At 70.8% G+C, this 57,671-nt stretch carries 38 protein-coding genes (1 of these 38 running past the window's edge); 16 read left to right on the top strand and 22 right to left on the bottom strand.

Going from position 1 to position 57,671, the window contains the following annotated elements; all coding sequences use genetic code 11:
* The 7 genes from ABZ725_RS50285 to ABZ725_RS50255 all read right to left on the bottom strand — a co-directional run.
* On the bottom strand, positions 1-611 hold the 5' portion of the coding sequence (locus ABZ725_RS50285) for a MerR family transcriptional regulator (RefSeq protein ID WP_358809090.1). The gene continues 304 nt to the left of window position 1, outside the view; 611 of the gene's 915 nt are visible here — the first part of the coding sequence; it begins with the start codon at positions 609-611; its stop codon lies off the left edge, out of view.
* Positions 612-677: 66 nt separating this feature from the next.
* Positions 678-1,859 carry a hypothetical protein gene (locus ABZ725_RS50280; protein WP_358809089.1) on the bottom strand — a complete coding sequence of 394 codons (1,182 nt, stop codon included), beginning with the start codon at positions 1,857-1,859 and terminating at the stop codon, positions 678-680.
* Positions 1,859-2,644, bottom strand: coding sequence for a polysaccharide deacetylase family protein (locus ABZ725_RS50275; protein ID WP_358809088.1), 786 nt, complete (start codon positions 2,642-2,644; stop codon positions 1,859-1,861). Before ABZ725_RS50275 ends, ABZ725_RS50280 begins: the two co-directional genes overlap by 1 nt.
* A gap of 172 nt (positions 2,645-2,816) precedes the next feature.
* Entirely contained in the window at positions 2,817-3,320 is a 504-nt protein-coding gene (locus ABZ725_RS50270) for an ATP-binding protein (RefSeq protein ID WP_351916431.1), read from the bottom strand.
* A gap of 299 nt (positions 3,321-3,619) precedes the next feature.
* Positions 3,620-4,387, bottom strand: coding sequence for an enoyl-CoA hydratase-related protein (locus ABZ725_RS50265; RefSeq protein ID WP_358809087.1), 768 nt, complete (start codon positions 4,385-4,387; stop codon positions 3,620-3,622).
* A 78-nt stretch (positions 4,388-4,465) separates the two neighbouring features.
* On the bottom strand, positions 4,466-5,716 hold the full coding sequence (locus ABZ725_RS50260) for an Ig-like domain-containing protein (protein ID WP_358809086.1): 1,251 nt from the start codon (positions 5,714-5,716) through the stop codon (positions 4,466-4,468).
* Between the two features lie 167 nt (positions 5,717-5,883).
* Positions 5,884-7,128 (bottom strand): Ig-like domain-containing protein, encoded by a 1,245-nt coding sequence (locus tag ABZ725_RS50255; RefSeq protein ID WP_358809085.1) that lies wholly within the window; start codon positions 7,126-7,128, stop codon positions 5,884-5,886.
* 152 nt (positions 7,129-7,280) lie between these two features.
* Here ABZ725_RS50255 and glgX point away from each other — a divergent pair, with 152 nt between their 5' ends.
* Positions 7,281-9,515 carry a glycogen debranching protein GlgX gene (gene glgX / locus ABZ725_RS50250; RefSeq protein WP_358809084.1) on the top strand — a complete coding sequence of 745 codons (2,235 nt, stop codon included), beginning with the start codon at positions 7,281-7,283 and terminating at the stop codon, positions 9,513-9,515.
* 25 nt (positions 9,516-9,540) lie between these two features.
* Here glgX and ABZ725_RS50245 read toward each other — a convergent pair whose 3' ends face one another.
* Genes ABZ725_RS50245 through ABZ725_RS50230 form a run of 4 tightly spaced genes read right to left on the bottom strand, consistent with a single transcriptional unit; the run spans position 9,541 to position 13,099 of the window.
* Positions 9,541-10,191: a response regulator transcription factor gene (locus ABZ725_RS50245; RefSeq protein ID WP_358809083.1), complete on the bottom strand. Its 651-nt coding sequence runs from the start codon at positions 10,189-10,191 to the stop codon at positions 9,541-9,543.
* Positions 10,181-11,434: a sensor histidine kinase gene (locus tag ABZ725_RS50240; protein ID WP_358809082.1), complete on the bottom strand. Its 1,254-nt coding sequence runs from the start codon at positions 11,432-11,434 to the stop codon at positions 10,181-10,183. The genes ABZ725_RS50245 and ABZ725_RS50240 overlap by 11 nt, the downstream gene beginning before the upstream one ends.
* Positions 11,435-11,462: 28 nt before the next feature.
* Positions 11,463-12,197, bottom strand: a complete 735-nt coding sequence (locus ABZ725_RS50235) for an ABC transporter permease (RefSeq protein WP_358809081.1) — start codon at positions 12,195-12,197, stop codon at positions 11,463-11,465.
* Positions 12,194-13,099, bottom strand: coding sequence for an ABC transporter ATP-binding protein (locus tag ABZ725_RS50230; protein WP_358809080.1), 906 nt, complete (start codon positions 13,097-13,099; stop codon positions 12,194-12,196). The genes ABZ725_RS50235 and ABZ725_RS50230 overlap by 4 nt, the downstream gene beginning before the upstream one ends.
* A gap of 207 nt (positions 13,100-13,306) precedes the next feature.
* On the opposite strand from ABZ725_RS50230, the gene ABZ725_RS50225 reads away from it, so the two are divergent.
* The 7 genes from ABZ725_RS50225 to ABZ725_RS50195 all read left to right on the top strand — a co-directional run bounded on the left by ABZ725_RS50225 (position 13,307) and on the right by ABZ725_RS50195 (position 25,413).
* Positions 13,307-15,154 (top strand): ABC transporter ATP-binding protein, encoded by a 1,848-nt coding sequence (locus ABZ725_RS50225; protein WP_358809079.1) that lies wholly within the window; start codon positions 13,307-13,309, stop codon positions 15,152-15,154.
* Positions 15,151-17,031, top strand: a complete 1,881-nt coding sequence (locus ABZ725_RS50220; RefSeq protein WP_358809078.1) for an ABC transporter ATP-binding protein — start codon at positions 15,151-15,153, stop codon at positions 17,029-17,031. The genes ABZ725_RS50225 and ABZ725_RS50220 overlap by 4 nt, the downstream gene beginning before the upstream one ends.
* Positions 17,028-18,779: an ABC transporter ATP-binding protein gene (locus ABZ725_RS50215; protein WP_358809077.1), complete on the top strand. Its 1,752-nt coding sequence runs from the start codon at positions 17,028-17,030 to the stop codon at positions 18,777-18,779. The genes ABZ725_RS50220 and ABZ725_RS50215 overlap by 4 nt, the downstream gene beginning before the upstream one ends.
* Positions 18,776-20,539: an ABC transporter ATP-binding protein gene (locus ABZ725_RS50210; protein ID WP_358809076.1), complete on the top strand. Its 1,764-nt coding sequence runs from the start codon at positions 18,776-18,778 to the stop codon at positions 20,537-20,539. The genes ABZ725_RS50215 and ABZ725_RS50210 overlap by 4 nt, the downstream gene beginning before the upstream one ends.
* A gap of 267 nt (positions 20,540-20,806) precedes the next feature.
* Positions 20,807-22,852 carry a M4 family metallopeptidase gene (locus ABZ725_RS50205; protein ID WP_358809075.1) on the top strand — a complete coding sequence of 682 codons (2,046 nt, stop codon included), beginning with the start codon at positions 20,807-20,809 and terminating at the stop codon, positions 22,850-22,852.
* 300 nt (positions 22,853-23,152) lie between these two features.
* Complete coding sequence (locus ABZ725_RS50200; RefSeq protein WP_358809074.1) at positions 23,153-24,820, top strand: M4 family metallopeptidase; 1,668 nt, start codon at positions 23,153-23,155, stop codon at positions 24,818-24,820.
* Between the two features lie 74 nt (positions 24,821-24,894).
* Complete coding sequence (locus ABZ725_RS50195) at positions 24,895-25,413, top strand: DUF1990 domain-containing protein (protein ID WP_358809073.1); 519 nt, start codon at positions 24,895-24,897, stop codon at positions 25,411-25,413.
* A gap of 95 nt (positions 25,414-25,508) precedes the next feature.
* Here the strand turns inward: ABZ725_RS50195 and ABZ725_RS50190 are convergent, their stop codons facing one another.
* Genes ABZ725_RS50190 through ABZ725_RS50180 form a run of 3 tightly spaced genes read right to left on the bottom strand, consistent with a single transcriptional unit; the run spans position 25,509 to position 26,734 of the window.
* Positions 25,509-25,961 carry a PIN domain-containing protein gene (locus ABZ725_RS50190; RefSeq protein ID WP_358809072.1) on the bottom strand — a complete coding sequence of 151 codons (453 nt, stop codon included), beginning with the start codon at positions 25,959-25,961 and terminating at the stop codon, positions 25,509-25,511.
* Positions 25,954-26,235 carry a type II toxin-antitoxin system prevent-host-death family antitoxin gene (locus tag ABZ725_RS50185; protein ID WP_358809071.1) on the bottom strand — a complete coding sequence of 94 codons (282 nt, stop codon included), beginning with the start codon at positions 26,233-26,235 and terminating at the stop codon, positions 25,954-25,956. The genes ABZ725_RS50190 and ABZ725_RS50185 overlap by 8 nt, the downstream gene beginning before the upstream one ends.
* A gap of 55 nt (positions 26,236-26,290) precedes the next feature.
* Positions 26,291-26,734 (bottom strand): ATP-binding protein, encoded by a 444-nt coding sequence (locus ABZ725_RS50180; protein ID WP_358809070.1) that lies wholly within the window; start codon positions 26,732-26,734, stop codon positions 26,291-26,293.
* A 245-nt stretch (positions 26,735-26,979) separates the two neighbouring features.
* Between ABZ725_RS50180 and ABZ725_RS50175 the strand changes: the two genes are divergently transcribed.
* The 4 genes from ABZ725_RS50175 to ABZ725_RS50160 all read left to right on the top strand — a co-directional run bounded on the left by ABZ725_RS50175 (position 26,980) and on the right by ABZ725_RS50160 (position 30,010).
* On the top strand, positions 26,980-27,834 hold the full coding sequence (locus tag ABZ725_RS50175) for a helix-turn-helix transcriptional regulator (RefSeq protein WP_358809069.1): 855 nt from the start codon (positions 26,980-26,982) through the stop codon (positions 27,832-27,834).
* An 11-nt stretch (positions 27,835-27,845) separates the two neighbouring features.
* Positions 27,846-28,040: a DUF397 domain-containing protein gene (locus tag ABZ725_RS50170; protein WP_358809068.1), complete on the top strand. Its 195-nt coding sequence runs from the start codon at positions 27,846-27,848 to the stop codon at positions 28,038-28,040.
* Positions 28,041-28,352: 312 nt separating this feature from the next.
* A complete protein-coding gene (locus tag ABZ725_RS50165; RefSeq protein WP_358809067.1) occupies positions 28,353-29,387 on the top strand; it encodes an alpha/beta fold hydrolase in 1,035 nt (344 codons plus the stop codon).
* Between the two features lie 164 nt (positions 29,388-29,551).
* Positions 29,552-30,010 (top strand): VCBS repeat-containing protein, encoded by a 459-nt coding sequence (locus ABZ725_RS50160; RefSeq protein WP_358809066.1) that lies wholly within the window; start codon positions 29,552-29,554, stop codon positions 30,008-30,010.
* Positions 30,011-30,047: 37 nt separating this feature from the next.
* On the opposite strand, the gene ABZ725_RS50155 is transcribed toward ABZ725_RS50160, so the two are convergent.
* From ABZ725_RS50155 to ABZ725_RS50130, 6 genes are all read right to left on the bottom strand, one after another.
* Positions 30,048-30,971 (bottom strand): hypothetical protein, encoded by a 924-nt coding sequence (locus tag ABZ725_RS50155; protein WP_358809065.1) that lies wholly within the window; start codon positions 30,969-30,971, stop codon positions 30,048-30,050.
* Positions 30,972-32,270: 1,299 nt separating this feature from the next.
* The gene (locus ABZ725_RS50150; RefSeq protein WP_358809064.1) at positions 32,271-32,876 is read right to left on the bottom strand and encodes an SMI1/KNR4 family protein; all 606 of its coding nucleotides are present in this window, start codon (positions 32,874-32,876) and stop codon (positions 32,271-32,273) included.
* A 24-nt stretch (positions 32,877-32,900) separates the two neighbouring features.
* A complete protein-coding gene (locus ABZ725_RS50145) occupies positions 32,901-43,505 on the bottom strand; it encodes a LamG-like jellyroll fold domain-containing protein (protein WP_358809063.1) in 10,605 nt (3,534 codons plus the stop codon).
* 138 nt (positions 43,506-43,643) lie between these two features.
* The gene (locus ABZ725_RS50140; RefSeq protein WP_358809062.1) at positions 43,644-44,906 is read right to left on the bottom strand and encodes a VWA-like domain-containing protein; all 1,263 of its coding nucleotides are present in this window, start codon (positions 44,904-44,906) and stop codon (positions 43,644-43,646) included.
* Positions 44,903-46,138 (bottom strand): MoxR family ATPase, encoded by a 1,236-nt coding sequence (locus ABZ725_RS50135; RefSeq protein WP_358809061.1) that lies wholly within the window; start codon positions 46,136-46,138, stop codon positions 44,903-44,905. Before ABZ725_RS50135 ends, ABZ725_RS50140 begins: the two co-directional genes overlap by 4 nt.
* Positions 46,139-46,181: 43 nt before the next feature.
* Positions 46,182-47,525 carry a hypothetical protein gene (locus ABZ725_RS50130; protein ID WP_358809060.1) on the bottom strand — a complete coding sequence of 448 codons (1,344 nt, stop codon included), beginning with the start codon at positions 47,523-47,525 and terminating at the stop codon, positions 46,182-46,184.
* Positions 47,526-47,762: 237 nt separating this feature from the next.
* Here ABZ725_RS50130 and ABZ725_RS50125 point away from each other — a divergent pair, with 237 nt between their 5' ends.
* Positions 47,763-48,476, top strand: coding sequence for a Crp/Fnr family transcriptional regulator (locus tag ABZ725_RS50125; RefSeq protein WP_358809059.1), 714 nt, complete (start codon positions 47,763-47,765; stop codon positions 48,474-48,476).
* A gap of 550 nt (positions 48,477-49,026) precedes the next feature.
* Positions 49,027-49,707 (top strand): hypothetical protein, encoded by a 681-nt coding sequence (locus tag ABZ725_RS50120; protein ID WP_358809058.1) that lies wholly within the window; start codon positions 49,027-49,029, stop codon positions 49,705-49,707.
* Here the strand turns inward: ABZ725_RS50120 and ABZ725_RS50115 are convergent.
* Entirely contained in the window at positions 49,641-50,849 is a 1,209-nt protein-coding gene (locus ABZ725_RS50115; protein ID WP_358809057.1) for a hypothetical protein, read from the bottom strand. The two genes, ABZ725_RS50120 and ABZ725_RS50115, sit on opposite strands and share 67 nt — an antisense overlap.
* Before the next feature lie 160 nt (positions 50,850-51,009).
* Positions 51,010-53,634, bottom strand: coding sequence for a glycosyltransferase family 1 protein (locus ABZ725_RS50110; protein WP_358809056.1), 2,625 nt, complete (start codon positions 53,632-53,634; stop codon positions 51,010-51,012).
* Between the two features lie 304 nt (positions 53,635-53,938).
* Here ABZ725_RS50110 and ABZ725_RS50105 point away from each other — a divergent pair, with 304 nt between their 5' ends.
* The gene (locus ABZ725_RS50105; RefSeq protein ID WP_358809055.1) at positions 53,939-55,168 is read left to right on the top strand and encodes a S8 family peptidase; all 1,230 of its coding nucleotides are present in this window, start codon (positions 53,939-53,941) and stop codon (positions 55,166-55,168) included.
* Between the two features lie 192 nt (positions 55,169-55,360).
* Complete coding sequence (locus tag ABZ725_RS50100) at positions 55,361-57,562, top strand: alpha-1,4-glucan--maltose-1-phosphate maltosyltransferase (RefSeq protein ID WP_358809054.1); 2,202 nt, start codon at positions 55,361-55,363, stop codon at positions 57,560-57,562.
* The last annotated feature ends 109 nt before the right edge of the window (positions 57,563-57,671 follow it).

The following is a 57,671-nucleotide window of genomic DNA, read 5'->3' as shown; positions in this document are numbered from 1 at the left end:
TCCGCCGCGTTGAACTCCACCGTCTGCCGCATCTGCGTCCGGAACGCCGGGTCCTGGATCAGCTCGGCCAGCTCCACCCAGGCGTCCACCTGCTCGGGGGTGGGGTCGTCCGGCAGGTCCGCCGCCGCGAACCGCAGCCGGGTGCGGATGTCGGGGTCGGCGGTGTCGAGGCCGTCGAAGATCTCCGCCATGAAGTCGTCGACGATCCGCGACCGCTCGGCCGCCGACAGTCGGGCCAGTCTGTTCATCAAGGTCGTCTCCTGTGCGTTCGCACCGCGTCGGGCCACCGACGACAGCACCGCACGGGTCACCTTCAGCGCTCTGATCTGCGCGTCCAGCGCGGTCACATGGGCCGCCGCGACCTCCGCGACCGTCCGTTCCCCGGCCAGCACCCGGCGCACGTCGGCCAGGCCGAGGCCCAGCTCGCGCAGGGTGCGGATCAGCTCCAGCCGGGCGGCGGACTCGGCGCCGTAGAGGCGGTAGCCGCCGGCCGACCGGGCCACGGGGGCCAGGACGCCCTCGTCGGACCAGTAGCGGATGGTGCGCACGGACAGTCCGGTGGCGCGGGCCAGTTCGCCGATGGTGAGGAGTCCGGTGCCGTCGTCGATCATGCCTGGGAGTCTGGACCTTCCAGCGGGTGGAGACTCAAGGAGCGCGGAGCCGCTCTTCATCGTCTCCTACCGGAAGATGCCCGTGTGGCCGAGGGAGTAGCGGCCGGGCTGGGGGTAGACGGCGAGGCCGTGCGGGCCGCTGCCGACCTTGATGCGGGCGAGCTGGCGGCCGGTGGCGGTGTCGATGGCGTACACCTCGGAGTTGTACCGCCCGGACAGCCACAGGACCTTGCCGTCCGCGGAGACGCCGCCCATGTCCGGGCTGCCGCCCTGCGGGAGTCGCCACTTCTTCGTGAGCCGGTTCTCCTGGAAGTCGAAGACGGAGACGCTGCCCTCGCCTCGGTTGGAGATGTACATCTCGCGGGAGTCGCGGCCGATGTACAGCCCGTGGCAGCCCTTGCCGGTGTGCAGGAACTCCGGCTCGCCGAACGTGTCGCCGTCGACGATCCACATCCCGTGGGCCATCATGTCCGCGACGTAGAACCGCTTCCCGTCGGGCGAGACCTTCACGTCCTGCGGCATGGCGCCCTTGAACGGCAGTCGCTGCTGTCCGACGACCTTCATCTGCTCGGTGTCGACCTTCAGCAGTTCGCCGCTGAACTCGCAGGACACGATGAAGTACCTCCCGTCGAGCGAGAAGTCGGCGTGGTTGACGCCGTAGCAGGTGACCGGTTCGGTCTTGATCCGCTTCATGGTGTGCGGGTCGCGGAAGACGAGCTCGCGGTCGAGGGAGGCCATGACGATCGCGTACTTGCCGTTGGGCGTGAAGTAGAGGTTGTACGGGTCGTGCACCTCGACCGATCTGCCCGCCTTGCCGGTCTTCGGGTCGATGGGGGTGAGGGTGTGCCCGCGGTTGTTGTTGACCCACAGGGTCTTCAGGTCCCAGGAGGGGACGACATGTTGGGGCTGGCGGCCGACGTGGACGGTCTCGATCACCGTGTACGTCTTCGGGTCGATGACGGAGACGGTGTCGGACTCGGTGTTGGGGACGTACACCCGGGACGGGAAGTCCTTGACGACCGGGGAGAGCCTGTTCGGGCGGTCGGCGGCGTAGACGTCCTTCGGGTCCAGCACGGGCGGCATGCCGGGCAGTCCGTCGACGAGCGGTTTCACCGGCTTCTTCACGGGCGCCGGCGCTGCCGCCCGGGTGGCCTTGGCCGCGCCGTCCTCGCCCTCGGCGCCGCAGGCGGCGAGGAGGGCGAGGGCGAGGACGGCCGGCAGGGCGCATTTCGCGAGGTTTCGGTGCATCAGCCGATCAGCTCCGTGGTGGTGACCGCGTGCAGTCCGCGGCGGGCGAGTTCGTCCAGGACGGCCGGAAGCGCGGCGACCGTGTCCGCGTACCCGAAGTGCAGGCTCACGACGGACCCGCCCCGGACCTGGCCGAGGACGTTGCGGGCGACGGCGGGAGCGCCGGGCGAGGTGAAGTCGAGGGAGTCGACGTCGTAGGAGAGGACGTGCGGGTAGCCGGCGCGGCGGGCCAGCGTCTCGACGAGCGGCGAGGCGCGGACGGCCCGGGAGGGGCGGAACCAGGTGCCGATGGACCCGGTGAGCCTGCGCAGCCGCTCGGCGCACCCGGCGATCTCGGCCGCCGCGTCCGTCTCCGACATGGCGTTGACGTCCAGGTGCCGCTGGGTGTGGTTGCCGAGGTCGTGACCGCCGTCCAGGATCCGGCGGGCCAGGTCGGGGTACTCGTCGAGCCAACTCCCGACCGCCAGGACGGTGACCCGGGCCCCGTGCCGCTCGGCTTCGCCGAGCAGGGCCCGGGCGACGGCGGGTTCCCCCTGCCCGTGGAAGGTGAGCGCGACCCGGGGACGGCCCCGGGGGCCATGGGCGATCTGGGCGGGCTGCCGGGGGAAGGCCCGGGGGCCGGGGGCCGCGCCGGCGGAGGGGGCTGTGCTCGCGGGCGCGCGGGGGGCGACGGCACCCGAGGGACTCCCGGAGGGCGAGCACGCGGCTGCACACGCACCCCCGGCGACGAGCCCGGCGCCCGCCCGCAGCAGATAACGACGGTCGGATGTGGTCACCCGCACCATTTAAGGGGCGAGATGTCGCAATCCCGACGATTGACCCACCCTTTCAGCCCGTCCGGCGTTCGAGGACGAGGCCGTCAGGCCGAAGCGGGGGCCTGGGGGCGGCAGCCCCCAGGGACGGCGACACCGGCACCGGGCGCCCGAGAAGGGACCCGGACCGACCTCGCGGCAGCGCCTAGCGGTCGGCGACCCTCATCTCGAACCAGGTCGTCTTGCCCCGGGGCAGCAGGTCCACGCCCCAGCGGTCGGACAGTTTGTCGACCAGGAACAGGCCGCGGCCGCTGACGTCCAGCTCCTGGACCGGCATCAGACAGGGGAGGCCGCGGGAGGGGTCGCGGACCTCGACGCGGATCCAGCCGCGGCGGCGGCGCATCCGGAGACCGAAGACGCGGGCGCCGGTGTGCCGTACGGCGTTGCCGACGAGTTCGGAGACGAGAAGGACCGCGTCCTCCGTCATCTTGGGGGTCAGTCCCCACTGCCTCAGGACGACGACCTGGGCCAGTCGGCGGGCCGTCGCGGCGGACTCGGGGCGGGACGGCAGCGGAACCTCGCCCTCCGTCGGGTTGCCGAACAACTCCAGCGCCTTGAGCGCCCGTTCGTCCTCGACCGCAGGCGACCAGCGCGCCGCGGTCGCACGGCCCGGTCCCCGCGGCTGTTCGATGCCCTCCAGCCCCGCCATGCCCCCATCATGGCCGCCCAGCACGCCCTCCGGGGCCGTTCCGACGGAATACGCCCCCCGGAATCCACCGTTCCGGATGATGCGTTCGGCATATGCCAGTGGCAGCGCAAAGCCTGACAAACCCGCGTCGACCTGCAGCAACGGCTCACTCACCGGCAATCCACAGGCTCCCTCGACAAGGCAGGCTTAAGGTCGCCTTAAGGTTTCGATAAACCGCCCCATCGAGGGACCAGGGTGGGACCCGGGTGAGACATCCCGTCAATTGCAAGTGATTCCGGGCAGTTTGAAGGAGACGTCACTCACAGGAACTTGGCCTTGCCCGGCCCTTCCTCCACGAAGCTGCGCATGCCGATCTCGCGGTCGGCGGTCGCGAACAGGCCCGCGAACCAGCTGCGTTCGACCGCCAGGCCGGTGTCGAGATCCGTCTCCAGGCCGGTGTCGATCGACTCCTTCGCGGCGCGCAGCGCGATCGCCGGGCCCTGCGCCAGCCTCGCCGCCCAGGCATGCGCCTCGGTGTACACGTCGGCGGCCGGGACGACCCGGTCCACCAGACCCAGACTCAGCGCCTCGTCGGCCTTCACCATCCGGCCCGTGAAGATGAGGTCCTTGGCCTTGGAGGGGCCGATCAGCCGGGCCAGCCGCTGGGTGCCGCCGGCGCCGGGGATCAGCCCGAGCAGGATCTCCGGCTGGCCCAGCTTGGCGTTGTCCCCGGCGACGCGGAAGTCCGCGCACAGCGCGAGCTCGCAGCCGCCGCCCAGCGCGTACCCGGTGACGGCCGCGACGACCGGCTTGGGGATCCGGGCCACGGCCGTGAAGGAGTCCTGCAGGGCGCGGGCGCGCAGGACCATCGCGGTGTGGTCCATCTCCTGCATCTCCTTGATGTCCGCGCCCGCCGCGAACGCCTTCTCGCCGCCGTACACGACGACCGCGCGGACGTCGTCCCGCCGGGTCGCCTCCTCGGCGAGCTCCTTGAGACGGTCCTGCGTGGCGATGTCCAGCGCGTTCATGGGCGGGCGGTCGAGGCGGAGCGTGCCGACGCCTTCGGCGACTTCGAGATTCACGGTCATGCCAGCAGGTTAACGGGGGCTAACGACGGTGGGCCCGGTGCTGTGTGTCACAGCGCCGGGCCCGTCGTCAGGGGACTGCTACTTCTTCCACTCCGCCCAGGGGATGTTCCAGCCGTTGAGGCCGTTGGCCGGGTCGACCGTCGGGTCGGTGGAGTTCTTCACGGTCACGACGTCGCCGACCATCGAGTGGTTGAAGAACCACGCGGCGGCGATGGAGCTGTCGTAGCCGCCGCGCACGTCCCGCAGGCCGATGCAGCCGTGGCTGGCGTTGTAGTTGCCGAAGGCGTCGCCGCCCCAGTAGTTGCCGTGCACGAAGGTGCCGGAGTTGGTCAGCCGCATGGCGTGCGGGACGTCCTTGATGTCGTACTCGCCGTCGTAGCCGACCGTGTCGCCGTTCATCCGGGTCACGGTGAACTTCTCGCTGATGACCATCTGGCCGTTCCAGGTCGCGTAGCCGGGCTTGCCGGTGGTGACCGGGATGGTCTTGACGACCTTGCCCTCCTGCATGACCTTCATCGTGTGCTTCTTGGCGTCCACCACGGACACCTGGTCGCGGCCGATGGTGAAGGACACGGTCTTGGACTGCTCGCCGTAGACGCCCTTGCGGCCCTCGACGCCGTCGAGGTTGAGCGAGACCGTCACCTTGGTGCCGGCCTTCCAGTACTTCTCGGGACGGAAGTCCAGGCGGTCGTTGCCGAACCAGTGGCCCTCGACCTCGACGGCCGGCACGGTCTTGATCGTGATGGCCTTCTCGACGTCGGCCGGCTTGGTGATGCCACGCGTGAAGTTCACCGAGAACGGCATGCCGACGCCGACGGTGGAGCCGTCCTCGGGCGTGAAGTTGCCGATGAAGGTGTTCTTCGGGCTCAGCGTGGTGAAGGAGGAGTCCTCGGCGGCCGTCCGGCCCGCGGAGTCCTTGGCGACCGCGTGCACCTGGTACGCGGTGGACGCGGCCAGATGCGTGGCGGGCGTCCAGCCGGCGCCGTCGGCCGAGATCGCGCCGTCGATCTTCTTGCCCTTGGCGTCCTTGACGGTGACCTCGGTCAGCTTGCCCTTGGCCGCGCTGACCTTCAGGGCGCCGCTGGTGTCCACGTCCTTCGCGCCGGTCTTCGGGGCGATGGTGACGACCGCCTCCGACTGCTTGCTCTCGGCGGCGGCGGAAGCGCCCTTGTCGCCGTCGTCCTTGGCGGTGGACCCGGAGTCCGAGTCCCCGCCTCCGCCGCACGCCGTGACGGCCAGCAGCAGCCCTCCGACGATCAGCGCCAACCGCTTGTCACGGCCGCGCGAGCGCCCCCCAACCGACGCCCCCGATATCGGTCGCACGTTCAAAGTCGTTCTCCCCACTCCCCCGGGCCCTCCCCGGGCCCGCAGCGACGCGTCACCCGCGTTCGCCGCATATTAACCACATGGTCAGCGGCCCCGGCGGGCCAAGATTGTCACCGTTCGGTCCCAAGTAGGACCGGGAATGCGGGGGGAAGGTTGCATGCGGGGCGGGGTCAGTTCACGGCGCCTCCGGCGAGCCACTCCTGCCAGCTCATGTTCCAGCCGCCGAGCCCGTTGTCGGGGGCGACCACCTTGTCCTTGCTGTGGACGACCTCGACGACGTCCCCGACGAGACTGCGGTCGAAGAACCAGCCCGCGGGCGTGTCCGCCCCGCCCCCCTTGACGTCCCGCAGACCGACGCAGCCGTGGCTGACGTTGGCGTTGCCGAAGACGTCCTCCGCCCAGTAGTTGCCGTGCAGGAAAGTGCCGGAGCTGGTCAGGCGCATGGCGTGCGGAACGTCCGGGATGTCGTACTCGCCCTTGCCGTCGGCCTTCTTGAAGCCGACCGTGGCGCCGTTCATCCGGGTCAGCTCCAGCATCTCGGTCACCACCATCTTGCCGTTGTACGTGGTGTTCTTCGGCGCCCCGGCCGTGATCGGCACGGTGGCCAGCAGTTCGCCGTCGCGGCGCACCTGCATGGTGTGCTTCGCCGCGTCCACCAGGGACGTCTGGCTGCGGCCGACGGTGAACGAGAACGACTTCTGCTGCAGCCCGTAGACGCCGGGCGCCCCTTCGACGTCCCGCAGCCCGAGCGCGACCGTGACCCGGGTGCCGGGCTTCCAGTACTCCTCGGGGCGGAAGTCGAGCCGGGTGTTCCCGAACCAGTGGGGCCGGATGTCCGCCGCCGGTTCGGCCGTCACCCTGACGGCCCGTTCGACGGCCGCGCGGTCGTCGATCTCCCGGTTGAACTCCAGCGAGACGATCATCCCGGTGCCGACGGTGGAACGGTTCTCGGGGGTGACGTAGCCGATGAAGCGCTCCTTGGGGACGTAGGTGGTGAACGTGGTGTGGCGGGCCGAGCGGTTGCCCTTGCCGTCCAGCGCCACGACGTCCACGGTGTAGCGGGCGGCGAGCCCGAGCCGGTCGTCGTCCGGCTGCCAGCTCAGACCGTCCGCGGCGATCCGGCCCGGGACGACGGCCTCCCGGGCGTCCTGCGACCGGACGACCTTCACCGACTCCAGCCGTCCGTCGGGCACCCGCACCCGCAACTCCTCTCCGGGCTGCACGCCCTTGGCGCCGTCCGCCGGGGCGACCCGGATGACGTCCTCGGGGGCCGGGGGTTTGCCGACCATCCGGTCGAGCCCGCTCCGGCTGTCGCCGCCGGTGCAGCCCGCGGCCCCAGCCAGTAGTCCTGCCCATGTCATTACGGCGGCCAGTGCGACCCCCGCGCGCCGTGCGCGCCCTTGTACGTGCCTCACGGCGTACCCAACGATCGGGCACGCTCCGGGGAAACGTGAGTGCGACGGCCGCTCTGGGCAGAAAAGGGGGGAGGACGACGCGACGAGGGGCCGCGGCGGGACACCGCGCGCTCTTTCCCCACGTCGTTCCATGAGCCGCGGGAGGCAAGCCGGTGTCCAGCGCAGCCGAGCAGGAGGCGGTGGCGGCAGAACGCGCCACGCCGGACATCGTCGTGAACGGTGCGCCGCGCAAGGTGCCGGGACCGCCCGTGCGGCCGGGTGCGTCCACGCCGTTGGGCGCCCGGTTCCGGGTCGGCCCGGACGGGGTCGCGGGCACCAACTTCGCGCTGTGGGCGGGCGGGGCGGAGTCCGTCGAGCTCTGTCTGTTCGACGAGGCGGGGCGGGAGACACGGGCCCGGCTGACCGAGCTCACGCACGAGATCTGGCACGGCTTCGTGCCCGGGGTCATGCCGGGCCAGCGCTACGGCTACCGCGTGCACGGCCGCTGGGACCCGTGGACCGGGGGCCGCTGGAACCCGGCGAAGCTGCTCCTGGACCCCTACGCCCGCGCGGTGGACGGCGAGTTCGGCCTGCCCCCGGAGGTGTACGGGCATGTCCGCGACTGGCCCCAGCAGCAGGTCGCCGACACCGTCCGCGACGAACGCGACTCGGCGCCGTTCGTCCCCAAGGGCATCGTCGTGCACGATGACGACGACTGGGCCGACGACCACCGGCCGAAGACCCCGTGGGCGGACTCGGTGATCTACGAGCTGCACGTCCGCGGCTTCACCCGGCTGCACCCGGGCATCCCGGAGGAGCTGAGGGGAACGTACGCCGGTCTGGCGCACCCGGCCGCGGTGGACCATCTGGTGAAGCTGGGCGTGACGGCGGTGGAGCTGCTGCCCGTCCACCAGTTCGCGCACGAGGACCATCTGCTGCGCCGCGGTCTGAAGAACTACTGGGGCTACAACTCGATCGGCTACTTCGCCCCGCACGCCGCGTACGCCGCCACCGGGACGACGGGCCGGCAGGTCGGCGAGTTCAAGCGGATGGTGCGCGCCCTGCACGCGGCCGGCATCGAGGTCATCCTGGACGTCGTCTACAACCACACGGCGGAGGCGGGCGAGCTCGGCCCGACCCTCTCCCTGAAGGGCATCGACAACCGCGGCTACTACCGCCTCCAGTCCGACGCCCGCCGGTACGCGGACTACACGGGCTGCGGGAACACCCTGCACGTGGTCCAGCCGCATGTGCTGCGTCTGATCACCGACTCGCTGCGCTACTGGGTGACGGAGATGGGCGTCGACGGCTTCCGCTTCGACCTGGCGGCGGCCCTGGCCCGCTCCATGCACGACGTCGACATGCTCTCCCCGTTCCTGGCGGTGATCGCGCAGGACCCGGTGCTGCGCCGGGTCAAGCTGATCGCGGAGCCGTGGGACGTGGGCTCGGGCGGCTACCAGGTGGGCGCCTTCCCACCCCTGTGGACGGAGTGGAACGACCGCTACCGCGACACGGTCCGCGACTTCTGGCGGCACGCGCTGCCGGACGTCCGGGAGATGGGCTACCGCCTGTCGGGCTCCAGCGACCTGTACGCGTGGGGCGGACGGCGACCGTACGCGTCCGTCAACTTCGTCACCGCGCACGACGGTTTCACCCTGCGCGACCTGGTGTCCTACGAGCGCAAGCACAACGAGGCCAACGGCGAGGGAAACCGGGACGGCACGAACGACAACCGTTCCTGGAACGGCGGGGTCGAGGGCCGGACCTCCGACGAACGCGTACTGGCGCTACGGCGCCGCCAGCTGAGGAACCTGCTGACGACCCTGCTGCTGTCGACGGGCGTGCCGATGCTGGTCGCGGGCGACGAACTCGGGCGCACGCAGGGCGGCAACAACAACGCCTACTGCCAGGACAACGAGATCAGCTGGGTGGACTGGGGGCTGCTGGAGGACCCGGGCTGGCGGGCCCTGTACGACCTCACCGCCCGGCTCATCGCGCTGCGCCATCGTCACCCGGTGCTGCGGCGCCGGGCGTTCTTCTCCGGGCGGGCCCACTCGGTGGACGGGCTGCGGGACCTGGCCTGGTTCACGCCGCGGGGCGCGGAGATGACGGAGGGCGACTGGTACGCGCCCGCCGCGACGCTGGGGATGTACCTGTCCGGGCGGGACATTCCCGGCCGGGACGAGCAGGGCGCGCCGATCACCGACGACAGCTTCCTCGCGGTGCTGCACGCGGGGGACGGACCGGTCGACTTCGTCCTGCCGGGGCCGCCGTGGGCGGAGCGGTACGAGGTGGTCGTGGACACGTCGAGGGAGGAGCAGGGGGAGGCGCCGGGGGTGACGCACCCCGCGGGGGCGGCGGTGCGGGTGCCGGGGCGGACGGTGCTGCTGCTGCGCGTGGTGGGGTGACGGGTCCCGCGGGCGGGACGGGTGCTCACGGCCGGTCCCGGCCCAGAATCCCCCGTTCGTACGCCCTCGCCACCGCCGCCGCACGGTCGTTGACGGACAGCTTGGCGTAGAGGTGGGTGAGGTGGGTCTTCACCGTCGCCTCGCTGATGAAGAGCTCGCGGGCGATCTCGCGGTTGGACGTGCCCTCGGCGACCAGCGCCAGCACCTCCCGCTCGCGGGCGGACAGGGGCTCGTTGCCGCCGGGGGCGCGGACCGCGGAGACCAGCCGGGAGGCGACCGCCGGGGAGAGGACCGTACGGCCTTCCGCGGCGGCCCGCACCGCCGCGAAGAGCTCCTCGCGCGGCGCGTCCTTGAGGAGGTAGCCGGTCGCGCCCGCCTCGATCGCCGGGATGGTGTCGGAGTCGGTGTCGTACGTGGTCAGGACGAGGACCTTGGCGCGCGAGCGGCGGCGGGTGAGTTCGGCGATGGCGGCCACTCCGCCGCCGCCCGGCATGCGCAGGTCCATGAGGACCACGTCGGGGTCGAGTTCGGCGGCCCGGGTCAGCGCCTCCTCGCCGCTCGCGGCCTCGCCGAGGACGGTGAAGCCGGGTGCGGAGTCGAACATGCCGTGCAGACCGTCCCGTACGACGGGATGGTCGTCGACGATCAGGAGGCTGATCACCAGGTCATCGCTCATCGCGGACCAACGGTACGCGAGCCGACAGCGCCGTGCCGTGGCCCGGCTCGGACTCGACGGTGAGCGAGCCGACGATGCGTTCGGCGCGGGCGCGCATGCCGTCGAGGCCGAACCCGCCGACGGGGGTGCGGGCGGGGAGAGCGAGGGGGTCGAAGCCGCGGCCGTCGTCGCGGATGTCGAGGATCACCTCGTCGCCCAGGAAGGAGAGCGTGACGCCGACGCGGGTCGCGTGGGCGTGCCGGGACGCGTTGGACAGGGCCTCCTGGACGATCCTCAGGAGGGTCGCCGCGACCTCCTCGTGGAGTTGTTCCGCGGTGCCGGTGACGGTGAACCCGGCGCGGACGCCGGTCCGTTCGCCCCATTCGGCGACCGTCTTCTGCAGGGCTTCGGGCAGTCCGTCGCTCTCCAGCGCCACCGGGGCCAGGTTGTGCACCGAGCGGCGGGCCTCGCCGAGGCTGTGCCGGGCCAGGTCCATGGCGCGGCCCACGTGCTCGCGCGCACCGGCGGGGTCGGGGGTGTTCGCGACGACCTGCAGCTGGGCGATGATGCCGGTCAGGCCCTGGGCGAGGGTGTCGTGGATCTCGGCGGCGAGGCGTCGGCGTTCGTCGGCGACGCCCGCTTCCCGCGCCTGGACGAGGAGTTGGGCGTGCAGGGCGGCGTTCTCCGCCAGCGCCTGCTGCAACGCCGCGTTGGTGCGTTCGAGTTCGGCGATGGTCCCGGCGCGGGCGCGGGAGCGTTCCTCCTCCTGGTGGGTGAGGTTCCCCACGACGATCCACAGCACGTTGTTGACGACGAGGAGCCCGGCGAAGACCGCCCACTGGGTGCCGCCGTGGATCGGCAGCCCGCCGGACTGCGCGCCCGCCACGGGGATCGACGTGGCGACCAGCGCGAGCCGCTGCCGGAGCCGGCCGGGGATCACCTCGTCGGCGTCGAAGTAGCCGGTGGCCGCGAAGAACGCGAAGAACGGGTTCAGCCAGGTGAGCGCGAAGGCGAGCGCCCACCGGACGACGTAGTACGTGACGCCGACGGCGGACGGCTCCCGCCGCCGCCCGTAGCGGCCCCAGAGCAGCTGGAGCGCGATCGCCACGAGGACCAGCCCGCCGACCGCCCACCGTTCGGCCGGGCCGGGCGTCAGAGCGGCGGTGACGCACGCGAACAGGACCGCGAAGCCGAGCATCACGTACGGCCCCCAGCGGTTGGCCTGCGCCCACCGCTGTTCGAGCTGGACGTCCGCCTCCGTCACTCCTCCAGTCTGCACCGTGCGGATCCCCCTACTCCCAGCGGAACCAGCGGGCCGCCGCGCCGGTCAGCAGCAGGATCCAGATCGCCAGTACGCCGAGGTGGCTCCAACCCGGCCAGTGACCCGCCGCCGCCTGGTCCAGGGCCTGCGCGGCCGCCCCGAAGGGGGTGCAGCCGACGATCCGGGCGAGGACGTCCGGCATGGCCTGCACCGGCAGCCACAGGCCCGCGCAGAACATCGACGGAAAGAACACGGCGGACCCGATCGCGCCGGCGATCTTCGTCGTGCGGGACAGGGCCGACACCACCGATCCGAGTGCGAGCGCGACCGCGGCGGCGAGCAGCAGGGCGAGGGCGTAGCCGACGGGCTGCTTCGGCAGGCGTACGTCGAAGCCGAGCCGCCCGACGGCGAGGACGAGCAGCGCGGACGCCAGCGAGGCCGCGCCGTGGACCAGCATCTGGGCGCGGAGCAGGGTGGACGGCCGGACCGGCGTGGCGGCCATACGGCGCAGGATGCCGCGCTCCCGGTAGCCGGTGAGGGTCTGCGGCATCGACTGCAGGCCGCCGACGATCAGACCGAGCAGGACGGCGACCGGGACGTACGCGTCGATGGTGCGCAGGCCGCCGAGATCGGCGCTGTGCTGCCGGAAGGACGGGACGGAGCCGAGGATCACCAGCAGCAGGGTGGGGAACGCGGTGATCCAGAAGAGGCTGCCGGGTTCGCGGCGGAACAGGCGGACCTCGGTGCGCAGTACGGCGGTGCTCATGCCGCTGCCTCCTTCGTCAGGTCGAGGAACGCGTCGTCGAGCGTGGCGTCCAGGACGCGGAGCTGGTGGGCGGTGATGCGGTGGCGGGCGAGGAGGGTGAGGACGGCGTCGACCGTCTCGTCGGTGCCGGACAGCGAGACCCGGCCGTCCTTGCAGTCCAGGGACGCGAGCCCGGGGAGCGCGTTGAGGTCGTGGTCGTCCAACCGGGCGGACGGGGTGAAGCTGATGACCGTCGCCCCCGCCGAGCGGCGGACGATGCCGCCCGGGGTGTCCAGGGCGATCACCCGGCCCTTGTCGATCACCGCGATCCGGTCGCACAGCCGCTGGGCCTCCTCCATGAAGTGGGTGACCAGGAGGACGGTCACGCCGTTCGCGCGGATGTCCTCGATGAGCTCCCAGGTGTCCCGGCGGGCCCTGGGGTCCAGACCGGTCGTCAGCTCGTCCAGGACGACGATGCGCGGGTCCCCGATCAGGGCGAGCGCGATGAACAGGCGCTGCCGCCGGCCGCCGGAGAGCTTCCCGAACCGGGTGGAGAGCGTGGGGGTCAGACCGAGGCGCTCGGCGAGGGGCGCCCAGTCGAGCGGCCTCGGGTGGAAGGAGGCGTACAGCTCGAGCGCCTCGCGGACGGTGAGCTTCGGCTGCAGCTCGCTCTGCTGGAGCTGCGCGCCGAGGACGCGGGCCACGCGCGCGTGGTCGGCGACGGGGTCGAGACCGGCGACCCGGACCCGGCCCGCGTCGGGCGCCCGCAGGCCCTCGACGCACTCGACGGTGGTCGTCTTGCCGGCGCCGTTCGGGCCGAGGATCCCGAAGATCTCGCCCTCCTCGACGGTGAAGGAGACGCCGTCGACGACCGCACGGCCGTCGTAGGACTTGCGCAGATCGCTGACTTCGATGACGGGCATGGCCCCAGCGTTCCGTCCGGCGCCGGGCCCGCACATCGGCCGGCTCGCTCGAACGGGCATCCGCCGATCGGTTGACACGGCGCTACGACCGGTCGTGGCCGGCCCCTGAACCACCGCGAAAAACGCAGGTCGTAGGTCCGACGTCGAATGCCGATCGGGCCAAAACTCGGTGGGCGATGTCAGTGCCGATCCGTAGGCTCGCCCGTGATGCCGACGACACGTGAGAACACCGAGGACCGGTCCGCGGTGCGGACACTGCTGCGCCTGTGGCCGTACGTACGCCCCGCGCGGGCGCGGCTGTCCGCGGCCGCCTTCGTCGCGGTCCTCGCCTCCTGTACGGGTCTGGTGATCCCGCTCGTCCTGAAGTGGATGGTGGACGGGCCGGTCGCCGACCGGGACCGCGCCGGGGTGTGGCTGGGCGCCCTCTGTCTGCTGCTGCTCGGGTTCGCCGAGGCCCTGCTGTTCGGGGCGAGACGCTGGCTGGTGGCGCGCCCGCTGTCGCACGTCGAGGCGGAGATGCGGGCCGCTCTGTACCGGCGGCTGCAGCGGCTGCCGGTGGCGTTCCACGACCGCTGGCCGTCGGGTCAGCTGCTGTCCCGGGCGACCGCGGATCTGGGTCTGGTGCGTATGTTCCTCGCCTTCCCGCTGACGTTCCTGCTGGTCAACAGCGTGACCATCGTCATCGGTGTGATCATCATGCTGCTCCAGGACTGGACGCTCGGCCTGGTGATCCTGGGGCCCGCGATCCCGGTCATGGTGATGTGCGTGGTCTTCGAGCACCGGTACGCGGTCGTGGCGCGGCGCGCGCAGGACCAGGTCGGCGATCTGACGACGGTCGTCGAGGAGAGCGTCCTCGGGATCCGCATCATCAAGGGCTTCGGCCGGCACCGCAGCCAGGCGCAGGCCTTCCGGGAGATCTCGAAGTCCCTGCGCGGCACGGAGCTGGCCAAGGCGCGTCTCCTCGCCACGATCTGGGCCGTGATCGTGACGCTGCCGGAGCTCGCGATCGGGGCGGCGCTGGTGCTGGGCGCGGTGCAGGTCGCGGACGGGGAGCTGTCCGCGGGCACACTGGTCGCCTTCCTGTCGACGGCGCTCGCGCTGCGCTGGCCGGTGGACTCGATCGGCTTCCTGCTCGCGATGAGCCAGGAGGCGGCCACGGCGACCGAGCGCTACTTCGAGGTGATGGACGAAGAGCCCGAGAGCGAGAAGGCCGAGAGCGAGGAAGCCGAGAACCGGGAGGCCGAGAACGGGGAACGGGACAGGGACAGGGACAGCGTTGTCGGGGCGGACGCGACGGCCGGCGCCGGACTCCGGTTCGACGGCGTCGTCTTCCGCTACCCGGACGCCGATCCCACCTCCCCGCCCACCCTCGACCGCGTCGACCTGCACATCCGGCCGGGTGAGTCGATGGCCCTGGTCGGGGCCACCGGCAGCGGGAAGACGACGCTCACCGCGCTCGTCCCCCGGCTGCACGAGGCGACCTCGGGCCGGATCACCCTCGACGGCACGGACGTCACCGCGATGTCCCGCTCCGAGCTGCGCTCGAAGGTCGCCGTCGCCTTCGAGGAGCCCACCCTGTTCTCGGCGAGCGTCGGGGAGAACGTGCTGATGGGCACCGACGCGGAAGACGCCGGCCGCGACGAGCTGGAGCGGGCCCTCGCCGTCGCCCAGGCCGACTTCGTGCACGCCCTGCCGCAGGGCGCCGACACCCAGGTCGGCGAGCAGGGGCTCAGCCTCTCCGGCGGCCAGCGGCAGCGCCTCGCGCTGGCCAGAGCCGTGGTCGGGCGGCCCCGGTTCCTCGTCCTCGACGACCCGCTCTCCGCGCTGGACGTGCACACCGAGGCCGCCGTGGAGGCCGCGCTGCGCCAGGTCCTCGCCGACACGACCGCGCTGATCGTCGCCCACCGCCCCTCCACCGTGCTGCTCGCCGACCGGGTGGCTCTGCTGTCCGGCGGCCGGATCACCGCCGTGGGCACCCACCAGGAACTGCTGCGCGGCAACCCCGAGTACGCCCACCTCATGTCCGGAACCGGCCGCCAGGAGGACGACCGATGACCACCACCCCCACGACCTCCTCCCCCTCCACCGACCCCGCCTCGGCCTCGGAAGACCGACCGGAGGAGCTGCGTCCGTCGGCCGTCGAGGACCCCTTCGACAAGGACGTCCTGCCCACGCCGCCCGGTGCCACGAGCACGCTGCTGCGCTCCCTGCTCGCCCCCATGAAGGCCCGGGTCGCGCTCACCACCGTCCTGCTGCTGCTCCAGCAGGCGGCGGTGCAGGCCGGCCCGCTGCTGGTGGCGTACACCATCGACCGCGCCGTACCGGCCTTCCGGGCCGACGACCACGGGCCGCTGATCGCGGCCGGCGCCGGCTATCTGCTGTGCGCGCTGGTCTCCGGCACCCTGCAGTACGCGTTCCTGGTCGCCGCCGCCCGCGTCAACCAGGACGTGCTGCTCGATCTGCGCGGCCGGATCTTCCGCCATGCGCAGGCGCTCAGCATCGACTTCCACGAGCGCTACACCTCGGGCCGGCTCATCTCCCGCTCCACCAACGACGTGGAGGCCCTGCGCGAGCTCCTCAACGAGGGTCTGCAGGAGCTCGTGACGGTCGTGCTGTCCTTCGCGTTCATCTCCGCGATGCTGCTCTGGCTGGACCTGGGCCTGGGCGCCGTCGCCGTGGTCTCCTTCGTGCCGCTGTACCTCCTCGTCCGGGTCTACCGGCGGCGCGCCGGGCGGGTGTTCACCGCGCGGTCGACCGCGATCGCGGCCGTGATCGTGAAGTTCGTGGAGACGATGAACGGCATCCGCCCGGTGCGCGCGTTCCGCCGCGAGGCCGTCAACGACGCCGACTTCCGGGTCCTCAACCGGCGGCACGAACGCAGGAACGGCGACGCGCTGCTGGAGATGGCCCGGTATGTCGTCGGATCGCGGCTGGTCGCCAACACGGCGGTCGCGGGGATCGTGCTGTGGGGCGCCTCCCGGGTGGCGGACGGCACGCTGGAGCTGGGCGTGCTGGCGGCGGCGGTGCTGTATCTGCGGCGGCTGTACGACCCGATCGACCGGCTCGCCATGTTCCTCAACTCCTACCAGTCGGCGGCCGCCTCCCTGGAGAAGATCGCGGGGCTGCTGGCCCAGACGCCCACCGTTCCGGAGCCGGCCAAGCCGCGCGAACTCCCGCCGCTGGAGGGCGAGTCGCCCGGCCGCGAGGTCGTCTTCGACGGGGTCTCCTTCGGCTACCGCACGGGCGGCGAGGTCCTCCCCGGCTTCGATCTCACGCTGCCCGCCGGACAGACGGTCGCCGTCGTCGGCTCCACCGGCGCCGGCAAGTCCACACTGGCCAAGCTGCTCGCCCGCTTCTACGACCCCTCCGCGGGCCGGGTGCTGCTGGCCGGCGTCGATCTGCGCGAGCTGCCGGTGCCCGAGCTGCGGCGCGGGGTGGTCATGGTGACGCAGGAGGCGTTCCTGTTCTCCGGCACGGTCGCCGAGAACATCGCCATCGGCCGGCCGGACGCGAGCCGGGAGGAGATCGAGCGCGCGGCGAAGGCCATCGGCGCGCACGAGTTCATCAGCGCCCTGCCCGACGGCTACGACACCGACGTGCGCAAGCGCGGCGGCCGTATCTCCGCGGGCCAGCGGCAACTGGTCGCGTTCGCCCGGGCGTTGCTCGCCGACCCGGCGGTGCTGATCCTCGACGAGGCGACCAGCTCGCTGGACGTCCCCGGCGAGCGGGCCGTGCAGGCGGCGATGACGACGGTGCTGAAGGGCCGTACGGCGGTGGTGATCGCGCACCGGCTGTCGACCGTGGAGATCGCGGACCGGGTGCTCGTGATGGAGCACGGCCGGATCGTCGAGGACGGCAGTCCGGCCGAGCTGATCGCGGGCACCGGCCGGTTCGCGGATCTGCACCGGGCGTGGCGGGACAGTCTCGCGTGAGGCGGGGGGACGCCGCGGTCGACGTGCAGGGGGATCCCGGCGTCCCGGACTGCCGCAACGGCTGGGCCTATCTGGCCTGGCTGGTGCGCTGCCAGCCGTGGCGGGGAGTGGCCGGGGCGGTGCTGGCCAGCCTCTGGATGGTGCTGATGGCGATGGCGCCGTATCTGCTGTCGAAGGCGGTGGACGAGGGGCTGGAGCCCGGTGACACGGCCGCGCTGGTCGGCTGGACGGCCGCGCTGACGGTCGTCGGGGCGGCCAACTCCTGGGTGAGCATCATGCGGCACCGCACGATGACACGGCTGCGGATGGACGCGTACTTCCGCACGATCAAGGTGACCGTAGGGCAGGCGGTGCGGCTGGGGGACGCGCTGCCGCGCCGGACGGGCGCCGGGGAGGTCGTCACCATCGGCGTGGGCGACGTGCACACCATCGCGCAGGCGCTGACGGTGATCGGGCCCGGCGTGGGCTCGGTCGTCGTGTACGTGTTCGTCGCCGGGCTGCTGCTGGCCGTCTCGCCGCTGCTGGCGGCCGTCGTCCTGCTCGGGATGCCGCTCGTCGCCGTGCTCGTCGGGCCGCTGATGGCGCGGCTGCGCGGGGCGGAGAGCGAGTACCGGGACCGGCAGGGGATGCTCACGGCGCGGATCGGGGATCTCGCGGGCGGGCTGCGGGTGCTCAACGGGCTGGGCGGGAAGAGCCTGTTCGCGGACGGGTTCCGGCGGGACTCGGGGCGGCTGCGGGAGCAGGGCTACCGGGTGGGCTCGTCGGCCAGCTGGCTCCAGTCGCTGGGGGTGGGGCTGCCGAGGCTGTTCCTCGCGGCGGTGACCTGGCTCGCGGTCCGGGAGGCCGTCCAGGGGAAGCTGACGGTCGGCGAGTTGGTGTCGGTGTACGGCTATGTGGCCGTGCTGGTGGGCCCGGTGGCGTTCCTCGTCGACATGGGCTACGAGCTCAGCCGGGGCGTCGTCGCCGCCGACCGGGTCGTACGGCTGCTGCGGCTCGAACCCGATCCGGACACCGGGACGGCCGAGGCACCGGCCGAGGCCGCGGTGCTGCACGACCCGGGCTCGGGTGTGCGGGTACGGCCGGGCCGGCTGACCGCGCTGGTCGGGGCGCGCGCCCCCGAGCTGACGGCCCTGGTGGACCGGCTCGGACGGCTGGGCCCGACGGACGTCTCCTGGGGCGGGGTCCGGCTCGACGCGATCCCGCTCGCCCAGGTGCGGGCCAGGATCCTGGTCGCGGACAACGAGGCCGACCTGTTCGCCGGGCCGCTGCGCGAGGTGGTGGGCGGACGCGGCGACCCCGGCCCGGAGCGACTGCGGGCGGCGGTGCGGGCGGCGGCCGCCGACGACATCGTGCAGGGGCTCGCGGACGGGCTCGAGGCGCCGGTGACCGCGCAGGGCCGCAGTCTGTCCGGCGGCCAGCGGCAGCGGGTCCGGCTGGTGCGGGCGCTGCTCGCCGACCCGGAGGTGCTGCTGGCCGTGGAGCCGACGTCGGCGCTGGACGCGCACACGGAGGCGGCGGTGGCCGAGCGGCTGCGGGCGGCCCGCTCGGGCCGGACCACGGTCGTCACGACGACGTCCCCGCTCGTCCTCGACCAGGCGGACACGGTGCTCTACCTGGTCGACGGGAAGCTCGCGGCCACCGGACGCCATCGCGAGCTGCTGGAACGGGAGCCGGGCTACCGGGCATTGGTGGCACGGGACGCCGAGGACGCCGAGGACGCCGAGGACGCCGAGGAGGTCGTACGGTGACGGCCGACGGAAGGCGGCTGCCCGTCGCCGGGCCTGCCGAGGTGCGGCGGGCCGCGGGCAGACTGGTGCGGGCCGACGGACGAGCGGTGGTCGGGGTGCTGCTGCTCAACGTGCTGGCCGCCGCCTCGGGGCTGGCCGGGCCCTGGCTGCTGGGCCGGATCATCGACGAGGTGCGCGCCGGGCGCGGGATCGGGACGGTGGACCGGCTGGCCGCGGCGATCGCCCTGTGCGCGCTCGCCCAGCTGCTGCTGATCCGCTGGGCGCGCTACGCGGGGCACCGGTTCGGGGAGCGGACGCTGGCCCGGGTGCGGGAGGAGTACGTCGACCGGGCGCTGGCGCTGCCCGCGTCGGTCGTGGAGCGGGCCGGCACCGGCGATCTGACCACGCGTGGCACCGCGGATGTGGCGGCCGTCGGCACGACCCTGCGCGACGCCGGGCCGGAGCTGCTGGTCTGCAGCGTGCAGGCGCTGTTCACGCTCGCCGCGGTGTTCGTGGTCGACCCGCTGCTCGGCGCGGTCGGGGTGCTGGGGCTGACCCCGATCTGGTGCGCGCTGCGCTGGTATCTGCGCCGGGCCCGCTCGGCCTATCTCGACCAGAGCGCGGCGGACTCGGAGGTAGCCGAGTCGCTCGCCTCGACCGCCGCCGGGGCCCGGACCGTCGACGCGTTCCGGTTGGCGGAGCGACGGACGACGGCGAGCCGGGACGCGCTGGCGACGGCCCGCCGCACCCGCTTCCACACGCTCTATCTGCGGACGGTGTTCTTCCCGGTCGTCGAGGTGTCGTACTCGTTGCCGGTGGCGGGCGTGCTGCTGCTCGGCGGTGTGTTGCACGGGCGGGGCATGGTGAGCCTCGGGGCGGTGGTGGCGTCGGCGCTGTATCTGCGGCAGCTCACCGAGCCGCTCGACGAGATCCTGATCCGCGTCGAGCAACTCCAGTCCAGCAGTGCCTCGTTCGCCCGGGTCGAGGGGCTGGCGCAGGCGCCGCGGGCGGTGTCCGAGGCGTCTCCCGTCCCGGCGGACGACCGGATCGACGTGACCGGCGTGCGGTACGCCTACGAGCGGGGCGGCGAGGTGCTGCGCGGGGTCGATCTGACGGTGCGGCCCGGGGAGCGGCTCGCGGTCGTCGGCCCGTCCGGCGCGGGCAAGACCACGCTGAGCAGGCTGCTGGCGGGGGTGGACGCGCCGAGCGCGGGCACGGTGACGGTGGGCGGGGTGCCGGTCGCGGACCTCGCGCCCGAGACGCTGCGCCGGCAGGTCGTGCTGGTCACCCAGGAGCATCATGTCTTCCTCGGCACGGTCCGCGACAACCTGCTGATCGCCGAACCGGCCGCGGACGACGAGGCGTTGTGGGCGGCGCTGGCCGCGGTGGGCGCCGCGGACTGGGTGCGGGAGCTGCCCGGCGGCCTCGACGCCGTGCTGGGCGGGGACGGTTGCCGCACGGACGGCTCGCAGGCCCAGCAACTCGCCCTGGCCCGGGTGGTGCTGGCGGACCCGCACACGCTGATCCTGGACGAGGCGACGGCCCTGCTGGACCCGACGACCGCCCGGCACACCGAACGCGCCCTGGCGGCCGTGCTGCGGGGCCGTACGGTCATCGCGATCGCCCACCGGCTGCACACCGCCCACGACGCGGACCGGGTCGCGGTGATGGAGGACGGCCTGCTCACCGAACTCGGCACGCACGAGGCGCTGGTGACGGGGGACGGCGCGTACGCGGCGCTGTGGCGGACCTGGCACGGAACGCCCGCCGACGACCGCTGACCCCTTTGGTCCGTATATCGAACATGAACTCCCGGACAACGGACCGTTTCCGGCCAAATCTCTGACGCGGTCCTGACAGACAGCGCAATCCACTGCCACTCTTCCCACTGCTGGTTCACAGCAACCCCACAGCCCCCGGCTGCGGCGGGGGGCCGCTCCACGTACCGCCTTTGTTCTGCGTACCGCCTTTGTCGTGCCCGTACGGCCCACCCGCCGTCGGGTCTCCCCCTGGCCGCGTGATCCGCGGCCGCGCAGAAGGAGTCAGTGTTGAGCAGCAGTTCCTCTCACAGACGCACCCCCCACACCCCCACCCGTCGCGCCGCGGCCGTCGCCCTCGTGGGCGTCTCCGCGCTCATCGCCGCCGCCGTGCAGTCCGGCGCCGCGACCGCCGCCCCGGTGCAGGCGCCGTCGACCGCGGGCCGGGTCCTCCCGGGCGCCGAGTCGGTCCAGCTCACCCCCGCCCAGCGCGCCGAGCTGATACGCGCGGCCGACGCCGACAAGACGGCGACCGCCAAGGAGCTCGGCCTGGGCGCCAAGGAGAAGCTGGTCGTCCGGGACGTCCTGAAGGACGGCGACGGCACCGTCCACACCCGCTACGAGCGCACCTACGACGGGCTGCCCGTACTCGGCGGCGACCTGGTCGTCGAGTCCACGAAGGCCGACGCGACCGAGGCCGTCGTCAAGGCCACCGGCGCGAAGATCGCGCCGGCCACCACCGTGGCCGCCGTGCCCACCGCCAAGGCCGAGGCGCAGGCGCTGTCCGCGGCGAAGGCGGAGGACGCCAAGAGCCCCGACGTCAACCGGGCGCCGCGCAAGGTGATCTGGGCTGCGAGCGGCACGCCGACCGTGGCGTACGAGACGGTCGTCGGCGGGTTCCAGCACGACGGCACCCCGCAGGAGCTGCACGTCGTCACCGACGCCACCACGGGCGCGAAGCTGTACGAGTGGGAGGCGATCGAGACCGGCACCGGCAACACGGTGTACAGCGGCCAGGTCGCGCTGACCACCACCCAGTCCGGGTCGACGTACAACCTCACCGACGGCGCGCGCGGCGGCCACAAGACGTACAACCTCAACCGCGGCACGTCCGGCACCGGCACGCTGTTCTCCGGCGCCGACGACATCTGGGGCAACGGCGCCGCGTCGAACCTGGAGTCGGCCGCCGCCGACGCCCACTACGGCGCCCAGCTGACCTGGGACTACTACAAGAACGTGCACGGCCGGTCGGGCATCCGCGGCGACGGCGTCGGCGCGTACTCCCGCGTCCACTACGGCAGCAGCTACGTCAACGCGTTCTGGTCCGACAGCTGCTTCTGCATGACGTACGGCGACGGCTCGGGCAACGCCAACCCGCTGACGTCGATCGACGTGGCCGCGCACGAGATGACCCACGGGCTCACCTCCAACACCGCGGGTCTCAACTACAGCGGCGAGTCCGGCGGTCTGAACGAGGCGACCTCCGACATCTTCGGCTCGACCGTCGAGTTCTACGCCAACAACTCCTCCGACGTCGGTGACTACCTCATCGGCGAGGAGATCAACATCAACGGCGACGGCACGCCGCTGCGCTACATGGACAAGCCCAGCAAGGACGGCTCGTCCAAGGACAGCTGGTACTCCGGCATCGGCTCGATCGACGTGCACTACTCCTCGGGCCCCGCGAACCACTTCTTCTACCTGCTGAGCGAGGGCAGCGGCACCAAGACCATCAACGGTGTCACCTACAACTCGGCCACCTCGGACGGTCTGCCGGTCACCGGCATCGGCCGCGACAAGGCGGAGAAGATCTGGTTCCGCGCGCTGACCACGAAGTTCACGTCGACGACCAACTACGCGGGCGCCCGCACCGGCACCCTCGCGGCGGCGGGTGAGCTGTACGGCACGACGAGCGCCGAGTACACGGCGGTGCAGAACGCGTGGGCGGCCATCGCGGTCGGCTCGCGGCCCGGCGGCGGGGGCGGCGGCACGGTGTTCGAGAACACCGCCGACGTATCGATTCCGGACAACGGGGCGGCGGTCACCTCGTCGATCACCGTCTCCGGACGGACGGGCAACGCGCCGTCGAGCCTCCCGGTGGCGGTCGACATCACCCACACCTACATCGGCGACCTTCAGGTGCAGCTGGTCGCGCCCGACGGCACGGCGTACACGCTGAAGGCGTACAGCACCGGTGGCAGCACGGACGACATCAACACCACGTACACGGTGAACGCCTCCTCCGAAGTCGCCAACGGCGTCTGGCAGTTGCGGGTCCAGGACAACGCGGCCCAGGACACCGGCCGCATCAACGGCTGGAGCCTCACCTTCCCGTAGGCAGCACGCGCTCGCACGGACAGCCGTACGGGGACGCCGTCCCGGAGGTTCTTCCCCTCCGGGACGGCGTCCCCTTTTTGCCGGCCCCTTACCTACGGCCTGTTGGCCCTTTACACAGGTCAACTCCGTTTACATTCCAGCAATGTTCATTCAGACGTCTATTTTCAGCCAACATCACTTTGGGGTCCTGACATGTACGCGACCTGATGCGAGGCTTCCTCACACCCGCCGCACAACTTCACAGCCGTCACGGACAGCAGCCCCACGCCGTTCGGACCCCCCACATTTCAAGGAGCTTGTGTGACCTCCCTCTACGCGCGTCACAAGCGCACCACTCTGGCCATCGCCACCGCCGTCGCGGCCGGAGCGCTCGTCACCACCGGCCTGACCACCGGTACCGCCGCCGCCCAGACTCCCGCGGAGTCCAGCGGCACGTCGGTCCCGCTCGGCGCGCCGATCCAGCTGTCGCCCGCCGCCCGCACCACGCTGATCGCGCAGGAGCAGGCGGACGCGCCCGAGACCGCCGAGCGAATAGGCCTCGGCGCGCAGGAGAAGCTCGTCGTCAAGGACGTCGTGAAGGACGCCGACGGCACCGTCCACACGCGCTACGAGCGCACCTACGCGGGCCTGCCGGTCCTCGGCGGCGACCTCGTCGTCCACGAGTCCGCGACCGGTGGCGCCAAGGGCGTCACCAAGGCCAACTCGGCGACCATCAAGGTCGCCACGCTCACCCCGAAGGTCACCTCCGCCAAGGCCGAGACCCAGGCGCTGACCGCGGCCAAGGCCGCCGGCTCCGAGGCCACCGCCGCAGACCAGACCCCCCGCAAGGTCGTCTGGGCCGGCAACGGCACGCCCGTCCTCGCCTACGAGACGGTCGTCGGCGGCCTCCAGGACGACGGCACCCCGAGCGAGCTGCACGTCATCACCGACGCGGCCACCGGCAAGAAGCTCTACGAGTACCAGGGCATCGAGACCGGCACCGGCAAGAGCCTCTACTCGGGCACGGTCACCCTGGGCACGACCCTGTCGGGCTCGACGTACCAGCTGACGGACGGCACCCGCGGCAGCCACAAGACGTACAACAAGGCGCACGGCACGTCCTCCTCCGCGGGCACCCTGTTCACCGACGCGGACGACACCTGGGGCACCGGCGCGGCCTCCAGCTCCACCACGGACCAGACCGCCGCCGTCGACGCCGCCTACGGCGCGCAGACCACGTGGGACTTCTACAAGTCCACGTTCGGCCGCAGCGGCATCAAGAACAACGGCGTGGCCGCCTACTCCCGCGTCCACTACGGCAACGCGTACGTCAACGCGTTCTGGGACGACAGCTGCTTCTGCATGACGTACGGCGACGGCGACGGCAACACCCACCCGCTGACCTCGCTGGACGTGGCCGGCCACGAGATGAGCCACGGCGTCACCTCCAACACCGCGGGCCTGAACTACTCGGGCGAGTCCGGCGGCCTCAACGAGGCGACCTCCGACATCTTCGGCACCGGCGTGGAGTTCTACGCCAACAACTCCAAGGACGTCGGCGACTACCTCATCGGCGAGAAGATCGACATCAACGGCGACGGCACCCCGCTGCGCTACATGGACCAGCCCAGCAAGGACGGCGGCTCCGCCAACTACTGGTCCTCGTCGGTCGGCAACCTCGACGTGCACTACTCGTCGGGCGTCGCGAACCACTTCTTCTACCTCCTCTCGGAGGGCAGCGGCTCCAAGACGATCAACGGCGTGACCTACAACTCGCCCACGTCCAACAGCTCCACGGTCACCGGCATCGGCCGCGACAAGGCGCTGCAGATCTGGTACAAGGCGCTGACGACGTACTTCACGTCGACGACGAACTACAAGGCGGCCCGCACCGGCACCCTGTCGGCGGCCTCCGCCCTGTACGGCGGCACCTCCAGCACCGAGTACAAGGCGGTCGCGGCGGCCTGGTCCGCCGTCAACGTCAGCTGACTCTGTTGTAGTTGAGAGGCAGGGCGGCACCCGGGACGAAGGCATCCCCGGGTGCCGCCCTACTCTTGGCTCCCATGTCTGCCAAGGCCTTCACGTACGACGACGTCGGCGCGACCCGCGACCGACCCGGCTTCTGCCCGCCCGGCTTCCACGCCCTCCATGTGCGCACCCGCCTCGGCGAGGGCCACGACGTCTTCCGCCGCGCCGCCGAAGCCGTCCTGACCTGGGAGATGCACCGCGCGCTGGGGGTGGGCATCGACGCGAGCGCGGACCGGGCGGCCCCGGACGTCGACGTCACGGTCACCCTGGCCGGCCTCATAAAAGCCCCCTGCCGAGTGGTCTGGACGGTGGACGAACACCGACGGGCCGGCTGGGCGTACGGCACCCTCCCCGGCCACCCCGAGCGCGGCGAGGAGGCCTTCGTCGTCGACCGCACCGGCGACGGCACGGTCTGGCTGACGGTGTCCGCGTTCAGCCGCGGCGCAAAGTGGTACGCAAGGGCCGGCGGCCCTGCGACCCGAGCCATGCAGCAGGCGTACGCCCGGCGGTGCGGGGTGGTGTTGCGGGGGTTGAGCGAGAGCGACAAGTCGTAGCGGGGAGCGGCTGACCGACGACGCCACGGCTCCCGCACCTGCGGTGGGAGCCTTCGCGCCACCTTGCCGAGAACCCGTCGTCGTCAGAGATGTCGTCAGAGATCTTCGGGCAGCAGGCGGAACGCGTCGTGCCGAGTCAGGGGACGGATGACACGGAAATGCTTGTCCGTGGTGAAAACCGCGTCGGTCCGGTAGGCAGCCGCGAGGGCCGCGTTCATGGCATCTGTCAGCCCCACGCCCTTGCCCCCGTCAAGGTCGCGGTAGCCCTCCGCCACACTGACGGCAGTCCGGAAGTGGGGACCCACGTCGGGGATCTCGAAGCGCCGAAGGTCTGCTTGCTTCGCGATGAAGTCAAGGGCGATGCCGGCCGCACGACTCCCGCTCCTTTCGCAGAGGAAGTAGTCCAGCTCCGCGAGGACCAGGGGCGAGACCACCAAGTGCCCGATACGGGCGAGTGCGGCCGTGTGCTCGGCGTGACGCGGATCCTTCTTCGCCAGGATGCGATAGAGGCCGTTGGTGTCGGCGATGGCGACGGGCACGCTACTCATCGAGGTCGCCCCCCATGCCGCGCAGAGCGGTGTTGATCTCCTCGTCCGTGACGACGGGAAGATCGAGATCGGGGATGTCCAGTTCCCCCATGGGGTCGGTACGGAACTGATGGACAGGCTCGTCCAGACGGTCTATCGGGACGATTCCCATGATCGGCCGACCGTTCCTGGTGACGATCAGCGTCGCCCCCGCCTCGACCTGCTCGGCGATCTTGCTCGGCTGGTTGAGCGCCCGGAGCGGTACGACCTCGGGCTGATTCTCGTCTGCGAACATACCGAGACCGTACCACGATGTACCACACCTCGGGCGGGTGCACGGCCCGCCAGCCTCAGGCCATCCCTCGCCGCGCACCCACCTCGAACCACAACAACTTCCCGCCCCCGCGACCCAGCGGCCAGCCACCCCACCAGTCCGCGTACTCCTGGACCAGATACAACCCCCGCCCACCCTCACCATCGACCGGGACGGACGCGAGACGATCCCCAGGAGGCTCGGCGAAGGGCGCGGGGATGTACGGATGACCGTCCCAGACACCGACCCTGAGCCGACCGTCCCCCGGGGCGGTGAGCCGGAGCGAGGCGGGCCCGTCGGTGTGCCGGTAGACGTTGGCCACCATCTCGGACGTCAACAACTCGACGACGTCGAGCACTTCACGCATCCCGTGCCCCACGAGTGCCGCCCGCACGGTCATACGTGCGACCCGTGCGGCTCTGGGGTCATGCGGCAGCCGGAGGGCGTACGTCCAGGTGTCGGGCGGGGCTACGGTGACCATGACGACCTCCGGGAGGAAGAGAGGGAGGGGCAGAGGAAGGGGACTTGGACGACTCGCTCACGACCGCGCCGAGCGGTGGCATTGCCTGGCGGTGCGCTTCCGGCTTAGGGGTGCGGGGTGTTGAGCGGGTACGTGACCACCGTAGAGCAGATGGTTAGATAGCTCTAACTAAATTACCTGTAAACCTCCAACCTTCACTCCTGTGAGGGACCGGAGTGCCGCGTTGCGGCCAAGAAGGAGACTCCGTGCCGCCCACCAACAGCCCCACGCTCCGCCAGCGGAGGCTGGGCTCGGAGCTGCGTAAACTCCGTGAGCGCGCCGGGCTCACTACCACCACCGCCGCCCAACTGCTCGGCGTCAACCAAGCACGCGTCAGCATGGTCGAGACGGGGCGCACGCCAGTGAGCGCCGACCGCATCCGCTCCATGGCCCACGCCTACGACTGCCCCGACGAGCGGCTCGTCGACGCCCTGGCCGCCATGACCGGCCGGCGCACTCGCGGCTGGTGGGAGGAGTACCGCGAACACGTACCCGTCGCACTCGTCGACCTGGCCGAGCTGGAGCACCACGCCACCGCGCTTCGCGTGGCACTCCTCTTTCACATCCCGGCACTGCTCCAGACCACCGACCACGCCCGAGCCCTGTTCCAGGCCGTGGTCCCACCCATGCAGCAGTACGAGATCGAACATCGCCTGACCCACCGCATGAAGCGACAGGGTGTCCTGCACAAGGAAAACCCGCCCCCGTACACGGCGATCATTCACGAGGCGGCACTGCGCATGGGCTTCGGCGGCCCGGTGGTCACCCGAGGCCAACTGAAACACCTGCTCGACATGACGGAACTGCCCCATATCGCCATCCGAGTCATCCCCTTCGACACGGACGACTTCCCGACCACGGGCCAGTCCTTCGACTTCGTGGAAGGACCGCTCCCCCAACTCGACACGGTCCAGCTGGACTCACACCACGGTGCCTGCGAATTCCTCGACGCCGAAGCCCAGTTGGACAAATACCGAGCCGTACTGGATCGCATGGAGTCCTGTGCCTTGGACGCCACCGCGTCACGCGACTTCATCCACCACCGCATACAGGACCTGTGAAAGGACCAGCCATGCAGCCCCTCCACTGGCAGAAGTCGTCCTACAGCGGCGACGGCTCGAACTGCGTCAACATCGCCGCCGACCCCACGGGCACGCTCCACCTCCGGGAGAGCGACGAGCCGGAGGTAGTCCTCACAACGACCCTGGTCGGCTTGCGAACGCTGATAGACGGCTTGAGGGGGCTTCCGGCTCATCCTGGCCGATAGTCGGACTCCGAGCCGGTTCCAAACCAGGTTGCGCAGGTCGCGCGCAAGGTCACACGCGAGACACCACGCCGCAGCCCTCTTGAACGGGGATGCCTTTACTTCGGTCGTAGGGGTCCGTGGGCAAGGTCCGCACGGATCCCAGGTGGGCGACTGCGCTCGTGCGGGCCCTGCTGGTGCTGACGAACCGGGAAGTCGCCCGCTGACGGACGACCTTGTCGGTGGACTCCCGCCCCAAACCTGCCCGAGCCTCCCGACGCCTACGCACACCAGGCCATCTGACGAGCCCACTGAGGCTGGTGGCGCGGGCGGAGAATGAGCGACAATCGCATGGTGCAGCAGCGGCTCGGTTGGGTGGTGTCCTCCGGTGGCGCCAAAGTAGCGTGCGCCTCGGTCGGTGCGGGTCGGCCATTGGTCTACGTGATGGGTTGGCTATCGCACCTGCAGCTGAGTTGGGAGCTGCCGGCCGAGCGGGCGCTTTACGAGGAGCTGGCTCGGGGTTGCCGGCTTGTGCGCTATGACCGTTCCGGATGCGGATTGTCGCCGACCGTGGATCGCCCGGCGTCGTTAGCATTCGAGCTGGAGCATCTGGCGGCGATCGCGTCATGGCTGGGTGAACCGTTCGATCTGATAGGCACGTCGATGGGGGCTCCGGTGGCCGTGGCGTGGGCGGCGGCTCATCCCGGCACCGTTCGGCGCCTGGTGCTGTACGGCGGCTGGGTGCGCGGCGCCGACCTGTCCGCGCCAGGTGTTCGTGATCATGTGCTCGGGCTGGTCGAGTCGCACTGGGGGCTGGGATCGGACGTGTTGACCGACATTTTCGCCCCTGACCTCGATCCCACGACGCGGGCGGAGTTCGGCCGCTACCAGCGCGCCTGCTCGAACGCCGCGACCGCCCGGGCGCTGCTCGCGTTGAGCTACGAGATCGACGTCACCGACCGCCTCGGCCAGGTGCAGGCGCCGACGCTGGTGGTGCATCGCACCGGCGACCGCGCGGCACCCGTCGCGCAGGCCGAAGCCCTCACCGCCGGCATCAACGGTGCCCAGCTGGTGCGGCTGCAGGGCCGATCGCACCTGCCGTACGCGGGTGACCGCGACGAGCTGGTGCGCGTCATCCGCCGCTTCCTCGGACTGTCCGTCCCCCGGCGCCGTACCGACGGGTTGACGGCGCGCCAGCACGAGGTGGCTGACCTGGTGAGCCAGGGGTGCACGAACCGCGAGATCGCGACGCGCCTGGGAATCGATGAGCGCTCGGCCGAGGGGCACATCGAACGGATCCTTCTGCGGCTGGGGTTCCGGTCCCGCGCCCAGATCGCCGCGTGGTACAGCGCACGACGCGATCAAGCCTGAGTCCACAGTGGGGTATTTCCACGCCTGACGGGCCGACCCGATCGGCGCAGAGTTCCTGGTGACCGACAGCGCGAGCACAAGTCGCTGCCGGGTGTGGCCGATGTGCACATTCATCACTCGGGCGTCGGCCGAGGACCAGTCAGATCCAAAGGAGCTTGGGAGACATGAAGATCAGAAGGAGATTAGGTGCGCTCAGCGTCGTGCTGGCCATGGCCGGCGTCAGCCTGATCGCTGCGTCAGCCGGCGTGAGCGCGCAGTCTGGGCCGCTGTCCAGCGCCGCGAGTGACGGTTCATTCACGGTCACCAACTCGAGTTCGCCCTCGTTCGCGGGCTGGGCCCAAGGGGTCGGGGCGAACGTCACCAGCGGCGATTTCAACAATGACGGCCGCACGGATCTCGCGCTGACCGGCGTAGCCGGATGGACCACCATTCCCGTGGCACTGTCCAATGGTGACGGTTCATTCACGGTCACCAACTCGAGTTCGCCCTCGTTCGCGGGCTGGGCCCAAGGGGTCGGGGCGAACGTCGTCAGCGGCGATTTCAACAATGACGGCCGCACGGATCTCGCGCTGACCGGCGTGGCCGGATGGACCACCATTCCCGTGGCACTGTCCAACGGATAGCGGCAGGGTCACCGCTGCCAGCACCCTGTCTTGTCACTCAAGTGACTACGGGTGTTGAGAGCGTGTGAATGGTGGAAGGCACTGCTGTGTCTGGGGGGAGCTCAAGCGCAGAGTGAAGTACAAGCTCAAATACACAGCAGCGTACGAACGTTCGGCAGGGTCGAGGGCGGCAGCCCTCGACCCTGCCCACAGCCGCTGTTACCGGTGGTTTGCGACGGCGGATTCGTGCGAGAGCAGGCCGGGGAGCAAAGGCGTCAGCTATGGCCTGGGGGGCCCGAGATGATGAAACGGCTACCGTGTCCACCCGCGTCCGGTGAAGCTTCCCCTCGGCCTCGTCCACAGGCACCGTCACCTCGCCGGACAGGATCTCCGGCATCGTGTCCCGAGTGATCTCCAGTCGGGACAGACCAGCCTCCCGCTCGGCAACACGACCAGCCAGCTCCTCCAGCCACGAGCAAAGTTCACTGATTTCGGCCCGAGCAGCCGCCTCCCGCCGCTCGATCTCCTCCAGCCACGACACCATCGCCGCCCTGACTGGTGGACCCGCACAGGCCGCGGGCATCACCGGGATCAACATCACGGACACGCGGGCCTGCCTCGACAACGACACCAACAACTCGTTGAAACTGCAGATGTGGACCTGCACCGGCGGACCCGAGACGATCACCCGATCACGGTCGGCCTCTCCCGGAGCCTTGGCCCTCCAGAACTCCAGGGCGTTGAGGGTCTCCTCCTCCATCCCCTGGAAGGTAGGCTCTGCCCCTTCCTCGGCCCTGGACTCCGGCGGAATGAGAACCAGGTAGTCACTGATGGCCCCCGCTCCATAGCGGGTGATGAACTCCTTGTAGTCGCCAGGGAAACGTGTTCCCCAGCTCCGTTCCACCGAGTCCCAGACGACGGTGTCCCCGGCACCCGGGTGGGGCGGCATCAACTGGGCGAGAAGGTCGATACGCTGCGTCATTTCGTGGCTCCGGGGCTTCAGGGAATCGAACCGGTGGGCACGGCCCTGCCGTTGGTACCGTCCGTGACGGTACCAACGTTCTTCCAGCCTTCCTCTGGGCTGTAGACGGAGTTGGGAACCAGCTAGCTGAAGGAGTGTCCTGCTTATCCGACCGGTCACACACCGCTTGCGGTCAGTTTGAACGAGACGGGTGCGGTCCGAGAATCAACGGGGGTCTCCGCAGGGAGCCGTGACGCGTTTACCGCTGCCCCCGCTTCCCCGGTGCCAAAAGGATCGCCCACAGCCGTCGCTTGCTCCGGGTCGCCCTCCCGTTCGTCTCCCACGAGGCCAGCCCGGACGCCCCCCTCGGGCAGCTCTCGAGACTCCTGCTGCCGCAGCCGCTCCTTGACCATACGAGCCTGCGCGAACCGCTCCTTCGCGGCGGACGCAAGCACCCCGTGTCCGCTGTCCTGAACGAACTTCCCCCATTCCTCGTCGGATATGAAGCTGCCGGGATCGGGCGGCTTCCCATCCCCTTCACCCTGTCCCGAACCGGATCTAGCCCTTCGGACGGTCTGGCGGGCACGCGCGTTCGGCCTTCCTGCGAGTCACCTGCGGGGCGGCACAGCCGATGTCGGTCATTGGCCATAGAAAGCTGGGGCCGCAGCTCGTCCAACGAGGACGTGGCCCGACTTCAAGCGAACGAACTCAGGTCCTCATCCCCCCGAACCCGGCACCCCTGTCTCGACCGGATCGCCGGGCTGCCATTGCGCCGAAGTCCACTCCGGAGTGGGGGACGGACGAGGCGGCGCGGGCGGAGGATTCGAGCCACGATTGGGGTTCTGCGGAACGGAACCTGACCCGCCTGCCCCGCTCCCAGCCGCACCGGAACCGCTCGCCTTGCCAGAGCCACTGCCCACGTGCGTCGACGAACCCTTCGTCGCCCGCGGAGTCGACATCTTCGATGGTGACGTCTTCGACGGTGAGGGCGTGGGCGATGCGGTCGCCGAGCGACTCGCAGCAGAGCCCGACGACGCAACACCGCCCGACGGACTCGCCGACACGGAAACAGAGTTCGTAGGCGATTGCTCCCCCGCTGTCGGCTCGTCGGCACCGATAGCGCCGACAGCTGAACATCCCAACAAGCACAGCCCAGCCAGGCTTACAGCAGCCCACGGCACCGCCGCCCGAAGAATACGGCGTCTCTGCATGTGGGATCTCTCTTCGCTCACTTGCGTCGTTCCACTCACTCGTTGCTCTGACTCGGGCGTCTGGTCAAGTTGGGGACCTATCTACAGCTGCCGTTCCATTCAGCCGTGCTCAATCACCGAACATGCCGGCATACGGATCGGGTTCACCGGTCCACGGAGAGATTCCGGACTTTCGGAGTCGCTGCTCCTCCTCCTTATGCAGGAAGCGGGCGGAACCGACCCCCCAGAGCGCGACATCACCCAGCGGACACTCGTCAAATTCCGCACGGAACAAGCGGCACAAGAATTCCATCATGCCGCACGCGTACTCGGTCCATAGCGCGTCGCCCCGGCTCCACACCACTACGGGCCACTTGTCAGGATTGGTGTCAGTGGCCAGCCAGCACAGAATGTCAGCGCTGGAATCCACTCCCCAGGCAATGAGACGCGGAATCTCCGCTACCCCTGGCTTGGCAGCCCGCCACACGTCCTCAGCGTTCTCTGATTCATGTTGCATGCCCAAATAGGAGGACTCGCCGCCAGGATCAACGTGGGTCTCAGGCACCATCAGCCCCAAGTAATCATCGATGGCACCTTCGCCATATTCGGCCACAAACTCTTTGTAATCACTGGGGAAGCGCGTGCCCCAACTGGCCTCGATGGCATCCCAATCCACGGTGTCACCGGCTCCCGGATGGGAGGGCATGATGCGCCTCACTTCTTCAAACCAGGACACGAATCCATCACCTCTCGAAGGTTGTTACGGCATGGAGCCGGTCGGCACGGCAACGCCGGTGCGACTATCCGTGACCGTGCCGAGGTTCTTCATGCCCCGCCGCGGACTGTAGATCGAGTTCGGGACGGGCTGACTGAAGGAAATACCAGGGGAACCGTCGGGCATAGTACCCCGGGCCGTGATTTCGAAGGACACCGGAACGGTCCTTGAACCCGCGTAGCGGGGCGTCACCGTGTAGTGCACCACTTGCCCGCTGTCGATGGCGTTCTTCACCTGGCCCTCGTAGGAGTACATGTGGTCCTCGATGCGCCCGTCACCCCTGACTGCGTAATTCGCCTGGCGTGAGCACGTTGCCAAATTCCGCAGATCCGTTCCCGATCCGCTGAGGGCGTCACCGAGCAGATGGCAGGCGTTGATCGACATTCTGGGGCTGAGGCCGAGGTACCCCGCGTACGCCTTGCCCCATTGATAGCCAGCTGGGGAGAGCTTGCTCGTATCGGTTTTGCTTCCCTTGTGCCCGGCAAGGTAGTCGCTGTCCAGGCACGCCTCCACACCTGTGGCCCGGTTGCCGTTCGTGCTGTCGAGATCGCCAAGCTCAACCCAGCCCTCACCGCCGAGACGGCAGTCCCCTCGTGTACGACTGTCTGCCCCTGTCCCATGCCCATCGGAGAGAAGCGCATTCGAAGCCAGGGCTTCGAGCGGAATGAATGCAGCAATCCCAGCGAGGTCCACCATCGCTTGTGCCGTGACCGTGCCGCTGACTCCCTGTCCGGCAGCCCAGATCGCGTCCGTCCAATCCGGCACCGGTGCGGGACGAGTGGGTGCGGTAGTGGGGTTGGGGCCGTTGTTGGGGTTCTGGTCGATCGGCGGCTTCGGGGGCGTCGTCGGGTGGGTCGTGCATGTGCCGTTGCAGCGCTCGTTGACAGAGGTGGAGCCGCCGCCGTGGTGTCCCCCGCCGCCCCTCGATATCGACCCGCCCCCACCACTGCTGTAGGCGGACCTCCCACTGCCACCGCACTGCGCCGTCCAAGGGTGACTGTCGCAGAACAATTCGCGGGTCGACTCGTGCGAGTAGGTGAGGTAGCACGGCATTCCCCAGCAGTCGTCGCCGATGCTGTCGCTGCCCCCGCTGAAAGCGGTGTAGAAGACCCCCAAGGCACTCGGCCGGATCACAGTCATGGCCGCGTTGAAGTAGTCGTTGAGGTTCCAGTTGTGTCCACTGGGGTCTGTACGCAGTAGCGGGCTGCCACCGCCGTACAAGTAGCGGTTACTTCGCCCGGACGGCATCGGATCCAGCTGCCACGTATCCCGTGACCCGAACGCCCCCGTCCCCGGCTGGTACCAGCGGGCCGCCATGTTGACGTCGCCGTTCGTCGGGTCCGTCCAGCCGGACTGGTAGCCGATTGCCGGGGTGGAGCCGGCCGTTGCGGTTTCCTTGCCGAAGGGGTCGTAGGTCGTCGAGCCGGTCACCGATGTGCCGTCTGGCGTCAGGCCTGCGACCAGGTCCGTGTGCTGGTCGGTCAGGGCCCACTGCTTGGTGGTGCCCGTGGAGAGGGAGAGCACAGAGCCCGCAGGTGTGCGGTTGTAGGCCGTTGTGCCGTCGCCTGCGAGGTTGTTGGAGCCTCCGTCGTAGGTGAACGTCGTCGAGCCGTGGGTCTGGACTCGGTCCAGGGAGTCGTACGAATAGGTTGTCGCGCCGTCGGTGATCTTTCGCTCGAAGGCGTCGAAGGTCAGGGAACGGGCGGCCGGTCCGCTGCCCGTGGTGACCGAGGACTGGGTGCCGCGTGCCGTGTACGTGTACGTCGTCGTGCCGTCCGTCAGTTGACGGTTGCGGGCGTCGAAGGTCGCCGTCGCGGAGCCGGCCTTGGTGCGGTTGCCTGCCGCGTCCCACTCGTAGGACGTCGTCGCCGTGCCGTCCTTCGTCCAGGACGTCATGCGGTTCGCGTAGTCGTAGGCGTAGGTGTTGGTGCCCGCGCCTGCCGTGCCCGTCGTCGTCTTCGACGTCAGGTTGTCGTCCAGGTCGTAGCCGTACGTCGTCGAGGCGGCGGTCGTCGTGCCGTTCGCCGAGGTGACGGCGTCCGTGGCCAGGCGGCCCAGGTCGTCGTAGCCGTAGGTGCGCTTGGCGGTGACGGTCTGGCCGGTGGCGTACTGCTCCACGCTCGGGCGGCCCGCCGCGTCGAAGTCGTACAGCAGGTTGTTGCCGGTGATCGAGTCCCGGACGGTGTCGATGCGGCCGGCGGCGTCGTAGGTGTAGTCGGTGGTGCCCGCCGTGGTGGTGCGTTGCGTCATGCTGCCGTCGGCGTTGTACGCGTACGCGGAGGTGCCGCCCGGGCCTTCGGCGGTCAGCAGCGCGCCCTGGTCGTTGTAGGTGTAGGTGTTGCGGGTGAGACCGTCCGCCGTTCCGATCGCCGTCAGGCGGCCGGTCAGGTCGTAACCCAGCGTGCGGGTCGCCGTCGAAGCCTCCGCGCCCGTGCCCGTCTCCTTCGTCAGGCGGCCCAGGCCGTCGTATGTGCGCTCACGCTTCACCCCGCCCGGCAGGAGTTCCGTGACCGCCTGGCCTGCCTTGTCGTACACGGTCGTCCAGGTGCGGTCGGCCGTGTTCGGGTGGGCGGTGGTGGACGGCTCGATCGTCGACTCGGGCAGGCCCAGGCTGTTGAACGTGTAGACGGTCTTGTTGCCGCGGCCGTCCGTCAGCCGGGTGAGGTTGCCCGCCGCGTCGTAGCCGAGTGACGTCGTGATCGACGTCGTCGCGGACACGGGCTCCACCTGGGTCGTCATCCGGCCCAGGGCGTCGTAGGCGTAGGTCGTACGAGCCTGCGTCCGCGCGGAGACCGCCGCCGTGCGGTGGCCTTCGACGTCGTACTCGGCAGCGGCTGTGCGCAGCGCGGTCGTGCCGGTGCCGTAGTCGCTCGTCGCGGTGACGTCGCCGAGGGCGTCGTAGGCCGTGGTCGTGCGGCGGTTGGTCGCGTCCGTGGTCTCGGTCCGGCGGCCCAGGCCGTCGTAGTCGAGCTTGGTCGTACCGGCCGGGTCCGTGATCGTCCTCGGCTCGCCGGCCGGGTTGTAGGTGCTTCTCGTGCTGATGCCCGCCGGGGTCGTCGACGCGGTCTGGTTGCTCGCGTCGTCCCAGGTGTAGCGGCTGACCAGGTTGGCGTTGCTCGGGTAGCGCTCGACGGTGGTCGCCGTCAGCTGCCTGCCCAGTTCGTCGTACGTGGCTTCGGTGCGTGCGCCCATCGGGTCGGTGACCGAGAGCTGGAGGCCGGTGGGGGTCCAGGTGGTGCGGGTGACTCCGCCGCCGTCCGCGCTCTCGGGGTTGAGCAGGTCCGAGTCGGTTTCCGCCGACACCGCCGCCGCGGCGTCGGCCGCCGGGTCCGTCTGGGCGGTCAACTGACCGAACTGGTCGTAGGCGTAGCGGGTGACGCGGCCCAGCGGATCCGTCGCCGTCTGCGGAAGACCGAGCGCCGTGTAAGTGGTGCGCGCTGTCGCCGTCAGAGCGGTCGAGGCACCCGGCGGGGTGTAGTCGGGCAGGGTGACGGCGGTGGTGCGGCCGAGGCGGTCGACCTCGGTGCGGGTCGTCCTGCCGCGGGCGTCCCGCGCGTGGGTGGCCTCGCCGAAGGTGTTGTATCCGGTGAGGGTGGTCGGCTTGGCCGTGGTGGCTGCCGCACCGTTCTCCTCGGTCTGCACGGCCGGGGCGGTCTGCTGCACTGGGCGGCCCAGCCCGTCGTAGCGGTAGGTGGTGGTGTACGCGGCCGGGTCGGCGCCCGTGACGTTGCCGCGCGGGCTGACCGAGGTCAGGGGCAGGCCGCGGTCGTCGTAGGTGCCGGTGGTGATGTGGGTGCTGGTGCCGTCGGTGACGGTCTGCTTGGTGACGTTGCCCGCCGCGTCGTACTCGGAGGTCGTGGCGAGCTTCTTGGTGCCGGAGATCGTCTGCGTCTGTTCCTTGACGCGGTCGTCGCCGTCGTAGGTGTAGGTGGCGGTGCGGTTCAGGCCGGACGGGTCCAGGGCGCTGGTGAGGGTGCGGCCCAGGGCGTCCACCGTGAACGTCCGGGTGGTGACGCCACCGCCGGTGACCTGCTTGGTGAGGTTGCCCGCCGGATCGAAGGTGTCGGACTCCAGCACGATGTCGTGCCGGGTGCCGTCGGACTGGGTGACCTGCTTGGCGGTGGTGGTGGCCGCGAGGCCGTCGTCGTAGTAGGTGTACGCGGTCGTGGCGCCCATGGCGTCCGTCGTGGACGCCAGGCGGCCGGCCGGGTCGTAGGCGTTCGAGACCACCGTCAGGTCGCGAGTGCTGCCGGACGGGTCGCCCGTCCAGTCGTCGAGGACGGTCGTGGCGTGCTGGCCGCGGGCTGTGTAGGTGTAGCTGAAGTGGGTGCCCGCGGCGTCGGTCATGCCGACGGCCCGGCCCAGTTCGTCGTGTTCGTACTGTGTGGTGTTCTGCTCGGCGTCGGTGGCGCTGTCGTTGAGGCCGTGGGCGTCGTAGTGGTAGGTGGCGGCACGTTCCGGGTCGCCGCCGGTGGTGTCCTTCGTCGACTCCGACAGCAGGTTGCCGTCCTCGTCGTAGGCGCGGCTGATCACGGCCGTGTGGGTGACCTGAGTGATCTCGTTCTGCACGCCGGCGCCGGTCTCGGTGACGACATGCGAGGCGGCGTCGTAGGCGTAGGTGGTGCTCACGCCGGTCGGGAAGGTGTCGGAGACCTGCTTCTCGGCGGTCTTCCTGCCGAGTCCGTCGTAGGTGTACGACGTCACCAGCCCTGAGGGCGAGGTGACTTCGGCGAGGTCGCCGCCCGCGTAGTAGCGGTATGACGTCTTCGCGCCGCCCGGTGTGGTCCGGGTCAGTACCAGGCCCGCCGGAGCCGTGCCACCGCCTACGGCGGCCTCGGTGCCCGCCGTGTACGTCGTCGTCGCGGCCGAGGCGTCCGGGCGGGTCACGGTCGTGGGCAGGCCCAGCGTGCTGTAGGCGTACTGGGTGCGGTACCGGGTGTCCTTGTAGTCGGTCGAGCGCTGGTCGCCGACGGTCAGCGGCTTGTCGTTGCGCGGGTCGAGCGGGTCGCTCGCGTTGAGGTAGTACGAGGAGAAGCTCGTCCAGCACGAGTCGGCGTCCCGGCAGGTCGTGCCCGACACGACGTTGCCGCGCGCGTCGTGGCCGGTGACCGTGGCGTGGCCGTTGGGGTCGGTGACGGTGTGGAGGTTGCCGGCCATGTCGTAGGCGTACGAGGTGACCGCGCCGGTGGCGTCCTTCGCCGCGAGGACGCGCTGGCCGTGCAGGGCGTCGTAGCTGGTGGTGCTGGTGCGCTGCTGCGGGTCGGTGACCTTCACGGTGGAGGTCAGGCCGGAGTCGGCGGCCTCGGCCTGGGCGCGGTAGTGGGCGGAGACCTGGTCGGCCGTCAGCGTGCCCCGGTAGAGGGCCGCTTCGTCGAGCTGGCCGTTGAAGTAGTAGGTGGCGGCGGGCAGGTCCATCCAGCCGCCATTGGCGTAGCCGCCGCCGAGGTAGGCGTAGGCGCGGGTCTGGTCGGCGACCGCGCCGTCGATCGAGCCGAGCTTCACGCCGTCCAGGTAGAGGCTCTGGGTGGTGCCGGCCGCGGTCAGTACGACGTGGTGCCATGCGCCGTCGGTGACCGCGCCGGGCGAGGTGATGGGTGTGGCGGACACCCCGCCGGTCAGGTAGAACCGTCCGCGCAGCTTGCCCGCGCCGTCGACGTTCAGGACCGGGAGCGCGGAGGTGGGTGTCTGGCCGACCGCCGCGCTCTGGAAGGCGAGCAGGACTCCCGAGGCGGTCGTGGTGCGGAACCACAGCTCCGCGGACATGTCCGCGGTGCCCGCCAGGGTCGACGCGGGGAGCTGCACGGCACCGCCGCCGCCGAGCTTCACGGCTCGGTCGTCGCCCGCTCCGAACACGCCGGTCTGGTCGAGCTGCGAGGCGGCGCCGGTGTCCGGGCGGAAGGTCGCGTTCATGCCGGGACCGCCGACCTCGCTGCCCAGCGCGGTTCCTTCGTCCTCGCCGAGACGCCAGTAGGCGGCCGGGGCGTCGGCGAGCGCCACGCCGTCGTACTGGTCGCCGCGCCCGGCGACCAGGCTGCGGCGGGCCTGGATGTGCTGGTTGGGGGCGTCCGTCTGGCCCGCGGCCACCGGAACGTACTTCCATACGCCCGAGGTCTGCGCGAACGTGACCAGCGGCTTGTCGTAGAAGGCGACTTCGTCGATCTGGCCGGTGAAGTTGCGGTAGTCCGAGGCCTGGCCGTCCCAGCCGCTCGCCGAGTAGCCGCCGCCGACGAACACGTGGGAGTAGCGGTCCGCCGGAACGCCGGTGGACGTGGTCGCCTGGAGGTCGCCGTCCACGAACAGCGCCTGCATGCCCACGTTGCCGGTGAGCAGGACGTGGTGCCAGGTGTCGTCGGTGAGGGTCTCCTTCGACAGCAGACTGCTTCCGGTGCCCGAGAGTCTGCCGCGCAGCTTGCCGGCGGCGTCGATCAGCAGCATGGGCCGCCAGCCGGTCGGGGTGTCGCCGAGGTCGGCGTCCTGGTTGCTGACCAGCACACCTGGGCCTGCGGTCTTGAACCAGAGTTCGAGAGACATCGCCGTGTTGGCGCCCAGCGACTCCACCGGCATCTCGACCGCGCCGTCGCCGGTGAAGCTCGCCGCGGTGTCGTCGCCGTCGGAGAAGACGCCCGCGCTGCCGAGCCGCGTCCCGTCCAGGTAACTGCCGGCCAGGTCCTCGCCCAGCGGGCTGACGGCTTCGGCGCCGCCGCGCTCGCCCAGGCGCCAGTAGCCGGTCGGGCCGCTGCGCTGGATGGTGTCCGCGTAGGACGAGGAGGTGGTCGAGTAGGCGGGCGCGGACACCTTCCAGGTGCCGCCGTTGTCGTCGGTGTGCTCGGTGAGCCGGCCGCTGACGGTGTCGTACGTCGCCGTGGCGTGCAGTCGGCCGGACGGCAGCGTGACCTTCGTCAACTGGCCGACGGCGGCCCGTGCGGCGTAGTGCTCGGCGACGGTCGCGGGGTCCAGGGTGTGGTCGTAGAAGGCCACTTCGTCCAGCTGCCCCGTGAACGGGTACCAGGCGGCGGCCATGTCCATCCAGCCGCCGTTGGCGTATCCGGCGCCGAGGAAGGCGTAGTCACGGGACTGCTCCGCGATGACACCGCTGATCGAGCCGAGCTTCACCCCGTCCAGGTAGAGGCTCTGGGTGTTGGCTGCGGCCGTCAGCACCGCGTGGTGCCATGCGCCGTCGGTGACCGCCTGCGGAGAGGTGATGGGGATGGCGGACGCGCCACCGGACAGGTAGAAGCGTCCGCGCAGCTTGCCCGCGCCGTCGACGTTCAGGACCGGCAGCGCCGAGGTGGGCTTCTCGCCCACGTCGGCGTTCTGGAAGCTGACGAGCACGCCGGCCGCCGTGGTGGTCTTGAACCACACCTCGATGGTCGGGAAGGCGGACGTCTTCAGTGTGTCCGCGGGCAGTTCGACGACCGAGTCGACGCCGTCGAAGCCCGCGGAGGTGTCCGCCGTGCCCGCGATCGCCGAGCCCGCGCCGAGCAGGGTGTCACGGTGCACCGCGTCGTTCAGGCCGGTGCGCGAGACGGCCTCACTGGCCGCCACGGAGCCCTCGGCCTCGCCGAGCCGCCAGTAGGACGTGGGGGACGAGTCCAGCACGCCGCTGCGGTAGACCGAGCCGGTGGCGTACTCGTACACCGTGCACTTGGTCGTCGACGTCGGCGGGCACACCCGCGTCAGCTGGTCGCCGGTGTAGGCGTACGACCAGGTCAGGCCCGGTGTGTTCGCGTCGATGGCACTGGTGGAGACGGTGGTGACGTGCTGTCCGGTCCAGCCGAACGAAAGGGAGCGGCCCGACAGGTCGTCCGTCACCTTCTTCACCGGACCGCCGGTCGCCGTCTCGTGCGTGATGCTCTGGCTGCGACCCGCGAGGTCGCTGATCTTGGTGAGGACACCGCTCGCGAGGAAGCGGTAGGTGGCCCCGGAGCGTTCCCGCAGGATCCAGTCCGTGGACTGGCGGGCCAGGGTGAGCGAACCGCCGGACGGGCCGGTGTAGGTGCCGTCGGCGTTCTTGCCGAACCTGGCCTGCGAGCCGTCGGACAGGGTGACGAGGACCGACGCGGTGGTCGTTTCCTCGCGCAGTTGCATGTCCCAGCGGGTGGACCAGCCGGTGCCGAACGCCCCGGCGGTGCGCGGGTCCAGGGAGTTGTAGGTGCGGGTGAGCGACAGCTCGGGGCCCACGGTGGTCAGCGCGGCGTCGGTCGCGGCCGTGACGTAGTTGCCGTCACGGGTGCCGATCTCCTTGCCCTCGTCCGCGCCGCCGAGATGGCTGGTCACGGCGGGCTGCGGTACCTGCGTGGTCAGCAGCGCGGCACCGGGTCGGGTGGACGTGGCGGAGCCGTCGTAGGCGTACCCGTACCAGGCGTACGTCTTGTCCCAGGAGAGCCAGCCGGACGGCACCGCCCACTGCTGTGCGTCGCCGCGCGTGCCGGTCTTGCAGTTCTTGCGCAGGTTGCTGCCCTCTACCTCGCAGACCTCGAAGGAGTACTGAAGGGCGGCCTTCGGATAGCGGTCGGCGTCGGTTCCCTTGGCCCACAGCGTCGGGGTGAGGGTGTTCACGGTGATGCCGCTGCCCGGTGACTCCGCCGTGAGCTGCGGCGGGATGTTCACCGCGGAGAGCTTGACCGCCGCTCCCGGCACGCCGGCCGCCGTGAAACGGCTGACACCGACTTCCTCCATCGTCCACTGCACGGTGTAGGTGGCGGGTGTCAGCGGGGCGACCTTCGCGTCCAGCGTGATGGACTCGCCGGGCGAGATGGCCTGCGGCATCGCCGTCCAACGGATCTTGGCGCTGTCGGTGATCTCCTTGCCCGCCGCGTCGAACAGGTTGTACCGCAGCTTGTAGGTGCCGCCCGCGGGCCAGGTCGCCTGCCCCTGGTTGGTGACGGTGACCTTCTCGACGCCCTCGGTGGTGGCGGTGACCGGCGCGGTGAAGTCGCCGAGCGAGTAGGTGGCACCGTACTTGGTCCAGGTGACGTCCAGGCTCGGCTTGCCGCCCGGGTAGTCGTCGGAGCCGAACTGCTTCCAGCTCTTGGAGTCGGTGGCCGACGCCTTCACGGCGAGGCCGTAGTTTTTCTTGCGGGCGTGCGTCCAGTCGTCGACCAGCTTGCGGCCGGCGGCGCCGAGCTTGATGGTCTCCCACGCGGCACCGCAGGACCAGGTCTCCGTGCCCGAGGGCCGCCAGCCGTGCGCGAAGCTCTTCGACGCGAGCGAGGCGCCCGTCGAGGGTCCCGGCCACTTCGACGTCGTGGACTCGGCCCAGTTCGAGGTGATCGGGTGCACGGTCACCGGCCGGGCGGTGCACGACTGCGACCAGGTGTTGTACAGCGCGAGGTTGGCGTTGATCACCCACGCGTTCTTCAGGGTGGTCTCGAGCCCCGCGAAGCGCAGGAACGCCGACGCCTTGTGACTGCCGCCGTCGTACGTGCCCACCTTCAGGACCGTGTCCGAGGCGAAGTTGGTGTTGTACGGGTACTCCACATACGTGCCGGAGGTGGCGCCCACGGTCTGCACCGACGGGTCGACGCGTACGGGGAAGACCCGCTCGGGCGCGGACAGCCAGCCCTTGTCGAGCTTGACGACCAGGACCTGACGGCCGGCCTCCACCGTCAGGCTGTAGGTGACGCCGGAGGAGATCACACCCTCGTTGGAATCGCGGGCGAGGTTCGAGTCCTGCATCCAGCCGGCCGGGGTCCAGGCGCGAACGGCGCCCGCGGCGTCGACGAACACCACGTTGCCGTGGCCGTCGAGCTGGGCGGTGAGACCTTCCAGTTCCAGCGGGAAGCGCCACTCGGTGGGCGCGTCGGCGTCCTTGAGGACCAGCGTCTCCTTGACCGAGTCGCTGCCCGCGATGAACTCCACGTCCGAGTCAGGGCGTGCGTTCTCGTAGGTGAGGGTGCTGTCCTCGGCCTGCCCGGCCACGGGGTGTGCGTCGTCCACGCCGTAGCCGACGGAGACACCCTCGTCGACCTGCATCCGCACCACCGGGTCGGCGTCGGCCGTTCCGGCGAACTCGATCTGCGCCTCGGTCGAACCGGTCTCCCAGCCCTCCTCGTCCGCGCTCATCGTGCTGGGCCCCGACGAGTCCTGCGGTATGAGAGTCGTGTCGATGGGCTTCCAGCTGCCGTCCACCGCACGGAAGTTGACCGGCTCCGTGTAGAAGCGGGTGGTGTAGGTGCCGTCCGGGTTGAGATAGGTGCGCTCGCGCTCCGAGCGCTCACCCGCCATCTCCTTGCTGCGCTTGGCGTCGAAGCCCTGCGGAGCGACGGTTGCGGGCGCCTCGACCTCGACGGCGGGTCCGGGCTCGGGTGTCCGGGCGGTGCTGGGCAGGCGTGTGACGCCGTCGGCCTGCTCGGCCGGGAGTTCGCCCCGCCCGGTGAGCGCCCCGTCGCGGCCGCCCTTCGCGGAGGCGTCCGTGGCCTGCGCGGACGCGGTGTGACCGCGCCCCGCGGCGGAACCCCAACGCTGGTCGGGGGCTTCCCCGGAGCCGACGCCCGCGGACTGCCCCACCGCGAAGGCGACTTGGTCGGTCCCGGCCAGCACGGCCAGGACGAAGACAACAGCAAGAACCAGCGAGCGTGCCGGACGCACGGAATCCCCCCACCCAAACGATCACAAGTGGGCAAGTTCTAAAAGATCTCCAAACAAAAGCACAAGATATTCACACGGTTCCCTCAGGTGAAGTGAATATGATCACACGCCAATTCAGCACAGAACACCCTCACTTCGTCACCCCAGCTCCACCACCCGAGCCCACCCCGGCGGCACATCCGGCACGTAGTCGGGGTCGTCCTCGTCGTAGGAATCCGAGCTGCGCGGGAACAGGCCCACCACCGTGCGGCACGGGGGGCGGGTGGTCGGCCAGGGGGTTTGGCCGTCGGTCAGGATGACGACGACGTCCGGTCGGGGCGACAGCCGCAGTGCCTTGGCGAAGCCGGTGCGCAGATCCGTGCCGCCACCGCCCACCAGCGGAATACCCTCCGCGCGGCACAGCGGATGCGCGATCCGGGCCGACGCGTCGCACGGCACCACGGTGACCAGGTCGCGTCGGCCGCCCACGGCCCGGGAGATCGCGGCGACCTCCAGCAGCGCGCTGCCCAGTTCGGCGTCGCTGACCGATCCGGAGGTGTCGACGACCACGCAGACCCGGGGCGGTCTGCGTCGCAGGCTCGGCAGGACCGCGCCCGGGACGCTCGCCGAGCGGCGGGCGGGCCGGCCGTAGCTGTAGTCCTCGCCCGCGCCCGGCCCGGAGGTCGCCGAGCGGACCGCCGCGCCCAGCAGTTCCCGCCACGGCTGCGGCGGATGGAACGCCTCCTCCGCCCACCGCCGCCACTGCTTCGAAGCCCTGCCCGGCCGCCCGTTGATGCCCTGCGCCACCCGGAACCGGACCGCGTCCCGCTCCTGCTCGCTGAGCCCGTGAGCGCCCTCGGGCCCCAGCTCCCAGTCCCGTTCCAGCCCGTCGGCGCCGCTGCCGCAGTCCAGCCAGGAGAACCGGTCGGTGAACCGCCCGAGCCGGAACCGGCTCAGGTACTCCTCCATGAGCTTGCCGTCGGGCAGCCCCATCGACTCGGGCACGACGACGCCCTCGGGCCGGGCCAGTCCGTCGCCGTAGGCGTCGTCGTTGATCTCCAGATCCGCGGCGATGTTCATCCGCAGCCGCTCCCCCGGCCCGGTCAGCCCGCGCTCCCTCGCGACCCGGTCACTGCGCCCGTGGTGGTCGCGCAGCAGATGCGACACCTCGTGCACCCACACCCCGGCCAGCTCCTCCACCGGCGTCCGGTCCACGAACGTCGGTGAGGCGTAGCAGCGCCAGTGCCGGTCCACCGCCATGGTCGGCACCCGGCGCGACTCCACGACGTGCAGGGCGAACAGCGCCGTCGCCAGGTAGGGCCGGGCCCGGGCCGCTTGGAGCCGGGCGGCGAGCAGCTTGTCGAGGTCGAGGTCCAGCGAGGTCTTCGCGCCGAGCGAGGTCTTCACCTCGTGAGAGCTCATCGGGCGGCCTTCTCCAGGTCTGCGACCCTCGCCGCGGCCCGGTCCGCCCGCCGGGACAGGCCGACCGCCCCGGCGAGGCTCTCGATCGAGTCCGGGACGTCCCAGTCCTCCCGGCGCAGACTGGCGAGGGTGGTCGCGGGAACGACGACCAGATCCGGGGCCCCGGTCTCGACGGCCTTCACCAGCAGCGCCCATGCCGCGTCCCAACGGGACCGCTCCGGACGGGCGCGGACGGCCGCCACCACCCCGTCGAGCACGGCCTGCCGCAGATCCCCCCGCTCGGGCAGCTCGGCGCCCGCCGGATCGGCGAGCAGCGTCTCGGGATCCGGGAGGTCCATCCGGTCCAGGCTCGCCAGCAGCTCCAGCCCGGGGCCGTCCCCGACCGTGCCCCGCACCAGCAGGGAGAGCACCTCCCGGGACGACCCGGCAGCGGTCGCGAACGCGACGAGACTCAACGTCATGTCCCAACTGCGCGGCGACGGCCAGGCCCCGCCCCGGCGCGTCTCGCCGCTGGGCAGCCGGTGCACGAGCGTGGGCCGGGCGGCCAGCAGCCCGCACACCGCACGGCGGGCGAAGTCCACGGCCTGCGGCAGTCGCTCCGGGTCGAGCCGGGGCAGGGTGGCCCGGGGCCAGGTCCCGCCGAGTCCGCGGACGACGACCTCGTGGTCGTGGGTCCACTGAAGATGGACGAAGCGGTTGGCGAGCGGCGGGCTCAGCTCCCAGCCGTCGGCGGCCGAGGACCGGGGGTTGGCGGCGGCCACGATCCGTACGCCGGGCGGCAGTCGCAGCGCACCGATCCGCCGTTCGAGGACCAGCCGCAGCAGCGCGGCCTGCACGGCGGGCGGCGCGGTGGACAGCTCGTCCAGGAACAGCAGCCCCCGGCCGGCCCGCACCAGCCGTACCGCCCAGTCCGGCGGCGCCATCGGCACACCCTGCTCGGCGGGATCGTCCCCGACGACGGGCAGCCCCGAGAAGTCGGACGGCTCGTGCACGCTGGCGATGACGGTGGTCAACGGCAGGTCGAGAGCGTCGGCGAGCTGGGTGAGAGCAGCGGTCTTGCCGATCCCCGGCTCCCCCCAGAGCAGCACGGGCAGATCGGCGGCCACGGCGAGGGTCAGGGCCTCCAGCTGGACGTCGGGACGCGGTTCGGTGGTGGAGTCGCGGAGCAGGGTCAACAGATCGGCGGCGACGTCGAGTTGGGAGAGAGGGGCGAGGGGGGTGCGTGTGGGCATGCGTGATCACCTTTGGGGTTGACGAAGAGACGAGTGAGTGAAGTCAGCGACCGAGGGTGTGGCGCGGGTGCGAACGGTGGCCACGGGGACGGTCGGCGGACGGCCGCAGTCCCACCCGGCGCGGTCCGGGCGTGGCCAGCCCGGCGCGGAACAGCCCGTAGGTGATCCGCCGTCGCGCGGCCGCCTCCAGTTCGTCCCGCAGAGCGCCGTCGCGCAGCACCGCGTCGGCCCCGAGCAGCCCCTCGACGACGGCCAGCGCACCGGCGATGTCCCCGTGGACGAGACGTTCCCGGACCCCGGTCAGACAGTCGGGCCGACGATGGGCGTCGTCGATGGCCTGCAGACAGGGCAAGGGCGTACCGGTCAGCGCGACCAGCAGCTCCTCGCGCCGGATCTCGCCGGGTTCGTGGTCGAGCGGGACGAGGACCCCGTCCACGAGCCCGATGCGATGCGTGTCCCCCCGGCACTCGACGAGGCGCGGCCGCCCGGCGCGGTCGTCCGCCCGGAGCGACCCGGCCGCCGCCGGCTCGTGCCCCGGCACCAGCGCCGAGGCGACGAGCGGATGCAGCCGGTCGACGTCGATGGCGCCGGCCCGGATCAGCTCCAGATCGGGCGGCGCCCAGGTGGCCGCGTCGGGCAGCACGGGCAGCGCGGAGCCGTCGCCGCGCGGGGGCGGCTCGGTGATCCGGAACGTGGACGCCCCGACACCGTCGAGGACGAGCCGCTGCCGTTTCCGGAGCCGCACGAGAACGGATGTGGACCGGGTCGTCGCATCGGCCCGCAGCAGGATCTCGGCCTCGTCGGCCCACCGGTCGACGGCACGGCCACACCCGTCCGGCGCGGTGCCGGCCCGCTCGCGCAGCTCGTCCGTCCTGCGGGCGTCCCACAGGTGACGGTGCAGATCGAGCCGAAACCGCCGGTTGGGTTTCGGGTGGGGATGCGGATGGCCGTCGTGGGAGCCGTCCCACACCGCGAGGCTGATCCGCTGCCCGGCGTCGGCCCAGGCGGGCGGGGTCCGTACGACCAGGTGCACCGGCCACTTGGTGTCGTCCCGCCCGGGGCGGTCGTACCGGGCCAGGGCGACGGTCAGCCCCGGTCTCAGCAACCCGTCGGGAGCGACCCGCGGCAGATGCCAGCGCAGCAGGTCGGGAGCGAGGTGCCGCAGGTCGGCTCTGATCCGGGAGGCGAGGTCACGTCCGTGCGCGGCCGCCACGGCACGCAGGTCGAGATCGACGTCGAGGTGTGCGGCGGCGCACGCCCCCGCCCAGTCCCCGGCATGCCGGCGGGCGGTCGCCGTCTCGATCATGGAGGCCGGCACGGCGAACTCGCGCACGCGCGGCCAGAAGGAAAAGCGGGTGTCGTCCCTGTTCGCGGTCGGAGTGAGCATCAGCACTCACCTTGCGCGGACGGGACCCCCGATCTGTGAAGAGAGTGAGTCGTCATCGGCGGGAGCATAACGCGGCCCGAGCCGCCCGGCCCAGCTGTTTTCCATGCATCGGCCCAGCTGTTTTCCAGGCGCCGGCCCAGCTGTTTTCCAGGCACAGGAGTTGGCCTGAAGAACACTCGTCCTTCTCAGTTCGTCCCGGCGCCTGCCATCATCAGGCTGCGTGGAGGGGGAGGACGCATGGGTGAGGCCGAGGCCGTGCCATGGAAAGCCGACCGCACCTGGCCGGCGGGCTCGTACCTGAGCCAGCTCTCCCGGGAGTCGCGCCAGGCGCTCGTCGACGCGGGCACCCAGGTGTCGTACGGCCCTGACGAACTGCTGTTCCGGGAAGGGGACCCGGCGTCCTACCTGCTGGTGATCCGGACGGGCCTGGCGAAGGTGACCGCCTCCTCGGAGTCGGGTCAGGAGACGCTGCTCGCCATCCGCTGCCCGGGGGATGTCATCGGAGAGCTCTCCGCGCTGGAGAAGACACCCCTGCGGTCGGCCACGGTCGCGCCGGCCGGTCACGTGACCGCCTGGCGGGTGTCCCACCGGGTCTTCTTCCGGCTCGCCGAGGACCACCCCGACCTAGGAGCCGCGCTGTTCCGGGTGGTCACGGCGAAGCTGCGCTCGGCGACCGTCGCACGGGTCGAGGTGCACACCTACAGCGTGCGGGTGCGGCTGGCCCGCGTCCTGCTGTCGCTGGCCGATTCGCTGGGCTCCCGGCAGGAGGACGGCATGGTGCTCGACGTGGCCCTGAGCCAGGCCGAGCTGGCCGCGCTGGTGTCCGCCTCGCCGGTCTCCGTCGCCAGGGCGCTGCGGGAGTTCCGCAAGGCGGGCATGCTGGAGAGCGGCTACCGCCAGCTGAAGCTGAGGGACCGGGCGGCGCTGACCGAGGTGGCGCACGGGTCCTGAACGATGTGGCCCGCTACGGGAGATGACGGGTCGACGTCGACGCCGTGACGCGGCGGACGTGGAAGCCCCTACGCCGTCCGTATGACGCCGGGGCACCCCAAACGCAGGCAAAACTGCGGGCTACCACCCCCGCAGCCTGCCTGCGCGGTCACCGGACGAGGGCTCGGCAAAGAGACTCCACCCGATCCGACCAGCCTAGACGCAAGGCCTGCGGCGGAACTATGTCGGATGACATGGTTCGCGGGTCTTGTCGTCTCTTTGCTTTCGGCCCTGCGCGGGTGGCTCCGTCGGGCTTCGGAACGTAGCGTGGGCAGTCGCCCGACGATGTATCAGGCGCGCCTCCTACCAAGGCGCCAGGCGTCGGTCACCCAGCAGGGCTCGGCAACCAGGCTCACAGGAGATCCCGTGACAGCACAACTGTGGACGTTGTTGATCAGAGCGTCGGTAGCGGACGCTGCCATTCCCCCGCCCCGCTCCCCCAGCTCCCCCAGCTCCCTCAGTTCACCCAGCTCCCCCAGTTCCCCTAGCTCCTCCGGTCGGAGCTAGTGGCATGAAGCGCACCGGACACCCGGATTCCGACCGCCCGATCTCCGACCCAGGGAGCCGGGCGTCCGTCGTATACGAGTGTTCGGTGCGGCCGGATCGACTACTGACCGAGCACTTCGACGAGCTCAAGTCGCTCGAGCTGGCGAACAAGGACTTCGTCGTGGCCGGCAGTGCGCCCCTGTTCATCCACGGGCTGCGCGACCATGTCACCGATCTCGACATCGTCACGCGGGAATCCGGCTGGGACCACGCCATGTCCCGGGCCCGGGCCCAGTCGCTCCCCGGCCCCAAGCACGCCCCCCACGGGGACGCCCTGTCCCTGTATTTCTTCGACACCCGGATCGAGGTCCTGAACGCCTGGTTCCCGTCCGTGGTGGGAGAGGTCGACGAACTCATCCGGACCGCGAAGGTCGTCGACGACATCAGATTCCTGACGCTGGAAAACACGCTGATGTGGAAGCGTCATCTGAACCGCCCGAAGGATCGCCAGGACGTCCGCAGACTCGAAGAGGTGCGCCTCCCCCGGCTCCACGCCGGGCGGGAGCAGGGGACGGGACGCAAGGACGCGGACCGGATGACCCTACGGGGAGGTTCGGCTGTCGACCGCCCGCCGACCGGTCAGGTGCGGGACACGACGCCGCATCCCTGGTCGCGGTTTGCGCCGAGCTCATGGCTGCGGTCGTAGGGATCCCTCGTCGGCCCGGTCGGAGCGGCGCCCGTGGGCTCGGCCTCGGCCGCCGTCGAGAACTCGGGGTGGAAGTAGCCGTCATATACGTCGCAGGCGGTGTTTCCGGCCTCCTCCTCGTAGTTCCTGACGGTGATCGTCCCCGGGGTGACGAGGTACTTCGTGGGATCGGAGAGCTCGATGTCGAGGACGCGACGGACGATGGTGCGGGAGACCTCGGTCGAGCCCTGGGCGGCCTGCACCAGCGGGTAGACGAAGGTGTAGTCGGCGTGCACGGCGACGGAGGCCTGCTCACCCGCCTTGAACGTGATCCGTCCCCGGGTCTTGACCACGTCACCGGCCGGCCGCACCTCGGCGGGGTCGAAACGGCTGAACATCGCCAACGGGTCGTGTTTCTCGTCGGGCTTGCTCAGTGAGGTGTTCAGCAGACCGACAAGTTCCGTCTGCCGGGGGTCGATCACCGCGAACGCGGTCTCGGGACGTCCGCCGCGCAGGGTGACGGGGTCGAGATTCGCGTCGACCAGAAGCTTTTTGGTCAGTTCCAGCGCCTGCGCCACCTGGGCCTTGGACAGCGATCCGACGGGCTTGGCCGCAGGCAGAACGATGCCGGCCGCACCGTCGGCCCACTGCAACGCCGGTGAGCCGAGGAACGGCTGCTCGATCGTGGGCTTCTCGGCGTCCACCGCACCGGGCGCGCCGGTCGGAGCCGCGGTCTCGGCGGGCAGCGGCGACGCGGCGGCCTCCGGCTCACCGGCGCCGAAGGGATCTCCGGGAATCAACGAAGGCCGCATGGCGACGACGGCCAGAACCACCACGAGGGGCAGCCCGAGGAAGACCCAGAGCCGCCGCCGCTTCCGAGCGGCCCTGTCGGCCACATCCTGCCCGGCGGGCCCGGTGCGCCACCCCTCGGGCGCCTCCCCCCGGGCCTCCTGCTGCCGCAGCCGCTCGGTCACCATCCGCGCCCGCGCGGACGGCTCCTTCGGAGCGGAGGCAGGTATCTCACGCTCACTGTCCTGGAGGAACTTCGCCCACTCCGCATCGGATATGGAGCTCCCGGAGCCGGACGACTTGCCGTCCCCGCCCCCGTCTCCATCCCCCTGCGCCGAACCGGATATGTGCTCATCGGACGGTCTGTCAGACACCTGCCGTCGGCCTTTCTGCGCGTCGATTGCCGGGCGGTTCAGCCTATGTCAGCCCGGTTCGGGCGGGACACGGGTTTGCGCCCCACCGCAGAGCGACCTGCGAGCGCGCGGGCGCCGTGGTGCACAACGCCCGCGCGCCGAAGAACCGGCCGAACCGGCCCTACCGCAGCACCACCCCCGCCCCCTCCACCACGTCCTCCGGCGGCACCGCCACCACCCCCAGCTCCGCGCCGGAGGCGAGGAGACGGTGGGTCGGGAGGATGCGGACCGTGTAGCCGTAGGGGCCGGTGCGGTCGAGGGAGAGGGGGCCCTCGTAGGACCAGCGGCCCTCCAGGTCGGGGCCGCCTGCCGGTTTGAGGGGGACCGTCGTCGCGTCCGTGATGTGGTCCTCCTCGTCGACCCGGCCGGAGACCGCCTGGACCTCGACGTCGTCGGGGGCCAGATCGCCGAGGCCCACGCGGACGCGCAGGGCGAGGGTGGTGCCGAGTTCGGCGGTGGTCGTCGCGACCGAGGTCTCGACGTGGTCGACCGTCACCGCGTGCCAGGCCGCGCGCACCCGGTGCTTCCAGGCGGCGAGATCGCGGGCGACGTCGGGGGTCATGGTGCGGTGGGCGTGGGCCGCCGGGGTGTAGAGGCGTTCCACGTACTCGCGGACCATGCGGCCCGCCAGCACCTTCGGGCCGAGGAGGGTGAGGGTCTGGCGGACCATCTCGATCCAGCGGTCGGGCAGGCCGGACCGGCCGCGCTCGTAGAAGCGGGGGGTGATGCGCTGTTCCAGGAGGTCGTAGAGGGCCGCCGCCTCGATGTCGTCGCGGTGGTCGGGGTCGGTGCCGGCGCCGTCGGCCGTGGGGATCGCCCAGCCGAAGTCGGGCTGGAACCATTCGTCCCACCAGCCGTCCAGGACGGAGAGATTGAGACAGCCGTTGAGCGCCGCCTTCATGCCGGAGGTACCGCAGGCCTCCAGGGGACGCAGGGGGTTGTTCAGCCAGATGTCGCAGCCGGGGTACAGCTTCTGGGCCATCGCCATGCCGTAGTCGGGCAGGAAGACGATGCGATGGCGTACGCGCGCGTCGTCGGCGAACCTGACCAGTTCCTGGACCAGGCGTTTGCCGCCGTCGTCCGCCGGGTGCGCCTTGCCCGCCACCACGATCTGGATGGGGTGCTCCGGGTGGAGGAGCAACTCCGTCAGTCGGTCGCGGTCGCGCAGCATCAGCGTCAGCCGCTTGTAGGACGGGACCCGGCGGGCGAAGCCGATGGTGAGGACGTCCGGGTCCAGGGCGCCGTCGATCCAGCCCAGCTCCGCCGTGCCCGCGCCCCGCTGCCGCCAGGACGCGCGCAGCCGCCGCCGTACCTCCACCACCAGTTGCTCGCGCAGATCGCGGCGCAGCTCCCAGATGTCCTGGTCGGGGATGTCCGTGACGGCGTCCCAGCGGTCGGAGCCGCCGACGCTCAGGGCGTCCTCGGCGCGTTCGGCGCCGACCTGGCGGGCGCCCAGGCGCAGCACCTCCGGGGCCACCCAGGAGGGGGCGTGCACACCGTTGGTGACGGAGGTGATCGGCACCTCCTCGGGGTCGAAGCCGGGCCACAGGCCGGAGAACATCTCCCTGCTCACGCGGCCGTGCAGCAGCGACACGCCGTTCGCGCGCTGGGCCAGGCGCAGGCCCATCACGGCCATGTTGAACAGGTTCGGCTCGCCGCCCGGGTACGTCTCCATGCCGAGGCGCAGGATGCGGTCGACGTCCATGCGCGGCAGTTCGGCGTCGGGGCCGAAGTGCCGGGCGACGAGCGCGCGGTCGAAGCGGTCGATGCCGGCCGGGACGGGGGTGTGGGTGGTGAAGACCGTCCCGGCGCGGACGGCTTCCAGCGCCGGGTCGAAGTCCAGGCCGGCGTCGGCGAGTTCGGCGATCCGCTCCAGGCCGAGGAAGCCCGCGTGGCCCTCGTTGGTGTGGAAGACCTCGGGCGGGGCGTGGCCGGTGAGGCGGCAGTACGTCCGCACCGCCCGGACACCTCCTATGCCCAGGAGCATTTCCTGGAGGAGGCGATGCTCGCTGCCGCCGCCGTAGAGCCGGTCGGTCACCCCGCGTTCGCCGAGGTCGTTCTCCTCGACGTCCGAGTCGAGCATGAGGAGCGGGACGCGGCCGACCTGGGCCAGCCAGATCCGGGCGTGCAGCGACTTCCCGCCGGGCAGGGCGAGGGAGACCCGCGCGGGGGTGCCGTCGTCCTCCCTCAGGAGGGTCACCGGCAGCTCGTTGGGGTCGAGGACGGGGTAGTGCTCCTGCTGCCAGCCGTCCCGGGAGAGCGACTGGCGGAAGTAGCCGTGCCGGTAGAGCAGGCCCACGCCGATCAGCGGCACACCCAGGTCGCTGGCCGCCTTGAGGTGGTCGCCGGCGAGGATGCCGAGGCCGCCGGAGTACTGGGGCAGCGCGGCCGTGATGCCGAACTCGGGCGAGAAGTAGGCGACGGCGGCGGGCAGCCCGGCGGTGGGGGGCTGTGCCTGGTACCAGCGGTCGCCGGTCACGTAGTCGTGCAGGTCGTCGGCGGCGGCGGTCAGCCGGCGCAGGAAACGGCGGTCCTCGGCGAGTTCGGCGAGGCGTGCGGGGCGCACGTTGCCGAGGAGTCTCACCGGGTCGCCGTCGGCGGTGGCCCAGCGTTCGGGATCGACGGACTGGAAGAGGTCGCGGGTTTCCGCGTGCCACGACCAGCGCAGGTTGCGGGCCAGGTCGCTGAGTGGCCGGAGGGGGTCGGGGAGGAGGGGTCGGACGGTGAATCGACGGATCGCCTTCACATTCCACCTCGGCGTGCGTGAGGAAGAGACGCACGGCGGTGTGCGTCACGTCTTTCGTAGAAGGTACCGGCGTCGGCGTCGGCATCGCTGGGGGCTGGCCGCCCCCGGACCCCCGCTTTTCGGCCTGAACGGCCTCCCCCTCGATCGCCGGACGGGCCGAAGCGGCCTGCCGCGGCGCTTTCCGGGCAAGGTCGGGTGCGCCACTGGAAGGCCTAAAAAATACCCTTTCACCCTCGCAGGCCACCTTGTGGCAGTTCGCCCCGCACGAGAGGCTGTAGCCGAGTCGAGGAGGGGAACTCGAGCCATGGCAGGGACGCGAACACGGCGTCTGCGCCGGGCGGGGGGCCTGACCGCGGTCGTCGCGACCGTGGTGCTGTCGGCCGTCACCCTGCCCGCGCACGCCGCACCGGAGGGGAAGTCGCTCGCCGCACGGAACGGGCTGATACTCGGCGCCGGTCTGCCCGGCACCGTCGGCGGAAGCTATCTCGTGACGCTGAAGGGGGACATGAAGGCGTCGTCGGAGGCCGGACGACGGCTCGTCAGAGGGTACGGAGCCACGATCAGCCACACCTACGGCACGGTGCTCAACGGGTTCGCCGTCGAGGCCGACGAGAGACAGGCGCGGCGGCTGGCGGCCGACCCGGAGGTGGCCTCGGTCGTCCAGGACACCCGTGTGACGCTGGACGTCGTCGGGAGGAACCCGCCGTCCTGGGGGCTGGACCGCGTCGACCAGCCGAGCCGGCCGCTGGACAGCAGCTACAGCTGGCCGAAGTCGGCGGGCGCCGGCGTCACGGTGTACGTGATCGACACCGGCATCCGGATCACCCACGCCGACTTCGGCGGCCGGGCGAGGTACGGCTGGGACTTCGTCGGCGGTGACCGGATCGCCTCCGACGGCAACGGACACGGCACGCACGTCGCCGGCACCGTCGCGGGCGCGAGCCTCGGCGTGGCCAAGAAGGCCGAGGTGGTCGCGGTGCGGGTGCTCGACGACTCCGGTGCGGGCACGACCGCGCAGGCCATCGCGGGCATCGACTGGGTCACCCGGCATGCGCACAAGCCCGCGGTCGCCAACCTCAGTCTGGGCGGCGGTTACAACGCGGCGCTGGACGCCGCCGTGCGCACCTCCATCCGGTGCGGCGTCACCTACACCGTCGCCGCGGGCAATCTGGGGCAGCCGGCCGCCCTGCACTCCCCCGCCGATGTGCGGGAGGCCATCACGGTCGGGGCCACCGACCGCAAGGACGCCAGGGCGGGCTTCTCCAACTACGGTTCCGCTCTCGATCTCTTCGCGCCGGGCGTGTCGATCACCTCCGCGTCGTACGCGAGCGACACCGGCCGGGTGGCGTACTCCGGTACGTCGATGGCGGCGCCGCACGCGGCGGGCGCGGCCGCGTTACACCTCGCCGACCATCCGCGGGCCACACCCGCACAGGTCGCGAGGGCGTTGGTCGCGGGAGCCTCGAACGGCAAGGTCTCCGGCCGGGGGCTCGGTTCGCCGAACAAACTCCTGCAGGTCCCACCCTTCCGGTGACGGAGCGCCAGAACCGGCCCCGTTTCCCCGCGAACGGGGCCGGTCTTGTGTGTAGACATACGCGCGAGTAGTTAACAAAGTGCCGGATTGCTCACCCGAATAGGGTGGAAGGCTCCTCCGGTACTCCCTCGCAGGACCCCCTCCCCACCACATCCATCCGCCTACCCCCCGTTGATGCGGACAGGAGCGGTCATGCCAGCCAGGCACCACCCGTCAACACCCCCGACGACCCGCCCCGAACAGGCCCAGAACGCCGAGCACATCGAGCACGTCGAGCACATCGAGAACAGCAAGCACGGCAAGCGCGGCAAGCGCATCGAGAACGCCGAGCGTGCCGGGCACGCCGAGAAGATCACCCCGACCCCCGATCCGCCGGCCGCCCCGGAGCGATCCTCCTCGGGCGGCGGCAGCTCCACCGTCGGGCGCATACCCGTCCTCGACGTCCGCCCACTGGTCCAGCAGGGGCGCCGGCCCGCCAAGGCGGTCGTCGGCGAGACGTTCGAGGTCTCGGCGACCGTGTTCCGGGAGGGGCACGACGCCGTCGCCGCCAACGTCGTCCTGCAAGATCCGCACGGCAGGCCCGGTCCGTGGACGCCGATGCGCGAACTCGCCCCCGGCACCGACCGCTGGGGCGCGGACGTCACCCCGGACGCGACAGGCCGCTGGACGTACACCGTGGAGGCGTGGAGCGATCCGGTCTCCACCTGGCGGCGCCACGCCCGCATCAAGATCCCCGCGGGGATGGACACGGAGCTGGTCCTCGAAGAGGGCGCGAGTCTCCACGAACGGGCGGCCGCGGCGGTGCCGAAGGGGCCCGACCGGGTCGTGCTGCGGGCCGCGGTCGACGCCCTGCGCGACGAGACCCGCCCGCCCGTCTCCCGGCTGGCCGCGGCGCTGACGCCGGAGGTCGACGCCGTGCTCGGCCGGCGCCCGCTGCGGGAACTGGTCACCGCCTCCGAACCGCTGCCGCTGCTCGTCGAGCGGGAACGCGCCCTGTACGGGGCCTGGTACGAGTTCTTCCCCCGCTCCGAGGGCACCCCCGAGCGCCCGCACGGCACCTTCCGCACCGCAGCGCGCAGACTGCCCGCGATCGCCGCGATGGGCTTCGACGTCGTCTATCTGCCGCCGATCCACCCCATCGGCACGACGTTCCGCAAGGGCCGCAACAACACCCTCGACCCCGGTCCCGACGACGTCGGCGTGCCGTGGGCGATCGGCTCGCCGGAGGGCGGGCACGACGCCGTCCACCCGGAGCTGGGCACGATCGAGGACTTCGCCTGGTTCGTGGAGCGGGCGAGCGAGCTCGGGCTGGAGATCGCCCTCGACTTCGCCCTGCAGTGCTCCCCGGACCACCCCTGGGTGCAGAAACACCCCCAGTGGTTCCACCACCGGCCCGACGGGACCATCGCCTACGCCGAGAACCCGCCGAAGAAGTACCAGGACATCTATCCGATCGCCTTCGACGCCGACATGGACGGCCTCGTCGCCGAGACCCTGCGCGTGCTGCGGCACTGGATGTCGTACGGGGTGCGGATCTTCCGCGTCGACAACCCGCACACCAAGCCGGTCGTGTTCTGGGAGCGGGTCATCGGGGAGATCAACGCCGCCGACCCGGACGTCGTCTTCCTGGCCGAGGCCTTCACCCGGCCCGCGATGATGCACACGCTCGGCCAGATCGGCTTCCAGCAGTCCTACACCTACTTCACCTGGCGCAACACGAAGCAGGAACTGACGGAGTACCTCACGGAGCTGTCGGGGGACGCCGCCTCCTACATGCGGCCCAACCTCTTCGCCAACACCCCCGACATCCTGCACGAGTACCTCCAGCACGGCGGGCCGGCCGCCTTCGCGATCCGTGCCGTGCTCGCGGCCACCCTCTCCCCCACCTGGGGCGTCTACAGCGGCTACGAACTCTGTGAGAACGCTCCCCTCAAGCCGGGGAGCGAGGAGTACCTCGACTCGGAGAAGTACCAGCTCAAACCCCGTGACTGGGACACCCCCGACACACTCGCGCCCCTGATCACGAAGCTCAACGCGATCCGGCGGGCCGGTCCCGCCCTGCGGCAACTGCGCGACCTGCACTTCCATCCCACCGACAACGAAGCGGTGATCGCCTACTCCAAGAGGAGTTCGAGGACGAGCGGTTCGAACACGGTTGTGGTGGTCGTCAACCTCGACCCCCACCACACCCAGGAGGCCACGGTCTCGTTGAACATGCCACAACTCGGCCTGGACTGGCACGAGTCGGTGTCGGTGCGCGACGAGCTCACCGGCGAGACCTACCACTGGGGCAGGGCCAACTACGTGCGCCTGGAACCGGGCACCCGGCCCGCGCACGTACTCACCGTCCTGCGACCGTCCCACCCGCAGATCGGAGGGTCACCCACACCATGAGCGTCAACGAACCTGTTCCGGACACCTTCGAGGACACCCCCGCCAAGGACCGCGACCCCGAGTGGTTCAAACGCGCCGTGTTCTACGAGGTCCTCGTCCGCTCCTTCCA

The organism is Streptomyces sp. NPDC006872 (assembly GCF_040635845.1).
Taxonomy (GTDB): domain Bacteria; phylum Actinomycetota; class Actinomycetes; order Streptomycetales; family Streptomycetaceae; genus Streptomyces.
This window is presented reverse-complemented; position numbering and strand designations above follow the sequence as displayed.

What these genes read in the sequence shown, in the direction of transcription:
- ABZ725_RS50120 (WP_358809058.1), top strand. Translation starts at nt 49,027, where the DNA reads ATGAAGCGCACCGGACACCCGGATTCCGACCGCCCGATCTCCGACCCA.
- ABZ725_RS50280 (WP_358809089.1), bottom strand. Translation starts at nt 1,859, where the DNA reads ATGCACCGAAACCTCGCGAAATGCGCCCTGCCGGCCGTCCTCGCCCTC.
- ABZ725_RS50270 (WP_351916431.1), bottom strand. Translation starts at nt 3,320, where the DNA reads ATGGCGGGGCTGGAGGGCATCGAACAGCCGCGGGGACCGGGCCGTGCG.
- ABZ725_RS50130 (WP_358809060.1), bottom strand. Translation starts at nt 47,525, where the DNA reads ATGCTCACTCCGACCGCGAACAGGGACGACACCCGCTTTTCCTTCTGG.
- ABZ725_RS50275 (WP_358809088.1), bottom strand. Translation starts at nt 2,644, where the DNA reads ATGGTGCGGGTGACCACATCCGACCGTCGTTATCTGCTGCGGGCGGGC.
- ABZ725_RS50160 (WP_358809066.1), top strand. Translation starts at nt 29,552, where the DNA reads ATGAAGATCAGAAGGAGATTAGGTGCGCTCAGCGTCGTGCTGGCCATG.
- ABZ725_RS50195 (WP_358809073.1), top strand. Translation starts at nt 24,895, where the DNA reads ATGTCTGCCAAGGCCTTCACGTACGACGACGTCGGCGCGACCCGCGAC.
- ABZ725_RS50155 (WP_358809065.1), bottom strand. Translation starts at nt 30,971, where the DNA reads ATGACGCAGCGTATCGACCTTCTCGCCCAGTTGATGCCGCCCCACCCG.
- ABZ725_RS50140 (WP_358809062.1), bottom strand. Translation starts at nt 44,906, where the DNA reads ATGAGCTCTCACGAGGTGAAGACCTCGCTCGGCGCGAAGACCTCGCTG.
- ABZ725_RS50185 (WP_358809071.1), bottom strand. Translation starts at nt 26,235, where the DNA reads ATGTTCGCAGACGAGAATCAGCCCGAGGTCGTACCGCTCCGGGCGCTC.
- ABZ725_RS50245 (WP_358809083.1), bottom strand. Translation starts at nt 10,191, where the DNA reads ATGAGCGATGACCTGGTGATCAGCCTCCTGATCGTCGACGACCATCCC.
- ABZ725_RS50105 (WP_358809055.1), top strand. Translation starts at nt 53,939, where the DNA reads ATGGCAGGGACGCGAACACGGCGTCTGCGCCGGGCGGGGGGCCTGACC.
- ABZ725_RS50235 (WP_358809081.1), bottom strand. Translation starts at nt 12,197, where the DNA reads ATGAGCACCGCCGTACTGCGCACCGAGGTCCGCCTGTTCCGCCGCGAA.
- ABZ725_RS50220 (WP_358809078.1), top strand. Translation starts at nt 15,151, where the DNA reads ATGACCACCACCCCCACGACCTCCTCCCCCTCCACCGACCCCGCCTCG.
- ABZ725_RS50230 (WP_358809080.1), bottom strand. Translation starts at nt 13,099, where the DNA reads ATGCCCGTCATCGAAGTCAGCGATCTGCGCAAGTCCTACGACGGCCGT.
- ABZ725_RS50170 (WP_358809068.1), top strand. Translation starts at nt 27,846, where the DNA reads ATGCAGCCCCTCCACTGGCAGAAGTCGTCCTACAGCGGCGACGGCTCG.
- ABZ725_RS50125 (WP_358809059.1), top strand. Translation starts at nt 47,763, where the DNA reads ATGGGTGAGGCCGAGGCCGTGCCATGGAAAGCCGACCGCACCTGGCCG.
- ABZ725_RS50180 (WP_358809070.1), bottom strand. Translation starts at nt 26,734, where the DNA reads ATGGTCACCGTAGCCCCGCCCGACACCTGGACGTACGCCCTCCGGCTG.
- ABZ725_RS50165 (WP_358809067.1), top strand. Translation starts at nt 28,353, where the DNA reads ATGAGCGACAATCGCATGGTGCAGCAGCGGCTCGGTTGGGTGGTGTCC.
- ABZ725_RS50265 (WP_358809087.1), bottom strand. Translation starts at nt 4,387, where the DNA reads ATGACCGTGAATCTCGAAGTCGCCGAAGGCGTCGGCACGCTCCGCCTC.
- ABZ725_RS50100 (WP_358809054.1), top strand. Translation starts at nt 55,361, where the DNA reads ATGCCAGCCAGGCACCACCCGTCAACACCCCCGACGACCCGCCCCGAA.
- ABZ725_RS50135 (WP_358809061.1), bottom strand. Translation starts at nt 46,138, where the DNA reads ATGCCCACACGCACCCCCCTCGCCCCTCTCTCCCAACTCGACGTCGCC.
- ABZ725_RS50190 (WP_358809072.1), bottom strand. Translation starts at nt 25,961, where the DNA reads ATGAGTAGCGTGCCCGTCGCCATCGCCGACACCAACGGCCTCTATCGC.
- ABZ725_RS50225 (WP_358809079.1), top strand. Translation starts at nt 13,307, where the DNA reads ATGCCGACGACACGTGAGAACACCGAGGACCGGTCCGCGGTGCGGACA.